We start from the raw sequence: 56,880 nt of genomic DNA on the forward strand, positions 1-56,880 counted from the left end.
CGGATCTTCCGCACCAGGACGGTCCTTCCGCGCTGGCGCTGACCCGCCAGGACCTGCCGATCCAGGAGGGCACCAGCTACGAGGGTGTCCGTAAGGGCGGTTACATCCTTGCCGAGGCCTCCACCGCGACCCCGCAGGTGATCATCATCGCCACCGGTTCGGAGCTTTACCTCGCCGTCGAGGCCCGCACTACGCTGGAGGCGCAGGGCATCGGAACCCGCGTGGTCTCCATGCCGTGTGTGGAGTGGTTCGACGCACAGGACAAGGCTTACCGGGACGAGGTGCTCCCGCCCGCGGTCAAGGCTCGGGTTGCCGTCGAGGCCGGTATCGCGATGCCGTGGCACCGGTTCACCGGTGACGCGGGTGAGATCGTATCGATCGAGCACTTCGGCGCCTCGGCCGACCACAAGACTCTGTTCCGCGAGTTCGGCTTCACCACCGACAACGTCGTTGCCGCCGCGCAGCGCACACTCGAGAACGTGAAGGGATAGGCGCTCATGGCACAGAATGAAAACACCGCAGCTCTTTCTGCGGCCGGAGTCTCGGTATGGCTCGACGATCTGTCGAGGGACCGGATCCAGTCCGGCAACCTGGCGGAGCTGATCGCCACCCGCAGCGTCGTCGGTGTCACCACCAACCCGACGATCTTCCAGGGTGCGCTCAGCCAAGGCCACTCCTACGACGGCCAGCTGAAAGAACTCGCCGCCCAGGGCGCGGACGCGGACGCCGCGATCCGCACCATCACCACCGATGACGTGCGGGCCGCGTGTGACGTGTTCGCCGATGTCTTCGTGGCATCCGGTGGCGTCGACGGTCGCGTCTCCATCGAGGTCGACCCGCGACTGGCTTTCGACGCGGAAAAGACCACGGCGCAGGCCGTCGAGCTGTGGAAGATCGTCGACCGGCCCAATCTGTTCATCAAGATCCCGGCCACCGAAGCGGGCCTGCCCGCGATCGCTTCGGTGATCGCGGAAGGTATCAGCGTCAACGTGACACTGATCTTCTCCGTCCAGCGCTACCGCGCGGTGATGGGCGCTTACCTCGATGGCGTCGGCAAGGCCAAGGTCGCAGGCCATGACCCGGCCAAGATCCATTCGGTCGCTTCGTTCTTCGTCTCACGCGTGGACACCGAGATCGACAAACGGCTCGAAGCGATCGGCACGCCCGAGGCCCTGGAATTGCGCGGAAAGGCCGGTATCGCCAACGCCCGCCTCGCCTACGCCGAATACCAGGACGTGTTCGACGGCGGCAAGCACACCTCCACCTACGCTCACCTGGCCGCCTCGGCAGGCGCGAATCGGCAGCGGCCGCTGTGGGCCTCGACCGGTGTGAAGAACCCGGAGTACTCCGACACGATGTACGTCACCGAACTGGTGGGAAGGAACACGGTGAACACGCTGCCGGAGAAGACCCTCGAAGCGGTTGCCGACCACGGCGAGGTCCGTGGCGACACCCTCAGTGAGACGGCCTCGGCCGCCAAGGCGGTCTTCGACAAGCTCGCCGCCGTCGGCATCGACCTCGGTGACGTGTTCGAGGTGCTGGAGCGCGAAGGCGTCGACAAGTTCGAGAAGTCCTGGGCGGAGCTGCTTTCCGCCACCGCCGAGGAGTTGACCGCGGCAACTTCCGAAAGCAACTGATCGGGATGGCCGGCACAGCAGCGGCAGGAAAAGCGGCGGCAGCGGCATGGAAGAACCCGCTCCGCGACGAACGGGACAAGCGGATTCCCCGCATCGCGGGACCATGCAGCATGGTCATCTTCGGCGTAACCGGTGACCTGTCGCGCAAGAAACTGATGCCGGCCATCTATGACCTCGCGAACCGGGGACTGTTACCTCCCGGCTTCGCGCTTGTCGGCTTCGCCCGCCGCGACTACGCGGACGAGGACTTCGCCGCAGTCGTTCTCGAGTCGGTGAAAGCGCACGCGCGCACCCCCTTTCGTCAGGAGGTCTGGGACCACCTGGCCGAGGGCATCCGGTTCGTGCAGGGCACCTTCGACGACGACACCGCCTTCGCCACGCTCGCCGACACTCTCGCGAAACTGGATGCCGAGCGGGGCACCGGCGGCAATCACGCCTTCTACCTCGCGATCCCGCCGAATATGTTCCCCCTCGTGCTGGATCACCTCTCCGAGCACGCGCTGGCCAAACCGGCCACCACCGACGCCAACGGCCGCAAGCCGTGGCGGCGGGTGGTGATCGAGAAGCCCTTCGGGCACGATCTGGAAAGCGCTCAGGAGCTCAACACGCTGGTGAACGCGGTGTTCCCGGAAGAGACGGTATTCCGGATCGACCATTACCTCGGCAAGGAGACGGTGCAGAACATCCTGGCACTGCGCTTCGCCAACCAGCTCTACGACCCGATCTGGAACGCCAACTATGTCGACCACGTCCAGATCACCATGGCCGAAGACATCGGATTGGGCGGGCGCGCAGGCTATTACGACGGCATCGGCGCCGCCCGCGACGTGATCCAGAACCATCTGCTTCAGCTGCTCGCGCTCACCGCGATGGAGGAGCCGATCAGCTTCCAGCCCGACCAGTTGCAGGCCGAGAAGATCAAGGTGCTCTCGGCGACGAAGCTGGTCGAGCCGCTGGAGGAGACCACCGCACGCGGCCAGTACGCCGAGGGCTGGCAGGGCGGCGAGCATGTGGTCGGGCTGCTCGACGAAGAGGGTTTCGACCCACAGTCGCGCACCGAGACCTACGCCGCGATCACCCTCGAGGTCGACACCCGGCGCTGGGCCGGCGTGCCGTTCTATCTGCGCACCGGAAAGCGATTGGGCCGCAGGGTCACCGAGATCGCGGTGATGTTCAAACGCGCGCCGCATCTGCCGTTCGACCAGACGATGACCGAGGAACTCGGACAGAACGCGCTGGTCATCCGGGTGCAGCCGGACGAGGGCATCACCACCCGATTCGGCTCCAAGGTGCCGGGGTCGAGCATGGAAGTGCGCGACGTCAATATGGATTTCAGCTATGGCGAGGCATTCACCGAGTCCTCCCCCGAGGCCTACGAACGCCTGATCCTCGATGTACTGCTCGGGGTGCCGTCGCTGTTCCCCGTCAACGCGGAGGTCGAATTGTCCTGGCGCATCCTGGATCCGGTGCTCGATCAGTGGGCCGAGGACGGCAAACCGGAACCGTACGAGGCGGGGACCTGGGGTCCCGAGTCCGCCGACGAGATGCTCGCACGCACCGGGCGCGAATGGCGGCGGCCATGATCGTCGACATGCCGGAAACCACCACCTCCGAGGTCACCAAACGCCTGGTGCAGCTGCGTGAAAGCAACGGCGTGATCACCATGGGCCGGGTGCTGACCCTGGTCGTGTGCACGTTGGACAGCTCCGAGGCCGAAGGCGCCATCGACGCCGCCAACGACGCGAGCCGCGAACACCCCTGCCGGGTGGTCGTTTTGGCCCGAGGCGATCGTGCGGCCGAGACCCGCCTCGACGCCCAGATCCGCGTCGGCGGCGACGCGGGCGCCGCCGAGGTGATCGTGCTGCGGTTACAGGGCGAGCTGATCAATCACGAGAGCAGCGTCGTCATCCCGTTCCTGCTTCCGGATACACCGGTGGTCGCCTGGTGGCCGCGCGGCGCACCGGACTTCCCTTCCAAGGATTCGGTGGGGCGCTTGGCAACTCGCCGTATCACCGATGCCACCTTCGCACCCGACCCGCAGGACACGATCAAGAGGCGGCGCGATTCCTACGCCTCCGGCGATACCGATCTGGCGTGGAGCCGGATCACCTACTGGCGGGCCCTGCTCGCGGCGACCATGGACGAACCGCCCTATGAGCCGGTCGAATCGGTGACGGTGTCCGGGCTGCGCGAGGAACCCGCGCTGGACATGCTCGCGGGCTGGCTTGCCGAACGACTCGGCTGCCCCGTGCTTCGGCGCACCGGCGAGCTGCGGGTGGAGGTGCATCGCCCGTCGGTGTCGATAGCCATCGCGCGGCCACAGACCGGTCGCACCGCGACTCTTACCAGAACCGGTGACCCGGTCCAGCGAATCGCCTTGGCTCGCAGGGAAACCCGTGACTGCCTCGCCGAGGAACTGCGTCGGCTCGATGCCGACGAGATCTACGCGGAGGCGCTCGCCGGAATCGAGAAGGTGACCTATGAGTGAGACGGTCGAAGTCCACCTCGACACCGACGCGCTCGTCACCGCGGCGGCGACCAGGTTCGTCGACGTCGTGGTATCGGCTCAGGCCGCGCGTGGTTCCGCATCGGTGGTGCTGACCGGCGGCGGCACCGGCATCGCGCTGCTGGAACTGGTACACAAGTCGCCGGGCGCCATCGACTGGTCGAAGCTCGACGTGTTCTGGGGCGACGAACGATTCGTCCCCGCGGGCGACCCCGAACGCAACGACCTACAGGCCCGCCAGGCCCTGCTCGATCACGTCCCGGTCGATCCGGCCCGCGTCCACCCTGTCGCGGCTTCCGACGGCGAATACCCCGACCCCATCGAGGCCGCCGCCGAATACTCCGCCGCGGTGCACGCCCATCTGGCCGAACACGGCGCGTTCGACCTCCACCTGCTCGGCATGGGCGGTGAGGGCCACATAAATTCCCTGTTCCCGCACACCGACGCGGTCCGCGAACAGCACGAACTCGTTGTCGCCGTGACCAATTCGCCGAAGCCGCCGCCGGTTCGAGTGACCCTCACGCTGTCGGCGGTTCGCCGCACTCGGCACGTGGTGTTGGTGGTCGGCGGTGCGGCAAAGGCCGAAGCGGCCGCGGCCGCACTGGCAGGCGCCGACCCCGAGAACATTCCCTCGGCCGGCGCAAAGGGCTCGGAATCCACCACGTGGCTGCTGGACACCGACGCTGCGGCGGGGTTGAAGTAGTCCGCACATGACCGAGCATGGAGTCGACCTCGATGACCGGTTTCGTACCGAGATCGCGGCGCTGACATCCAGTCCCAGCCGTCCGGCCGAGGAGCCGATCGACCCGGGTGGGCTGGTCACCGGCGCTGGGTGCCTGGAACTGTTCGAATCGCAGGCGACGAGTAGGCAACTCGATCTCGCGGCACGTCGGCTCGGTAGCGCTCGACGGGGCTATTACAGCATCGGATCGTCGGGGCACGAGGGCAATGCGGCCGTCGCCGCCGCGCTGCGCGCGACCGATCCCGCCTTGCTGCACTACCGTTCCGGAGCGTTCTTCGTGCATCGCGCACGCCAGGTGCCCGGTCTCGACCCGATCCGTGATGTGCTGCTCGGCGTTGTCGCGGCGGTCGCCGACCCGATATCGGGTGGCAGGCACAAGGTCTTCGGCAGCAAGCCGGCCGGTGTGATTCCGCAAACCTCGACGATCGCGTCGCAACTGCCGCGTGCGGTCGGGCTCGGCTTCGCGATCGGTCGCGCCGCGCGACTCGGGGTCACCAGCGAATGGCCGACGGATGCTGTCGTGCTGTGCAGTTTCGGCGACGCGTCGGCCAACCATTCCACTGCGACGGGCGCGATCAATACCGCGATTCACACTGCCCACCAAGGGATTCCGATGCCCGTCCTGTTCGTCTGCGAGGACAACGGGATCGGCATCAGCGTGCCGACCCCGCCGGACTGGATCGAGCACGCATACGGGCTTCGCCCCGGCCTCGAGTACTTCTGCGCGGACGGCTGGGACGCCCTCGACGCGTTGACCACCGCGAAGGCCGCCGCCGAGTGGGTACGCGAAAATCGCAAGCCCGCGTTCCTGCGCCTGCGCACGGTGCGACTGATGGGCCACGCCGGATCCGACGTCGAATCCGCCTACCGTCGCCCCGCCGATATCGCTGCCGATCTCCAGCGTGACCCGGTCACCGAGACCGCCCGGTTGCTCGTGACGATCGGCGTGGCGACACCCGACGAGGTCATCGAGCGCTACGAAGACATCCGCACCCGCGTTACCGCAACGGCCGAATCGGTGTGGCGCGAAGCCAAGTTGACCTCCGCGGCCGCGGTCATGGCACCGCTGGCGCCGTCACATCCGGAGCAGGTGCGGGCGGACGTACTACGAGGAACGCCCGACGCTTCCGCGCGACACGACGCGACGAATCAGGCTGCGGCGGTTGTCGATTCGATGACACTCGCGCAGGCTGTCAACCACACCCTCGGCACGCTGCTGGCTCGCGACCGCGACGTGCTGGTGTTCGGTGAGGACGTCGGTCGCAAGGGTGGCGTGTACGGCGTCACCAAAGGGTTGCAGAAGACATTCGGCGCGCGACGGGTCTTCGACACGCTGCTCGACGAGCAGAGCGTACTCGGGACGGCGCTCGGTACCGCGCTTGCCGGTCTTGTCCCGATTCCGGAGATCCAGTATTTGGCCTACCTGCACAACGCGGCCGATCAGCTGCGCGGTGAGGCCGCCACGCTGCAATTCTTCTCCCATGGGCAATACCGGAATCCGATGGTGATCCGCATTGCCGGGTACGCCTACCAAAAGGGTTTCGGCGGGCACTTCCACAACGACAACTCCATCGCCGCACTGCGTGATATCCCCGGCATCATCCTGGCGTCACCGTCTCGTGCCGACGATGCCGCCGCGATGCTGCGCACCTGCGTTTCCGCCGCACGCGTCGACGGCCGCGTGTGCGTCTTCCTGGAACCTATCGCGCTGTACCACACTCACGACCTGCACCGGCCCGGCGACGACGCTTGGCTCGCCGCGCCGACGGCCGATCACGTCGAGATCGGGCGCGCTCGCGTCTACGGCTATGGCTACGGCACCGATCTCACGATCGTCAGCTTCGCCAACGGTGTACCGATGAGTCTCCGTGTCGCCCAACGACTTTCCGAACGTGGGATCTCCACCCGGGTACTCGACCTACGCTGGCTCGCGCCGCTTCCTCTCGAAGACCTGCTGCACCACGCTCGCGCCACCGGCCGCGTCCTGGTCGTCGACGAAACCCGCCGCTCGGGAGGCGTCTCGGAATCCGTCTGCGCCGCCCTGATCGACGACGGTTTCGACGGCCGCCTCGCCCGCGTCACCAGCGAAGACAGCTTCATCCCCCTCGGCCCGGCCGCCGAAACGGTCCTGCTCGACGAAGACCGGATCGAGGCCGCTGCGGGAAAACTCCTTGCCGAGCCGTGACTATTGCGATCGGGCGATTCGGATTCGGTGGGCCGGGAGTGGAAATAAAGTGAACAGAAGGGTAACCGGCAGTAGGAGGGCACGCGATGACCACGATGTCCATGCTCGGCGAGGTACGGCCCGAGCACGATCGCGAAACCGATGGCGAACTGGTGTTGCTGCATTACTTGCGGTCATTTCGGAGACCGGTGTTGGAAGTGTGGTCGGCGTGCACGGAGCGGCGGCAGCTCGAGCGCTGGTTCGGGGCGGTGTCAGGGACAGGTCGTGAGCTGACGATCGAGCCGATCGACGGTCCAGGAATTGGGCCGATTTCAGTGCGAGTGCAGCAGTGCACGGCGCCTCATGAACTGGTCGCGCGAATCGACGGGTGCGTGCTCGAGCTGCGCATGACCCAGGTCGGCGTCGTCACGAACGTCGAGCTGATCCGCCGACATGTGTGTCCTACCGAGGCGAGCACGATCGGGCCGCGCTGGCAATACCTCCTCGACCGCCTCACCGCGTACCTGGACCGGCAGCCGCTGCCCCAGTGGGCCGAATATTCGGAACTCGCCTGCGAATACAAGTAACGAACAAGCCCCTTGACCTCGAGCTGGGTTGAGATTCTAACCTGCGGTCATGCGTGCGGTAATGGTGAAGCGTTTCGGCGACCCGAATGTTCTGGAGCTCATCGATCTACCCACACCCGTACCCGGGCACGGCGAAGTCGCTATCGATGTGTCCGCCATCGGCGTGGGTTGGCTCGACACCAAGATTCGGTCAGGCGACGGGCCCGCGGTGTTCGGAGTCGAGCCGCCGTACGTGCCGGGCGGGGCCGTCGCGGGAACGGTGGTCGCGGTCGGTGCGGGCTGCCGGGATTCCGGCCGGACAACAGTCGCCGAGTGATGCGAGTGTTGAATGAAGCCGCCGCAGGCGGCTTGACCCCGATCATCGGGCACGCCTACCCCCTTGCGGAAGCCGCCACCGCGCATGCCGACATCGAAGCGCGTCGATTCACCGGCAAGATTCTGTTGTTGCCATGACCTCGGCATCGCCGAAAATGCCCTACCGACCTTCGTGATCTGGGGTTGGAGCTTGGACACGTGCGGCAGCCGACTAGTGCGTGAGCAGCAAACCCACGTCGTTCAGGACCGGATAGTCGATTCGGCAACCGGTACCGGGACGAGCTCGCGTAGATGAGCGGTGATCAGGTCGTTGACCTCGGTGGAGCGTTCCAACTGCACCAGGTGGCCTGCGCCGTCGATCTTGGTGACCCGGCGGAGGTTCGGGACGTTGGCACGCAGAGTAGCCAAGGGGTCGCGGCCGCTGAAGCCCTCCATGTCGGGGTCGCGATCGCCGTAAAGGAAGTAGGTGGGCGGGGTGACCGTGGCGTCGGCGAAGTCGGCGGTGAGTTCCCAGTTGCGGTCGAGGGCGCGGTACCAGTTGAGGCCGCCGGTGAAGCCAGTTTGTTCGAAATCTCCTGCCAGAACGTCCAATTCGTCGTCCGAGAGCCAATTCCACGGCAGCGGCGGAGCCTCGGGCAGTACGTCGAGGTAGCCGGTGCCTTCCGGTGGGAAGCGCCAGGTGTCGAGGTAGTGGTAGTCGGCGCTGAGGGAGAAGTAGACACGGGCGAGGAATGCCCTCGGGTCGGCTCCGAGTTCGGCGTCGGCGGGGCCGGGCTTCTGGAAGTAGTCCAGGTGCAGGAAGTGGCGCTGCGCGGCCTTGGCCCACAGCTGCGACGGCGCGCGCGGCGGGCGAGGAGCGAAGGGGTTGTTGAGCACGATGATGCCGCGCACGCGCTCCGGTGCGCGCAATGCCAGTTCCCAGACCAGTGCGGCGCCGAAATCCAAACCGACGAACACGGCTTGTTCGGCGCCGATGTCGTCGAGCAAGCCCAGGAGGTCGCCGATCACCGCTTGGTTCGTGTAGGCCTCCTGCTCGGCGGGGGCCTCGGTGCGTCCGTAGCCACGCAGGTCGGGCGCGATGGCTCGGTAACCTGCCCCGGCGACCGCTGCCAGCTGGCGATGCCAGATGAACCATGTGTGCGGGAAGCCGTGGCAGAAGATCACCGGAGACCCGTCGCCCTGTTCGGCGACGTGCATTCGAATGCCGTTTGTCGCCACGAACCGATGGGTCAACTCCACTACAGCCTCCAAAGCATAGAACGTGTTCTTGTTTCAAGGTAATGTCCCGAGATCGTGAACGGAATACCTCACTTACTCGGCGGCCACGTAGCCGTCGTCACCGGAGCCAGTCGTGGCATCGGCAAAGGCATCGCTCTCGAACTGGGCGCGGCAGGCGCGACGGTGTATGTCACCGGACGCTCTACCGCGGCAGGACGGCTGCCGGGGACGGTGCACGACACGGCCGCGGAAATCGATGGCCTCGGCGGCCACGGGATACCGTTCGTATGCGACCACCGCGACGACGACGCGGTCCAGCGGCTGTTCACGCGCGTGCGCGACGAGCGTGGCAGGCTGGACGTGCTGGTGAACAATGTCTACAACTCCCCCGCGGCGGCCCGCTGGCTCGGCAAGCCGTTCTGGGAGGTGCCGCCGACCGCATGGGATGAGACGTTCGACGTCGGTGTCCGATCGCATTACGCGGCAAGCGCATTCGCCGCACCGCTGCTGATCGAGTCGGCGGGATTGATCGCGAACATCTCCTCGCCGGGTTCGCAGCGCTACATGCACAATGCCGTGTACGGCGTCGCGAAGACCGCGCTGGACCGGCTCACGTCCGATATGGCCCACGACCTCGCCGATACCGGTGTCACCGTAATCTCGCTGTGGCCGGGGATCGTGAATACCGAACTGCTGCAAATGGTTCCGGCGAACGAAGAGGGCAGGCGCATGGTCACGCTGCCCGGTGAGGGCACCTTCGACCTCGATGCCGCCGAATCGCCCCGATTCCCCGGCCGCGCTGTGGTCGCCGTCGCCGCCGACCCCGACCGCCGCGCCAGGACCGGACAGGCATGGCGGGTAGCCGATCTCGCCGAGCAATACGGCTTCACCGACGTCGACGGCCGCATTCCGCGCGCCGACTGACCGCCGAGTTCACCGCGCGCATCGGATGATCTGACGGGTGTCGGACGCGGCGCAGTTATCGTCCGATGCGACGGTCACGACGAACCGCGTGCCCCTCATGCGATTGCGACAAAGCGCTGCACCGATCGCGCCGGAGTCGGCTTCGCGCGCCAGGTGACGTAGACGTGTGAAGAAGGAGCGTCGGGGACGTCGAGGTAGATCACGCCTGGGTGAGGTGCGCGGGTCCGAGCCAGAGTGGGGACGCCACCGATGCCGCGGTCCGCGGCGACGAGTTCGATCCATTCGTCGAAATTCGTGCAGGTGATGATGGTGCGGCTCGGGTCGGGCCGGTCCCACGACCCGGCATGGATCGTGCCGGATACAACATTGACGACCAGCGGGTAGCGGGCGAGATCTGCCCAGCGCAGGTCCTCGGCATGGGCGAGCGGGGAGTTGATCGAGACCGCGACCATCCGCTCCTCGGTCCCGACAACCCGGGACGCGAGGTGGCGCGGGAGCCGAATCTCGTTGCGGTGGATGGCGATATCGATCGACCGGCCTTCCAACGCCGCGATCGGGTCCTCGACTCGGTGCAGCGAGATGCGGCCACCGAGAGCCTCGTAGCGATCTCGTGTCTGCGCGAACCAGCAATCGGGAAGCAGCCAGGAAAAACCGACATCGAGGGTGGCACGTGAGCGGAGTTCGGCACCGACGGCGTCGATATCGGCGATGATCCGCCTGCTGTGCCCCAGTAGTTCCGCGCCTTCTTCGGTGAGCTCGAAGCGCCGCGACGAGCGCTCGATCAGGCGGCATTCGACCACGCGCTCCAACTGCTGGATGGTTCGGGTGAGCGCGGGCTGGCTCAGGTGCAGACGCGTCGCGGCGCGCGTGTAGTTCGCCTCTTCACACAGGGCGAGATACGCCCTGAGGTGCCGCAGCTCGATATCCATGCATCGAGCGTATACATCGTGCGTAGAAAGCATTTCACGAGCTATCCGGCGGTCCGTACGGTCGGATGACGTGACCGATACCGTAACTCCCACCTCACCAAGCACCATCACATCGGCGCTCGCGGCGGGCGCGGGGTTGGCCGCCGCGGTGGGGGTCGGCCGCTTCGCCTACACCCCGCTGATGCCCGCGATGGTCGATGCGCACCGTATCGACGCACATGAGGGAGCGCTCATCGCCGCCGCGAATTACGCGGGCTACCTTGCGGGGGCCATGCTGGCTCGGCGGCCGGATCTCAACAGCCGCACAATTTTTCGCCTCGCCGCCGCGACCCTCGTGGTGAGCCAGGCGCTGCTGGCGGTGCCCGCACCCGCAATGCTCTGCGGCGTGCTGCGACTGATAGCCGGGATAGCCAGCGCGGTGCTTTTCGTCGGCTGCGCCGGTGCGATCGCCCGGCTCGACGGCCACCGGCACGCGGCGGGCATCGCGTTCGGCGGCGTCGGCATCGGCATCGCGTCGACCGGTCTGCTGGCCCTCGCGGCGCGGCCGGTGCTGCCATGGCAGGCACTCTGGCTCGGAGCGGCCGGATTGACGGCGGTGCTGCTGCTTGCCTCGCTCGGACTCGACATCCATCCAGGTCACCAGGCCGCCGAGACCAGCGGTAGACCCCGCTCGACGCGGGCCTGGCGCGCGTTGCTCGTCGCCTACTGCCTCGAAGGCGTCGGCTACATCGTGATCGGTACGTTCCTGGTCGCCGCGGTCGGTGCGCACAACGGCCCGACCGTCGGCTCGGCGATGTGGGTGATCGTCGGTGCGGCCGCGGCGACTGCCATGTTGTGGGGCATGGCCGCTCGGCGCTGGACACCGGCGGCGGCCTTGGTCGTAGCACTGTTGGCGCAGTGCCTGTCGGCGGCGCTGCCCGCGGTATCGACCGCGATCTTGCCCGCTGCCCTCTGCGCGGCACTGTTCGGCGGCACATTCATGGGCATCACCATGCTCGCGATCCGAGTGGGCACCGAACTGTCGGACCACCGGGCCGCGGCAACGCTCACCGCAGGCTACGGATCCGGACAGATGCTCGGTCCGCTCGTTGTGGCTCCGCTGGTCGGCGACGGGTACACAGTGGCGTTCGTCATCGCGACGGTCGTGCTGATCGCGGCGACGGCGGCGGCCGCCATCGTCGTGACGGAACTTCGGCGCGGCACAAATCGCCGCAGCTCACTTGAAGCGTGAGCTGCGGCATTGGACCGGAGTTCCGGTCAGGCGAACTTGATCTCCAGGCCGATGCCGAGGATGGCGATGAGCCAGACCAGGCCGGTGAAGATGGTGACACGGTCGAGGTTCTTCTCGACGACTGTGGAACCCGACAGGCTGGACTGAACACCGCCGCCGAAGAGGCTGGACAGGCCTCCACCCTTGGCGCGGTGCAGCAGCACCAGCAGCACCAGCAGCACGCTGGTGACGATCAGAAGGATATCCAGGAACATCCGCATGTCGCACAGTCTATGGGGTCGCTCTCGCCGCGTTTAATGCGGCTCCACCGCGACGAGATGGGTGATTGTGTCGGCGCCGTTGGTGAACGCTGTGACGGCGACTTCGCGCAGTTGATCTTGGGCGGTGAGCCGCACCTGATGCTGATGCATGTGTTCGGCCCATGACCGCACGACGAACGCCTCCACATAGCGGTCGATCACACCGACGTCGCGATACAACCGCCACTCCATCGCGCCGGTGCGCTGGCGCGAGCGCCCGACGAAGGCCATCGCGGCCATGAACTCCTCGACGTTCTCGGCGGGCACGTCATAGGTCCGCAGCACCATGACAGGGCCGTCGGCCGGCTCCGGCTCGACAACGAGCTGCGGTTCGGGCCAGAACGCCGACGGCGTCAGGTCCAGTTCCTCGGCGTTGTGCCGGATCGGCAGCCAGAGCGTGCTGACCGCACAGCAGGCGAGCAGCCCTGCGGACATGAGCATGGCCTGCACAGGACCGACCGCGCCTGCGACCAGGCCCCAGACCAGCGACCCGATCGCCTGGCAGCCCATGAATACGAGCATGTACACCGACAGTCCGCGCGCCCGCACCCACGCGGGCAGCAGCAACTGCATGGTCGAGTTCATCGTGGCCATCGCCAGCAGCCAGGCCAACCCGGCACCGACCAGCAGGGCAAGCACCACCGGCACCGAGTGCAGCAACACCGTGCCCGCCGTCGCGACGCCGAACAGCACCGCGGCCACGGCCAACCGCTGCGTCGGAGTCAGCAGCGAGCGCAATCGTGACAATGCCAGCGCCCCGAGCACCGCGCCGATGCCGAGCGCACCGAGCATCAGTCCGTAACCGGACGAGGACAGACCGAACTCGTCGCGCGCGATGACAGGCAGCAGCGCCCACAACGCGCTCGCCGGCGCGATGAACAGGATCGCGCGCACCAGCACTCGGCGAATCGCGGGCGCGGCACGAATGAAGCGGGTGCCCGCTTGCAATGCCGCGAGCGGACGCTCGCTCGGCAGGGTTTGGTCGGTCCTCGGTCGACGCCACAGCGCGAGCACTGCGACGATCCCACCGAAGGACACCGCGTTGAGCGCGAACACCAGGGTCGGTCCCGACACCGACACCAGCACACCGGCCACCGCAGGGCCGACAGCACGCCCGAGGTTGATGTTCATACTGCCCAGCGCGGCGGCGGAGGTAATCTGTTCGCGCGGAACCAATTCCGGCTGGATCGCCTGCCATGCCGGTGCGGTGAGCGCCTGTCCGCACCCCAAGAGGAACAGCAACGTCAGCAGCACCGCAGGTGTGGTGTGCCCGGTCGCGGTCGATACCGCGAGCACCGCGGCGAGCACGGCCATCGTCGACTGCGCACCGAGCAGCAGCCTGCGCCGATCGAGCAGATCGGCGAGCACCCCCGACGGGATGGACAGCAACATCACCGGCAGCGTGATCGCGGTCTGCACGAACGAAACCAGCGTGGCGGCATTCGGCTCGTCGACCAAAATCCACTGCGCACCCACGGTCTGCATCCAGGTGCCCAAATTCGACACCAACTGCGCGATCCACAACGCCCGATAGACCGGCGATCGCAACGGCGCCCAAGTAGACAGCGGAATCGTCGCATCGGCAGTGGTCACGGCCCGAGCTTAGCGACGCCTGCCGCCGAGCCGGCCCCAGCATGTCCAGCTGCCCGGAAACGCCTGACTATCAGCTACGGACGAAGCAGCGGGTCGGCGGCGATCCGGGCCACGGTCTCGGAGTCGGGCAGGTAGCGGCGAGCGCTCAGGACCCATTCGCGGCGTAGTTCGGGGATGGCGACCTGAGGTCGGTCCCATTCGTGGTCCAGCTCGGAACTCCACTGCTCAGGCGCGGTGGCGGGAGCGAAGGCCGGGCTGTCGATCGGACCGTTGTCGCATAGGAAGTCCGTGGTGGTGGCGAGGTAGTCGTTCCACCGGGAGTACGAGGTGGTCAGGGTCAGCGAGTCGGGAACGTCGAGTTTCAGCAAACAGGTGCCGTGCGCCCATTGGTCGTCGCCGAGTAGCGAGTTCGCTGTCTGCCGGATTCGGTTGCGCTGCGGCGAACTATCGGGCCAGCACCACACGGGTGGCGCACTCGCCGAGACGATGCCGCGACGGTGCATCTCGGCAACCATCGCGCGGAATGCGGGCCGCCAGTTGACGATCACTCGATCCCATTCGGCCAGGTAACGTCCGTTGGACCGCAGTGCGGCAACCACTTCCGGCGCTTGCAGCGTCCACAGTCGCATCAAATGTCTCCAACTCATCCTCACCGATCGACCATCATTGCGCACTGGGCAGGGACTCGGCGTACGCCGGTCTGACAGCAGCTCGCATCCGTCCGCGGCAATGTCCGCGTCCGCGGGCGTCCGGACCGGAAAACCGTGTCGCGAATGCCGGTTTCGGCACCGCGCACCGTCGGTAGGATCGCTACATGTCGGCCAACTTCATCCGCCTCGGTCCGATCCTCTTGCTCACATTGTGGGCAGCTGCCTGCACGAGCGACTCCGAGAAGTCCCCCGAGCCGGCGTCGACCCCGATGGGGCACACCTACATTTCCACCACCGTCGAAGGCACTCCCATCCCGGGCGGCGGCCCGCTGACGCTGACGTTCGCGAACGGTCGGATCTCCGCCGGCGCGGGCTGCAACTCCTTCAGCGGCACAGTCGCACTCGACGACCACAAGCTGAAGGTATCCGCCCTGGCAGGCACTCTCATGGCCTGCGCTGGTGACCGCGCGGGCACCGACGAATGGCTCACGACCCTGCTGAGCTCGACTCCGGGCTGGGAGCTCGATGACACCGCGCTCACCCTCCGCGGCGCCGACTCGACCGTGCATCTACTCGACAAGAAGGTCGCGCAGCCCGACAAACCGCTGACCGGCACCACCTGGATCGTCACCGAGACCATCACTCCCGACGCCAGGACCCGCTCGCGGGTCATCGACGAGGCGAAACCGACCCTCACCATCGCCGCCGACGGCGCGATCTCCGGAAGCGGCGGCTGCAACCGTCTGACCGGCAACGCCACCATCGCAGGGGCGGAGGTCACCTTCCGGGTCGCCAGCACCAGGATGATGTGCGCACCGGAGGTGATGGAGGTCGAGAACGCCGTCCTCGAAACTCTCGACGGCAAGACAACCGCCACTATCGATGCGGACACCCTCACCCTGCGCAACGACAATGGCAACGGCCTGACTTTGCACGCCGAATAAGCGGCATCGAAGTTTGCGAAAAGCGAAGAGCCGGACATCGTGTCGATGTCCGGCTCGTCGTGGAAAGCGCTTACGGCAGTGGGCCGCCCGCGGCGATCGCGGCAAGGGTGGCGAACTCGTCACCCTTGAGCGATGCACCGCCGACCAGTGCGCCGTCGATGTCCGTCTGCGCGACCAGCTCACCGACGTTCTTTGCGTTCACCGAACCGCCGTAGAGCACGCGCAGCGCGGCGGCGACCTCCGGGTTGGCCAACTCGGCCAACTCGGCGCGGATCGCCCCGCATACTTCCTGCGCGTCGGCCGGCGTCGCCACCTTGCCGGTGCCGATCGCCCAGACCGGCTCGTAGGCGATGACGACCTTCGAAATCTCTTCGGCCGTAAGACCTTTCAACGATCCGCGCAGCCGCTCGAGGTTGTATTCGACGTGCGTTCCCGCCTCACGAATGTTCAGGCCCTCACCGATGCAGACGATCGGGGTGATCGCGTGCTTCAGCGCCTGCTTCGCCTTGGCGAGCACGGTGGCGTCGTCCTCGAGGTGATATTGCCGCCGCTCCGAGTGCCCGACAACCACATAGGTGCAGCCGAGTTTGGCGAGCATGGATCCACCGATCTCGCCGGTGTACGCGCCGGATTCGTGCGTGGACACGTCCTGCGCGCCATAGGTGAGCAGCAGCTTGTCGCCCTCCACCAGCGTCTGCACGCTGCGCAGATCGGTGAACGGCGGTACGACGGTGACATCGACCTTGGCGAAGTACTTCTCGGGCAATGCGAATGCGATCTTCTGCACCAGAGCGATGGCCTCGAGGTGATTGAGGTTCATCTTCCAGTTGCCCGCGATGAGCGGCTTGCGTGCCATGATGTCAGTCCTCCGCTGGGCTGTCTTCGAGGACAGCGATGCCGGGAAGTTCCTTGCCCTCCAGGTATTCCAGCGACGCACCGCCGCCGGTGGAGATATGCGAGAAACCGTCATCCGGGAGCCCGAGCGCACGCACGGCCGCGGCCGAGTCGCCACCACCGACGACGGTGAACGCCCCCTTGCCGGTCGCGGTCACGATCGCCTCGGCGACACCGAGGGTGCCCGCGGCGAACTTCTCGAATTCGAACACACCCATCGGGCCGTTCCAGAACACCGTCCGCGCTTCGGTCAGCAGTGCCGCGAAGCGGCTTGCCGACTCGGGGCCGATGTCGAGGCCGAGCCAACCGTCCGGGATCTCGTTGGCCGAGACGACCTTCGTGTCCGCGTCGGCCGCGAACTTGTCCGCGATGACGATGTCACGCGGCAGGTGGATCACGTCGGCGTAGCGCTCGAGCAGCCCCTTGCAGGTGTCGATCATCTCTTCCTGCAGCAACGAGGCCCCCACCGGGAGTCCTTGTGCGGCAAGGAAGGTGAAGCACATACCGCCACCGATGACCAGCGTGTCGACCTTCGGCGCGAGCGCCTCGATAACGGCGAGCTTGTCGGAGACCTTCGAGCCGCCGAGCACGACCGCGTACGGGCGTTGCGGGTCTTCGGTCAGCTTCGCGAGCACCTCGACCTCGGCGGCGACCAGCGTGCCCGCGTAATGCGGAAGCAGCTTCGCGACGTCGTAGACCGAGGCCTGCTTGCGATGCACGACACCGAAGCCGTCGGAGACGAACGCACCGTCGTCGCCGACCAGTTCCACGAGCGCCGCGGCAAGCTTGGTCCGCTGCGAGTCGTCTTTGCTGGTCTCACGCGGATCGAAGCGGATGTTCTCCAACAGCAGCACGTCGCCGTCGGTGAGGCCCTCCGAACGCGCGAGCGCGTCCTGGCCGACCACGTCACCGGCGAGCTGGACATTGCGGCCCAGTTCCTCGGCGAGCTGGGCGGCCACCGGGGCCAGTGACAGGGCCGGGTCCGGCTCGCCCTTCGGGCGGCCGAGGTGCGCGGTGACCACCACCTTGGCACCGGCCTCGACCAGCGCTTTGATGGTGGGGACCGAGGCGATGATCCGGCCGGGATCGGTGATCTTTCCGTCGTTGAGGGGGACGTTCAGGTCGGAGCGCACGAGTACGCCCCGACCTTCGACACCCTCGCTCAGGAGATCCTGAAGTGTCTTGACAGTCATGCGGTTCAGAGCGACTTGCCGACGAGACCGATGAGATCGGCGAGGCGGTTGGAGTAGCCCCACTCGTTGTCGTACCAGCCGACAACCTTCACCTGGTCGTCGATGATCTTGGTCAGCGGCGCGTCGTAGATGCAGGAGTGCGGGTCGGTGACGATATCGCTCGACACGATCGGGTCGACGTTGTACTTCAGCAGGCCCTTCAGCGCACCGTCGGCAGCAGCCTTGTACGCGGCGTTGATCTCATCGATCGAGGCCGACTTCGACAGCTGGACCGTCAGGTCGGTGACCGAGCCCGTGGGGACCGGCACCCGCAGCGCGTAGCCGTCCAGCTTGCCGACCAGTTCCGGAAGCACGAGGCCGATGGCCTTGGCGGCGCCGGTGCCGGTCGGCACGATGTTCAGCGCGGCCGCGCGGGCACGACGCAGGTCGGCGTGCGGGGCGTCCTGCAGGTTCTGGTCCTGCGTGTACGCGTGGATGGTGGTCATCAGGCCCTTGACGATGCCGAACTCGTCGTTGAGCACCTTGGCCAGCGGGCCGAGGCAGTTCGTGGTGCACGAGGCGTTGGAGATGATGTTCTGGCTGCCGTCGTACTTGTCGTCGTTGACGCCCATCACGATGGTGATGTCCTCGCCCTTGGCGGGCGCGGAGATGATGACCTTCTTGGCGCCTGCCGCGATGTGGCCCTTGGCCTTGGTCGCGTCGGTGAAGATGCCGGTGGACTCGACGACAACGTCGACGCCCAGGTCTCCCCACGGCAGGGCCGAAGGGCCCTCCTTGATGGCCAGTGCCTTGATCCGCTGCTCGCCGACCACGATGGTGTCGTCGCCGTCCAGCGAGACCTCCTGCGGCAAACGGCCGAGGATCGAGTCGTACTTGAGCAGTGTCGCGAGAGTCGCGTTGTCGGTGAGGTCGTTGACCGCGACGATCTCGATGTCGGTGGTGCCGAGCGCCTTCTGCGCCTCCACCGCCCGGAAGAAGTTACGTCCGATACGACCGAAGCCGTTGATGCCTACCCGGACAGTCACGTTATCGCTCCTCAGCTTTCAAGCGGATTCATTCCGATGCCATAACCACACTAATGCCCGCCCGTAACCTCTCCGACACGCACCTTGGATTTGTGAGCTCGGGATACTCGGCGCAGCACGACACACCCGCCGTTCCAGTGCGGGCCGGAACCCGGCGGCAACCCGCGAAAGCGGGTGTCCATCGGTACCCCGTACGCCGGAACGGCGGGTGCGGTAACGCGTCGAATCAGGCGTCGTCGAGCAGCTCGGCGGTGACGGCCGATTCGGTATCCGGTATGCCCAAATCCTTGGCACGCCGGTCGGCCATCGACAGCAGGCGTCGAATACGGCCCGCCACAGCGTCTTTCGTCATCGGCGGATCGGCGAGCTGGCCGAGCTCTTCGAGTGACGCCTGACGATGCTGGACGCGCAGCTTGCCAGCGGCCGCGAGATGGTCGGGCACGTCGTCGCCGAGGATGTCCAGCGCGCGTTCCACTCTGGCCGCCGCGGCAACCGCGGCGCGAGCGGAGCGGCGCAGGTTCGCGTCGTCGAAGTTGGCCAGCCGGTTCGCGGTGGCACGCACCTCGCGGCGCATCCGGCGCTCCTCCCAGGTGAGCCTGGTGTCCTGAGCGCCCATCCTGGTCAACAGCGCGCCGATCGCCTCGCCATCGCGCACGACGACCCGATCGGTGCCACGCACCTCACGCGCCTTCGCCGTGATGCCGAGCCGCCGTGCGGCACCGACCAGCGCCAGCGCCGCCTCCGGACCGGGGCAACTGACCTCGAGCGCCGACGAACGGCCCGGCTCGGTGAGCGAACCGTGCGCGAGAAATGCTCCGCGCCAAGCCGCTTCGGCGTCGCCGATGGTACCGCCGACCACCTGGGCCGGTAGCCCACGGACCGGACGCCCGCGCACGTCGAGCAGCCCGGTCTGCCGGGCAAGCGCCTCGCCCTCCTTGGACACGCGCACCACGTAGCGCGAGGTCTTGCGCAGACCACCCGCACCGAGCACGTGCACATCGGAGCCGTAGCCGTATAGCTCGAAGATCTCCCTGCGCAACCTGCGCGCAATGGAACTCATGTCCACCTCGGCCTCGACGATCACCCGCCCGCCGACGATGTGCAGACCGCCCGCAAACCGCAGCAGCGCCGACAGTTCCGCCTTGCGAGAACTCACTTGAGAGACCGTGAGCCTGCTCAGCTCGTCCTTTACTTCGGCTGTCATCGCCACGAGACGCGCTCCTTTCCACCCAACCCGGAACGCACATCCTGACCCATGTGACGTCCCTCGACTCGAAGCCCTGCCATGTGTGGCCGAGGTTGCCGGATCAGCTGATCCAGTGCGGCGGCAAGCTTTCCGGGGTGATGCCGGTCCGTTCCCGCTTCGGCGACATCGGAGAAGGTTACTCGCGCCCGCAATTGTTCGGCAGCCCTGGCCACATGTTCTCTTTCGCGACCTTCCGGCACGGACCCGGAATCGACCAGTACCTCGTCGACCACGAATTCCGGTGCGTGCTGGGACAATACATGCAGGTGCCGCTCGGCGGAGAACCCCGCCGTCTCGCCTGGCTCGGCAGCGAGGTTGAGCACCAACACTTTTCTGGCTCTGGTGTACACCAGCGCGTCGCGCAGCTCGGGCACCAGCACGTGCGGAATCACGCTGGTGAACCACGATCCAGGGCCGAGGACAACGACATCCGCGTGCTCGATGGCCGAGGTCGCCTCCTGGCTGGCGGGCGGATCCGACGGAATCAGCCGGACACGCCGCACCTTACCCGGTGTCGTCGCGATGGCAACTTGTCCGCGAATACAGCGGCTCACCCGTGGATCTGCTTCCAGCCCAGAGACATCCGCTTCGATATCGAGCGCGATGGGCGACATCGGGAGCACTCTACCGGTCACCCGCAACATCCGCGCCACCTCGTCGAGCGCGGCGACCGGATCGCCGAGAACCTCGGTGAGACCGGCAAGGATGAGGTTTCCGACCGAATGCCCGGCCAGTGCGCCGGTACCGCCGAACCGATGTTGAATCGTCCGCGTCAGCACGTCGTCGCTGTCGGCGGCGAGCGCGGCGAGCGCCATCCGCAAGTCACCCGGTGGTGGTACGCCCAGCTCGGCGCGCAGCCTGCCCGAGGAGCCGCCGTCGTCGGCGACGGTCACCACCGCGCAGATCTTCGTGGTCAGCCGCCGCACGGCCGTCAACGTCGCGTACAAACCGTGGCCGCCGCCCAACGCAACGATGGCGGGGTTCGATTCCCACCCGGTCATTCGCGCCCCAGATCCCGATGCACGATCCGCACGACATCGGTGGGACCGGATTCACCGCTCTCTCCGCTCATCAATTCGCCCAGCGCTTCCGCAATCGCGACGCTGCGGTGCTTACCTCCGGTGCAGCCCACTGCCACCGTCATGTATCGCTTCCCCTCTTGGCGGTAACCATTCGTCGTCAGGTCGACCAGGTGGTGGCAAGTGCGCAGGTAGTCGTCCGCGCCGGGACGCGACAGCACGTACTCGCTGACCACGGTCTCCTGTCCCGAATGTTCCCGAAGTTCCGGTATCCAATGTGGATTGGGTAGAAAACGCACATCCAACACCATGTCCGCGTCCAGTGGAACCCCGTACTTGAACCCGAAGGACTGCACGGTCACCTGCAGCGCGGCGGGCGCGCCGCCGCCGTAGGCCTCTTCCAGCTTGCGATGCAGTTGATGGACGGACAGCTCGGTGGTGTCGATAACGAGGTCGGCCGCCGTTTTCACGGTGGAAAGGCGGATACGTTCGGCGGCGATACCCGCCGAAAGAGTGCCGTCGGTGCTTTCACCCTGCAACGGATGACGCCTGCGGGCGAAACCGAAGCGTCGGATCAGCACATCGTCGGATGCCTCGAGGAACAGTACCCGGGTCCGCACGCCGCGCGCTTGCAACTGTTCGGTGACAACCGAGAGATCGCCGGTGAAGAACCGGCTACGCACGTCCATGACCAGGGCAAGCCTGCGGATCGGCGGCGAAGCCGAAGTACCGAGCTCAACCATCCGTCCGATCAGCTCGGGCGGCAGATTGTCCGCGACATACCAGCCGAGATCTTCCAGCACCCGTGCCGCGGTGCCGCGGCCCGCGCCGGACAGACCAGTCACGATGACGGCTTCCACCTGTCGCAAACCCCCCTCGACCGGCGTCACGTCAGCATCCAACGGGCCGACCCGCCCAGCGGTCGACCGCGGACTGTCCGCACTGTTGTTCGATTCGACGCGTGTCATGTCCTACCGGATCTGTTTCAGGTGCCTGTCGATCATCCCGCACCGGTTCGAGTATCGGGCGCAGACACACAACGTAGGCGGCACGGAACTTCCGGAGGTTCCGAGGGCGCTGTTACTTACTACCCCTCCCGAAGTGCCGCGAGCACCGCTTTGGCAGTCGCCACGCCGATACCCGGCACTTCGGTGATCTCCTCGACCGTCGCCTCCTTCAATTTGGCCACCGACCCGAAGTGGGTGACAAGCGCGGTCCGCCGTGCCGCGCCGAGGCCACGCACCGAGTCGAGCGCGGAGGCCGTCATCCGCCGCGAACGCTTGCTGCGGTGGAAGGTGATCGCGAAACGGTGTGCCTCGTCGCGGACCCGCTGCAATAAATATAGCGACTCGCTATTGCGCGGCATGATCACCGGGTCGCTCTCCCCCGGCACCCAGACCTCTTCCAGCCGCTTGGCGAGGCCGATCACCGCGACATCGGTGATGCCGAGCTCATCGAGCACCTCGGCGGCGGCGGCGACCTGGGGCGCGCCGCCGTCGACGACATAGAGGTTGGGCGGGTAGGCGAACTTCTTGGGGCGACCGGTGCGTGGATCGATGCCGGGTCGCGCGGAGAGCTCGGTTTCGGTGTCCTCGGATTCGAGGTCGATCACCGACGCCTCGATGTCGAGCACCGTGGCTGCGGTCGCGATCTCCAGTTCGGCGTGTTCCGCGACGATCACGGTGCCAGGCGCGGCGTCCAGCTCGTTTCGCTCGGTAGCGTCTCGGTCCCTGCGCAACCGGAGGAACCTGCGACGGGTCACCTCGGCGATGCTGCCGACATCGTCGGAGCGGCCGTCGCCCGCGGCCTCCTTGATCGCGTAGTGGCGGTACTCGGACTTGCGCGGCAGACCGTCCTCGAACACCACGAGGGAGGCCACCACATCGGTACCCTGCACGTGGCTGATATCCACACATTCGATTCGTAGCGGCGCGCTGTCGAGATCGAGTGCGTCTTGAATATCTTGCAGTGCTTGGGATCTCGATGTCAGATCGCCCGCGCGCTTGAGCTTGTGCTGGGCGAGCGCCTCCATCGCGTTGCGCTGCACGGTCTCGGCGAGCGCCTTCTTGTCCCCACGCTGGGGCACCCGCAGCTGCACCGCCGATCCGCGCAGGCTGCTCAGCCATTCCTGGATCTGCTCGGCGTCGGCGGGTAGCTCGGGGACGAGCACCTCGCGCGGCACCACATTCGCAGGCTGCTCGGCCTCGCCCTCGACCTGCGCGACCTGCTCGCCGTAGAACTGGGTGAGGAATTGCTCGACAAGGGCCGCCATTTCGCCGCCGGCCTCCGGTGCGTCGATGGCATCGCCGGACTTGTCGACCACCCAGCCGCGCTGGCCGCGGACCCGGCCGTCGCGGACGTGGAAGATCTGTACCGCCGCCTCCAATTCGTCGGTGGCGAAGGCGATCACGTCGGCGTCGGTGCCTGTGCCGAGCACCACGGCCTGCTTCTCCAATGCCCTGCGCAGCGCCTGGACGTCGTCGCGCAATCTGGCCGCGTTCTCGAAGTCGAGATCATCGGCGGCGTCGAGCATCCGGCGTTCCAGTTGACGCACCATGCGGTCGGTGCGTCCGGCGAGGAAGTCGCAGAAGTCCTCGACGATGTCGCGGTGCTCCTCGGCGCTGACCCTGCCGATGCACGGCGCGGCGCACTTGTCGATGTAACCGAGCAGGCACGGGCGTCCGATCTGACTGTGCCGCTTGAAGACCCCGTTGGAGCAGGTGCGCGCCGGGAACACCCGCAGCAGCAGATCGAGCGTCTCCCGGATCGCCCACGCGTGTGCGTACGGGCCGAAGTACCGGACGCCCTTGCGGCGCGCGCCGCGGTAGACGAACAGCCGCGGATACTCCTCGTTCAGCGTCACCGCCAGCACCGGGTACGACTTGTCGTCGCGATAGCGGACGTTGAAGCGCGGATCGAATTCCTTGATCCAGTTGTATTCCAGTTGCAGCGCCTCGACCTCGGTCGAAACGACGGTCCACTCCACACTCGCGGCGGTGGTGACCATCTGCCTCGTCCGCGGGTGCAGCGAAGCGACATCAGCGAAGTACGAGTTCAGCCTGCTGCGCAGGCTCTTGGCCTTGCCGACGTAGATGACCCGCCCGTAGGAGTCCCGGAACTTGTACACACCGGGTTCGACGGGAATCGTGCCGGGCGCGGGCCGGTACGTCGCTGGATCTGCCACCCGTCAAGCCTATCGAGCGGGTCCGACAGCCCGATCGGGGCCAGGATCAGGCCGCTTTGCGGAAGAACCATCCGGTCGAGGCCGAACGAAACAGCAGCGCGAGGATCGCGGCGGCGCCGAGGATGACCGCAAGCACCGAGAGCGCGCCCACCTGAGACGGCAGCCCGGTCAGCAGCGTGAAGATTCCGATGAAGATCTGCACGCTCGCCAGCATCACGGCGGTGACCCAGACCCACAGTTCCCTGAGCCCGAAGATCAAGACGTTGGCGGCAAGCACCCAGCTGGCAAAGAACTCAGCGGAACTGGCGCTCGCCGATTCGACATTGTCGAGCAGACCGAGCAGGAAGTGTCCGAGAGTGAAAGCAACCAGGAACCATGCCGCGAGCCGCACTCTGCGCACCGCATCGGGCATGTTCGATGTGACGACGGCGAATCGGAAGAATTGGCGGACCGTGGTGCTGGCATCGACCATTCGGCGGACCTTCGACAAATCCCCGACTGCCGGAACGACTTTTACCTCGTCCACGACAGCAACATTCGAAACCACGACCACTCCTCGTTGAGCTTTCCGCCACGCCCCCACAGACGTGCAAATCGGACGCTATCGGAACGATCGGTCTGCTAACAATCGAGTAAGTACGCTTATGACGAGGCCCACAACCGCGCATATCCCGTCACGTAATGTGACCCATGCGACATTCGGCCAGCCCGGAACGGCTTCGCCGATCCCGCGACGAAGCTCGAATTCGAAGATCACATCGGTGGTGAGATACCCACAGCGAACCACGCTTTCGCCGCAGGACGTCGAAGCAAACAAGCGATGGCGGCACAGACGCCGATGGAGTAGACAACAGCGACAATCCAGAGCACGACCGGAATCGCGTCGTCGCGGGCTCGCACGCAGACCACGGCCTGCAGGAATGCCAATGCGATAGCGAGTGTGGACGCCCGGTCCCTACGGCCCGCGAATCCGAAGGCGACAAGTCCCAGTATCCAGCTGCAGCAAAACTGAGTCGACGCGGCCTTTGCCGCATCGGCGTCGATGAACAATCCCATTACGGCCGGATAGGCAATACCGAATCCGGCTATGCCCCAAGCGGCTTCACGGGCCTCACGAACCTGCGCCGGCATACTGCCCAGCATTCGGATCGCTACCGCAATGGCATGATTCTCCGCAGAAGAGTCCGCGTACACGGCGCTCCTCCATTCACCGATGAAGCCTGCGAGACCCCCTACGGGCACGCCCTTCGCACGGTAATTCGGCACGGTGACCCAGACGATGCGATCAGTATCACTGTGATGCAGGACACAGTGATTCACGCCCGCTATCGCCCGCCGCACAGGCGTCGATGACCACGCTCGATCGGGTGATCAGCCGAGTTCGTACTGCTGCAGAACTCGCAGCAACGCGTCAGGACGTTCGGCTGTCGGGAGAGCGTCGACGAGGGCGAAGCGGCATCCGAGGGCGGTCGCGCCGCCGTCGGCCTCCGCGCTGTCACCAACCATCAGCGCCGCATCGGCGCGGACACCGAGCTGCTCGAGCGCGACTCGGAAGATTCGTGGATCCGGCTTTATCGCGCCGATCTCGAAGGACAGCGCGAAGCTCTCGACCAACCGGTCCCAGCCGCGTGCGGAGAAGGCGGGGCGCACGTCGAAAGCGATATTGCTGATCACGCCGACCGGAATGCGCTGCGCCGAGAGTGATGTCAGAACATCCTCGGTATCGGGATACGGGGTCCATGCCATCGGGTCGATAAGTCTGCGATACAAGCGCTCCGATTGCCGCACCGTCGGCACCCCGGATTGCCGCAGTACCTCGGCATAGGCCTTCCGATGCAGTTGTGGATCCAGATCCCTTCGCTCCCAGGCAATCTGGCCTTCGGCATCGAATTGCACATACTGCTCCACCGGCGCCGTCATCCGCCGCATGATCTCGGCCGTTTCGCGCACGTCGAACGGCTGCCCGTCCTCGCCGATCAGATCATCGGCCCAGGATTGGTCATCCTCCAGCCGAAACAGCGTCCCGGAAAAGTCGAAGAGCACCGCCGATACCGTCACCGAGCCAGCCTACCGACCGTCGTTGCCTTCCCAGTGCCGGGGGAAAACCCGGTTACGGGCCGGCGACAGGGCGATACAGTCCGTGGATGCGCGTGCGACACATCTGGACCGGGGCCGGTGCGGCCCTTGTCCTCACGGTGGGATTGATGACAGGTTGTTCGTCCGACACCGACAAGGCGGACGCTTGTGCGAGTGCGCCGAACGGCACGCCGGTCTCGGCGGCACCCGGCACGGCTGGGGCACCCACCTCGCAGAACATCAGCACCAACCCTGAGATCGCGTCCGGATATCGCAGCAATATGACGGCTGTGCGGACCAGTTCGTACGCCGTCGCGACGGCCAATCCACTCGCCACCGATGCCGCGTGCAAGATACTGAACAACGGCGGCACCGCGGCCGACGCGCTGATCACCGCGCAAACAGTGCTCGGCCTGGTGGAACCCCAGGCATCCGGACTCGGTGGCGGCTCGTTCATGCTCTACTACGACGCGGCGACTAAATCGGTCGACGCGTATGACGGGCGCGAGATCGCACCCGCCGGCGCGACCGAGAACTACCTGCGCTGGGTCAGCGACACCGACCGGAGCGAACCCAAGCCGAACACCCGCGCCAGCGGCCGCTCCATCGGCGTCCCCGGTGTGCTGCGCATGCTGGAACTCGCGCACCAGGAACACGGCAAGACCGGCTGGCGTGAGCTGTTCGATCCCGCGACATCACTGGCCGATCAAGGCTTCTCGATCAGCCCACGCCTGGCAGGGCAGATCGCCGATTCGGCCAAGGATCTCGCGCGCGACGAGGCCGCGAAGGCCTACTTCCTCAACCCCGACGGCACCGGCAAACCCGCCGGTACCAACCTGGCCAACCCGGCGATGGCGAAAACGTTGAGCGCCATCGCTTCCGAGGGCGCGCAGGCCTTTTACACCGGCGCCATCGCCCGCGACATCGTCGACGCGGCCGGATCGGCGTCGGGTGGGCGCACCCCGAGCCTGATCACCGCGAGCGACCTGGCGGGCTATCAGCCCAAGAAGCGGTCGGCACTGTGCACCGGCTACCGCTCCCACGAGATCTGCGGCATGCCCGCCCCGTCCTCCGGTGGTATCGCCGTCGCCGCCACGCTCGGCATTCTGGAGAACTTCGACCTTGCGGCGCTGCGGCCGGACAATATCGACCACAACGGCGGCAAGCCGAAGGCCGAGGCGGTGCACATCATCTCCGAGGCGGAGCGCCTGGCCTACGCCGACCGCAACAAGTATGTAGCCGACACGGATTTCATTCCACTGCCGGGTAATTCGCCGCAGACACTGCTGAACAAGGACTATCTGAAGCAGCGCTCGTCGCTGATCAATCCCGGTCACAGCATGGGTACCGCACAGCCGGGCGATTTCGGCCCTGTCCCGGTCGGGGTCGGCCCGCAGCCGCCCGAGCACGGCACCAGCCACATCTCGGTGGTCGACAAGTACGGCAACGCCGCCTCGATGACGACAACGGTGGAATCCGCGTTCGGCTCTTTCCATCTGGTCGACGGACTCGTACTCAATAATCAGCTCACCGACTTCTCCGCCGATCCGCTCGGCACCGACGGCGCGCCGGTGGCCAACCGTGTGCAGCCGAACAAGCGTCCGCGTAGTTCGATGAGCCCCACACTGGTCTTCGACCGTGCCGCCGACGGCGCCCGCGGCGACCTCACCCAGGTGGTCGGCTCCCCAGGTGGTTCGGTGATCATCCAGTACGTGCTGAAGTCCCTCATCGGCGTGCTGGATTGGGGCCTCGACCCACAGCAGGCGGTATCCGGTGTCGACTTCGGCGCGGCCAACACCCCGGAGACCGGAATCGGCGGCGAACACCCTGCCATCAACGCCTCCGACAACGGCGACCACGACCCGTTGGTGCTGCGCCTGCGCGAACTCGGCCACAAGGTGTCGGTGGCACCCCAGACCAGCGGCCTCAGCGCCTTGCAGCGCGATGGAACAAGCGGCTGGATCGGCGGCGCCGACCCGCGCCGCGAGGGAGCCGTCCTCGGCGACACACACTGATCACTGGTGTCCGAGTTGCGGTACACCCCAACTCGGACACCAGATTTCGGTGGCATCGCCTTCCAACGCCCTCAGCGTAGGGAACATGACCCCAGCAACACCATCGGTGACGCACTGTTATTCGGCGGGCGGCGCGGTGTATTTCGAACCGAGTTCGCGGAGGCGGTCCAGGGCGTGGGCCGCGTGCTCTTTGTCATTGGAGCGGATGGCGAGCAGCGGGACGTAGTCGTCGTCGACCAGCTCGAGGCGGGCCCAGGACTTTTTGTCCTGGAACGTGACGCCACGGATGTGTTCCCATGGGAACTCGGTGTCGCCGAGAATGTTTCGGACCGAGACGCCGCGGGCACCGGCGCGAAGGCGGGGCCTTGTCAGCAGCAGTACCGCGGCGGCGCCGAGCAGGCCGATGCCCATCATCGCCAACTGGTCCGCGGTTCGGAAGTTCACACCGGTCGAGCCGGTGCGCAGCCAGATGCCGCCCGCGATGAAGAAAGCGGCAAGCAGCACCGCGACGATCCAGGCCGTGCGGACCGCACGGCGAGGGCGAACTTCGAGCTCCCACTCAGGTGTGCCGCCTTGTGCCGCAGCCGAATCGGCATGCACGCCTGTCCCGCTGGGGTTCCTTCGCCAGATCCGGACGACTGGCATCGGCCTACCGGCGCAGGGCGCGCAGGGTCAGCGCGGCGTCGAGCGCTGCCGCGGCGGCCTGTTCACCCTTGTTCTCGGCGGACCCTGGCAGCCCGGCCCTGTCCAGGGCCTGCTGCTCGTCATTCGTGGTCAGCACACCGTTCGCGACGGGCTTGCCCGCGTCGAGCGATACCCGGGTCAACCCGGCGGTCACCGCGTCGCAGACATACTCGAAATGTGGTGTGCCACCGCGAATCACCACGCCGAGTGCGACAACCGCGTCATGCGTACGCGCCAGCTCCTGGGCAACGACCGGCAGCTCCATCGCGCCCGCGCAACGCACCACGGTCACCTGCGCGACACCGGCTTCCTTGGCGACCCGTTCCGCGTTCGCGACCAGCGTGTCGCAGATCTGGGTATGCCAGCGCGACGCGACTATGCCGAGCGTGAGCTCCTTGGCATCTTCGAGCGCGAAGCTCGGTACGCCGGTACCGCTCATGCCTCCACCTCGCTGACGCTCGGCTCCGGCATATGCGATGCACGCTGCGAAGTTGTTCGTTCGCTACGCTCACTCACCGAAGCCCACCTTTCCGGATCTCCTCGACTGCGTGCCTCACTGCGCTGTCTCGCCGAGATCGAGCTCGTCGAGGCCGATCAGGTCGTGGCCCATCCGGTCCCGCTTGGTCCGCAGATACCGCAGGTTCTCGGCGTTGACGCGCAACGGCATCGGGACCCGGTCGGTGATCTTCAGCCCGTAGCCGTCGAGGCCGACGCGCTTCGCGGGATTGTTGGTGAGCAGTCGCATCGACCGGATACCGAGGTCGACCAGAATTTGCGCGCCGGTGCCGTAATCGCGCGCGTCCGCGGGCAAACCGAGTTCCAGGTTCGCATCGACGGTGTCATGTCCGGAGTCTTGCAGCTGATAGGCCTGCAACTTGTGCATCAGCCCGATGCCGCGGCCCTCGTGCCCGCGCATGTACAGCACCACACCGCGGCCCTCGGCGGCCACCATCTCCAGCGCGGCGTCGAGCTGCGGGCCGCAATCGCAGCGCAGCGAGCCGAACACATCACCGGTGAGGCATTCCGAATGCACCCGCACCAGCACGTCTTCACCGTCGGTGATGTCGCCGCGCACCAGCGCGACATGCTCGACCTCGTCGTAGATGCTCTGGTAGCCGACGGCTTGGAACTCGCCGTGCGCCGTGGGGATCCGTGCCTCGGCGATCCGCACCACGTGCTTCTCGTGCTTGCGCCGCCAGGCGATCATGTCGGCGATCGAGATCAACGCCAGGTCGTGCTCGTCGGCGAAGACACGCAGTTCCTCGGTGCGGGCCATGTGGCCCTCGTCCTTCTGGCTGACGATCTCGCAGATCACACCGGCTGGGCGAAGGCCGGCCATACGGGACAGATCGACAGCGGCCTCGGTGTGGCCGGGACGACGCAGCACCCCGCCCTCCTTGGCGCGCAGCGGCACCACGTGGCCGGGCCTGGTGAAGTCGTCGGCCTTGGCCTCGGTCGCGGCGAGCAACCGCATGGTGGTCGCGCGGTCCGCGCCGGAGATGCCGGTGGTGATGCCTTCGCGGGCGTCCACCGACACGGTGTACGCGGTGCCGTGCTTGTCCTGGTTCAGCGCGTACATCGGGGGCAGGCCGAGCCGATCGCAGTCTTCACCGGTCAGCGGCACGCAGATGTAGCCAGAGGTGTAGCGAATCATGAAGGCCACCAACTCGGGGGTCGCCTTTTCCGCCGCGAAGATGAGGTCGCCCTCGTTCTCACGGTCCTCGTCGTCCACGACAACGACCGCTTTACCGGCGGCGATATCGGCGACTGCGCGCTCGATGGTGTCGAACCTGGTCACGTTTGCTGTGCTCCATCTCGAAAAGGGTGCGTCCCTAACACTACGGCGTGCGCCGTATGTCGCCGGCGGCGACATACGGCGCGGCCGGTCAGCCGCGTTGTTGGAGGCGCTCGACGTACTTGGCGATCACGTCCACCTCCAGATTGACCGTGGTGCCGACCGTCGCGGCGCCGAGGTTGGTCATCGAGAGGGTGGTCGGGATGAGGGAAACCTCGAACCAGTCACGATTGCCGTCGGCCGCCGGTTCATCCGAAAGCCCGAGACCCGAGACCGTCAGCGAGATGCCGTCGACGGTGATCGAGCCCTTCTCCACCACGTAGCGGGCGATCGCGTCGGGCAGCGAGATCCGTACGACCTCCCAATTTTCCGAGGGTGTGCGCGCGAGCACAGTGCCGGTGCCGTCGACATGGCCCTGCACGAGGTGCCCACCGAGCCTGCTGTCGAGCGCGGCCGCCCGCTCCAGGTTGACCCGCGAGCCCACGCCGAGCCCGCCGATGCTGGAGCGGTTCAGCGTCTCCTGCATGACATCGACGGTGAACGAGTCGCCATCGAGTACGTCGACCACGGTCAGACACACCCCGTTCACGGCGATCGAATCACCATGTCCGGCATCGGAGGTCACCAGCTTGCCCCTGATCGTCAGCCGAGCGGCGTCGGTCAACTGCTCGGTGGTGACAATCTCGCCGAGCTCCTCGACGATGCCTGTGAACATGCCTTGACTCCCTGTCGCGTTGTCTCTACCGGTTGCGGAACAGCTCGGACCTGGCCGCTATTCCCATAGGTCGGTGCCATGTCAGCGTAACGACGCGCGATCGCGGGCGGCCACCACGGTTCCACCCAGCGGCAACGCGAAACCACGGCCCGCTCGTTCGCGCCGGAAGCAGACCGCAGGGCGGGTCCGATCGCCGGGAACACAACGCGCAATGTTGTTCGCGACCGGATTGTTCAATGGACGTGCGGAATTTTCGCCGTTTACCAATCGGCGATGAATGTCAGATCGTATTTCCGATACCGCGCGAAAGAATTTCGGTCCCCGCTGATAATCTCGGATTCCGCTGGGTACCCGACCGAAACTTACTTACACCGCATGCTTGCGTCCGAGCAAAATTGGATGCAATATTGTTATGTAGCTGATTCCTTACGTTCAACTTCGACCCGATCAGTTCGATGCGGAGCGGTTCGACCCGAGGCCCGTTGCGGCCCAAGGGATTTCGATCAAGGGAAATCCACCACTCGAGGAAGACAGAACAGTGCCGTTGGGCACATGGACAGCACGCTGAGCCAAATCGAGTTCGATACAGTTAGGAGTGTTGCGTGACTACGCTTCTCGATTCGACGCTGGAATTTCGCTGTGTGCAGTATCGACGTGAATTTCATATGCCCGCATCAATCGATCCGACGTCGCGCCGCATTTTACTGCACATCGGCACGCACTACGGTGCGATAACAATGCCCGCCGAGCTCGGCGAACGGGTACAGCACACGCTCACCCAAGGCCGGATCGCCGCGCCGGTCGTGCACCATCCGCGCGCAAGGCGCTGGACATTCATCACCGGCCCCGCACGGCCCGACACCCTCAGCACCGCCGTGTCCGCCGAGCTCTTCCGGCTGTACGCCACCGTCGCCTGCACGGGAAGCCAAGTCGTGCTTCCCTCACCGGACGACGAGCGCACCGGCTACCGGACCTGGATCCAGCCTCCGGAGAACTCGACAACACTGCCACCGCTGAGCGCGGTTATCGAAGCGACCCGCACCCTCGGTGCGATGAAACTCCGTGCCTCGTAAAGAGATTCGGGCGCCGTCCGACGCCGACCCCCGAGCTGCCGGACGCGCAGTCCGGACTGGACGCGCAGGTCCCTACTAGACGCGCAGTGCGGCGGCTCGCCGCCGAAGCGCGGCCACCGTGGCACCGGGATCGGCCGTGTTGTAGACAGCCGATCCGGCGACGAAGCAGTCGATTCCCGCCTCCGCCGCCGCTTCGATGGTGTCGTTGTTGATGCCGCCGTCGATCTCCACGATCAGCCGCAGCTCACCCGCGTCGACGAGCCTGCGCACGATCCGCGCCTTCTCCAGCACGCCCGCGATGAAGGACTGCCCGCCGAAACCGGGCTCCACGCTCATCACAAGCAACGTGTCGAAATCGCGCAGGATCTCCAGGTACGGCTCGATCGGAGTGTTGGGCTTCACCGAAAGACCTGCCTTCGCACCCGCGGCCCGAATATCGCGGGCCACCGCGATCGGATCGTCGGTCGCCTCGGCGTGGAAGGTAACGTTGTACGCACCCGCCTCGGCGTACGGCGGCGCCCAGCGGCCAGGATCATCGATCATCAGATGGCAGTCGAGCGGAATATCGGTCGCCTTCAGCAGGCTCTCTACTATCGGGAGCCCGAGGGTCAGGTTCGGCACGAAGTGCGCGTCCATCACATCGACGTGCAACCAGTCGGCGCCCTCGACAGCTTTCGCCTCGTCCGCGAGGTGCGCGAAGTCGGCGGAGAGGATGGACGGGGCGATCATCGGCGCGGCAGGGCGCGTAAACGTCGAGAGGGACACAATGCGGGAGTCTAACGGGTGGTGGGGTTGTCTCCGCCTGGAGTGGGTAGCCTCCATAGGGTGATCAACATTTCGGCGGAACAGGGGATTTACAGCACCCCGGTGGAGATTCGGGTGGCCGCGTCGGTGACACAGCTGCCTATTGTGCGTGGGCTCGCCGAAACCCTCGTCCTGCTCAGCGATTTCACCTTGGACGAGGTAGCCGACATCAGGCTCGCGGTGGACGAGGTGTGCTCCACGCTCATCGCGGTCGCGGCACCGAGCACCAGCCTGCACTGCCGGTTCACCGTCGGCGAGACGGAGCTACTGGTGCTGGTGAGCGGAGTCGCGGGCAACGAGGGGCTACCGGATCAGCGCAGCTTCGGGTGGCATGTGCTGCGGACGCTCACCGATGCGGTGGAGGCTAAACAGGATTCGTACGATTCGGCCATCTCCGGATATCCGACGACGGTGGAGTTCCGTCGGGTCCGGGGGAAGGCGTAGTGGCGGACGAGAACGCCGTGTCCGATGAGAACGCCGTGTCAGATGTGGGCGCCACGCCAGATGAAAGCGTCATGCCGGTCGAGAGCGCTACGCCGGATGCGGACGCGCCGTCGGACGAGAACGCGGTAGCCGACGCCGTCGAAAAGGTCGAGGACGAGACCGAACTCGCCCCGGTGGATCCCACCGAGGTGGCGGAAACCCTTCAGGAGGCCGGGTCGAGCGGAGGTTACGACGACGTCGCCGCGCTCTTCGAGCAACTCTCCGCGAGCACGCCCGGCACCGCGAAACACACCGCGCTGCGTGCCGCGCTGATCGCCCGCTGCATCCCGCTCGCCGACCACATCGCCCGCAAATTCAGCGGGCGCGGTGAGCCGTTCGACGATCTGACCCAGGTCGCCAGGGTCGGGTTGGTGCACGCGGTCGACCGATTCGACATCTCGCGCGGCTCGAACTTCCTGTCCTTCGCGGTGCCGACCATCATGGGCGAGGTTCGACGGTATTTCCGCGACAACACCTGGGCGATGCGGGTACCGCGCCGCGTGAAGGAAACGCATCTGCGCATCGGTGCCGCCATCGATTCGCTGTCGCAGTCGCTCGGCCGCTCGCCCACCGCCAAGGAGATCGCGGCCGAACTCGACGTTGATCCGGACGAGGTGACCCAGGCCGTTATCGCGGGCAACGCTTACCAGCCGAGCTCCATCGACGCCGCCTCGCTCGGCCGCGACACCGACGCCTCGCTGCTCGACACCCTCGGCGAGGAGGAATCCCAGTTCGAAAGGGTGGAGGAATACGTCGCCATCCGCCCGCTGCTCGCCGGCCTGCCCGAACGCGAACGCCGCATCCTCACCATGCGATTCTTCGAGTCGATGACGCAGACCCAGATCGCCCAGCGAATGGGCATTTCCCAGATGCACGTATCGCGAATCCTCGCGAAAACCCTCCTCCGGCTACGTGAGCAGTCCGCACGGGACTGACTCCCGTGCGGACCTGGTCGAGATTTCGTCCAGTTGCTACTCGACCGGCTTGCGCAGTGCCGCGAGGAACATCGCGTCGGTGCCGTGGCGGTGCGGCCACAGTTGCGCGGCGGGGCCGTCGCCGACGTTTGTGACACCGGGGAGCAGGTCGCGGGTGTCCAGTTGGGTTGCTCCCGTGCGGCGGACGGCGTCGGCGACGATCGCGACGGTTTCCGGTAGGTGCGGCGAGCAAGTAGAGTAAATCACCACACCGCCGGGACGCAGCAGATCCCATGCGGCGGTGAGTAATTCGCGTTGCAGCACGACCAAGTCGGCGACGTCGGACGGGGTGCGGCGCCAGCGGGCTTCCGGCCTTCGCCGCAGCGCACCCAGACCGGTGCACGGCGCGTCGACGAGGATGCGGTCGTATCCGGGGGTGAGGCCGCTGCTGCGGCCGTCGGCCACGTGTACGTCGACCGGGAGGTTGCGCACGGCTTTGCGGACGAGTTCGGCACGATGTTCGGCGGGCTCGATCGCATCGACACGGTGACCGTCGATGGCGGCGAACGCGCCGAGCAGGGCCGCCTTGCCGCCTGGGCCCGCACACAGGTCGAGCCAGCGCCCGTTGTCGGGTCCCTCCAGCGGGGCGCGGGTGAGGGCGAGCGCGACCAGTTGGCTGCCCTCGTCCTGCACCGCGGCCATACCCTCGCGCACCGGCTCCAGTTTCCCGGGATCGCCGCCATCGAGATACACCGCATACGGTGACCAGCGGCCCTCTTCGCCGCCGGTCACCAGCGCCAATTCCTCCGCGGTGATCTCGCCGGGACGCGCGACCAGGTGCACGATCGGGCGAGCGTCATCGGCGGCCAAGACATCTCGCAGTTCGCCCGCCTCGGCGCCGAGCGCGTCGGCGAACGCCTGGGCAATCCACGTCGGATGCGCGAACTCGAAGGCCAACCGGCCGATCGGATCCTGCGGAGCCAGCGCGGCCACCCATTCGTCGACGGACTTCTCCCCTGCCCTGCGCAGCACCGCGTTGACGAATCCCGCCTTGCCCGCACCGAATTCGGCGCGCGCGAGCGCTACCGAGGTGTCCACCGCCGCATGCGCCCCGATCCTGGTGCGCAACAGCTGGTACACGCCCAACCGCAGCACATCCAGCAGCGGGCCGTCGACCTCGTCGACCGGCCGCCCCGCACCGCTGGCGATCACCGCATCCAATAGACCCCGCGACCGGCAGGTGCCATACGCGAGCTCGGTCGCAAGCGCGGCATCCCGGCCGGAGATCTTGCGTTCCCGAAGCAGTGCGGGCAGTACGAGATTCGCGTATGCGTCGCGTTCACGAACCGCGCGCAACACGTCGAGCGCAACCAGGCGCACCGGATCCACCGAGGCGGCCCAAGCACGCTCATCCCGACCGGCCTTCAAGTCCTTCTGTCGCGCAGCACCTTTCGATGCTGAACGGGCAGCCGCACGGTCCGCGCCGCCCTTGTTCGATTGCGCACGCCCGCCTGCGGCCCCTGCCGCCTGCGGCGCGCCTCGATCACCACTGCGCGCGCCGGTGCGCTTACCGGTCGCCTCGTTCGCGGGCCCACCTCGGGTTTCGCGCTGCTTCGATGCGTCCGCCTGCCTACGAGGGCCTTTGGGCCGCGCGGGATCCCTCGGTTGCTTGCGTGGCCCACCTTCCCCCTGCGGCGCTGCGTCTTGTTCCCACGCCGCCTTCCGCTGCGCAGGGCTGTTCATGGGCACCGCGTCATCGCGACCGGTCGCGCCCGCCTGACCGGCCCGCCTGCGTTCGGCCGCCCGCCTGCGATCTTGGGCGGTCATTCGACCACCGCGCCCGGCTGCATGCGCGCGCCGCGGGCCCAGTCGAGCGCCGCCATCATTCTTTTGCCTTGCGGCTGGACCTGATCCAGGCGGACCGCGGTGGTCGCGGTGCCCACGAAGACCCCCGATTTACGGACCTCGATCGCTTTCGGCGGCAGCTGCTCTTCGACCATTTCGACGGGTCCGATCTTCAATCGTGCGCCACCGATTTCGGTGAATGCGCCGGGGGCGGGGGTGACCGCGCGGATGAGCCTGCTGATGGCGAGCGCGGGCTGATCCCAACGGATGCGGCCTGCCTCGACCGCGAGCTTGGGGGCGTAGGAGACGCCCTCGGTCGGCTGCGCGACCGCCTGTAGCGTCCCGTCTTCCACGCCGTCCAGGGTGGTCTCCAACAGGTGCGCGCCGCTGAGGGCGAGCTTGTCGAGCAGTGTTCCCGCTGTGTCGGTCACCGCGATCTTCTCGGTGATCACGCCGAAGACCGGTCCGGTGTCCAAACCTGCCTCGATCTGGAAGGTGGCGGCGCCGGTGAACTCGTCACCGGCCGCGATCGCCGCCTGCACCGGCGCGGCGCCGCGCCAAGCGGGCAGCAGCGAGAAGTGCAGGTTGATCCAGCCGAACCGAGGAATATCGAGCGCCTGCTGCGGCAGCAGCGCACCGTAGGCGACCACCGGACAGCAATCCGGGGCCAGTGTGGTGAGCTGCTCGATGAATTCGGGCTCGGACGGGCGGCGGGGGGTCAGCACCGGTATGCCGTGCTCGTCGGCCAACCGGCCAACCGGCGACCTGGTCACCTTGCGCCCGCGCCCGGCGACAGCGTCGGGGCGGGTGAGCACCGCGACCACCTCATGGCGCGGCGACTCGATGAATCGCCGCAGCGACGGAACAGCGGGATCGGGTGTGCCCGCGAAGACGATGCGCATCAGCGGCCACGTCCGAACGGGCCGGCCTGGCTCGTCCCGAGTGCGCGCGAACTGCGCACCGTGATACCCGCTGTGAACCAATCGGATTCGCGGATGGTGCGCATCGCCTCCTTGCGCGACGCCGGATCCAGTCGGTCGAGGAACAGCACCCCGTCCAAGTGGTCGGTCTCATGCTGCACGCACCTGGCGAGCAGCCCCTCGGCCGCGAACTCGATCGGCGCGCCGTCCACATCGAATCCGGACGCGCGCACCCGCAGCGCCCGCCGGGTGTCGTAACGCACCCCGGGAATCGACAGGCAGCCCTCCGGACCGACCTGCTCTTCCGCACCGTCCACCACATACGTCGGATTCACCACATGGCCCGCGGCGTCGCCGGTGTCGTAGACGAACACCCGAAGACCCACACCGATCTGCGGCGCTGCCATCCCGACCCCTCCATCGTCGTGCATGGTGTCGATGAGGTCGGCGACGAGCTGGCGCAGCTCACGATCGAACTCGGTGACCTCCGCCGCACGTGCGCGCAGGATGGGGTCGCCGAAGAGGCGAACGGGCTGAATGGTCACGGCTGGCTCCCGGAAACGAATGAACGCGGTCGTCTCATTCTAGAGAGACGCCCCGATTGTCCCGACGTCCCCGACACACCCGTCGAAAGCTGGTAGAAATCCAGTGCGGTCCGGGCGGGGTGCCAATCCCTCCGCCCGGCCGCCCGAAAAGGCCTGTCGGCAACCTCGAGGTGCCCTATCTCTGCAGATCAACTGCCGTTTCACGACACGTCATCGCATTTTCACGACACAACGTAGCGCTGTACTGGTGACGGCATCGACGATGCAGGTCGCGAGCAACTCTTCGCCAGAGGTGGTGACGGCGTCACCACCTGGGCCGGCGCCCACCGAGACGAGTCCCGACAATCCACACCGGGCTTGGTTGCTCAGGAACGGCCTACAGCTCGGTGAGCCTCTCGGATCCGCCAGGTCGTCATCGCCTGCTCCAGGCCACGGCGAGACCCGCCTGTCCGGCGAGCAATCCGGTAGTCGATTCGTTGGTTGCCGTCCACCCCGAGTTTCAGCGCGACAGTCAAGCCTGCATCAGGAGACAGCGGTAGGGATCGCAGCAACTGGATCTGAACCCGTACCGCCGCAGCGCTTTCGGTCAACAACCCATGACGGTTCACGCCGATTACTCCCCCTGACTGGGGACATCAAGGGTGGCGGTGGCAGTAGCTTGGGCCTCCAAGAGCCCCATTCATATAAGAAGCGGATCCCAGCAAACAATGCGATACGAATTCCGACCAGGATTCTGAACACCCGCGTAGATGAGACAACCGATTTCCGGCGGCCTCCGGGCCGCCACCCGAACCCTCGAAACCGCCCTCCAGAGATCGGCGTCGAAGGTCTCGGCAGGATACCGCTCTGCCGGTGGCGGGCTACGGACTGCCGCCGGTCATCTGCGCGCCACCGATACCCGAACGGCTCTGAAAATCAGTGGCGTAGCGCTGACCGGAGGTGTCCTGCTCAGCCTGCACGGGGACGAAAAGAAGGAATATGAAAAGCCGCCTCGTACTGGAACCGCGGAGGACGCGGTAAGAGTCAACAAGTGGTGGAATTCGCTCACTTCTGCTGAACAACAAGAAATTCTGGCCGAGGACCCCGAACGGATCGGTAACCTCAACGGTATACCGGTAGCCGTCCGCGACGATGCGAACAAGCGCGTCATGAACGCCGACATCCACCGGGTCGAGGACATGGCGAAAGCCGAGGGCGTGTCGGTCGATACGATCGAGAAAGACCCGGAGAAATACGGCCTGACCGCCGACACCATTACGCGCTACCACAATGCGATCAACGTCCGCGCCGGCCTGAACCTCAACAGCGGTCCAAACGAGGCCGACCCCGGGCCGTATCCGTCGGTCCCGTATCCAACCTATCTGTACGTGTACCAGCCGCTCGCGTTCGGGGGAAAGGGCAGGGCCGCAATCAGTATCGGCGATCCGGACACCGCACCCAACACTGCGGTCGTCGTGCCGGGAGCGAGTCAGAGCGTGCGAGCCAGCGACGCATCCGACAAGGGCTGGTTCGATGTCCAACGCGAACAAGCACAGAACCTGTATGTCGAATCGAACAGAGCCGACCCGGATCATCCGACCGCGGTCGTCGCCTGGATGGGATACGACTCGCCGACCGACGGGATCACCGCTGTGCTGAGCGGCGACCCCACCGATATGCGCAAGGGCGGAAACCTGCTGGCCGAGGACGTCGACGGGCTGTGGGCGACGCATCAGGGTCAGTCGTCGCATGTGACCGTGGTGGGATACTCCGCCGGGGCCATAGTCGCCGCCGACGCGGCGGCCGCGAGTCAACTGCACGCCAACGACGTGGTGCTACTCGGACCCGTCAGCACCGACGAGGCGCGCAGCGCGTCCGACTTCCACCTGGACGGCGGACACGTGTACGTCGGTGAAGCGTCCAACGACCTGAACGCTCACGCGGGCCAATCCTGGTTGGGCGGTACCGATCCCGACCAATCGGAGTTCGGTGCCACCCGCATCAAGGCGGAAACACCGGAGCAGGAGAAATACTCGTCGCCGATCTACTACAACGGACAGGCCCACCTGCACTACTTCACCGCCGGCAGCGAATCGCTGTACGCCACGGCCCTTGTCACGTCCGGGAACGCCGACCGATTGGGCCCGGACAACATGGTGGCCGAGCACAAGGATGAGATCCCACTATTGCCGGACGACGACCCCGAAGAGGACCGGACAGACATCCAGGACAACCACTACCACCGGCCCCCGTAGCCGTCCGTGAACCTCGCTCACTGACCGCCTACAACACCGACCGCGATAATCGGCCCGCAGTGGACCCGCACACCCCCGGGGAATCAATCGCCTCATCTCGCGTTCGCCGAGCGACGGCTCGATTCCCGGACCCGATGCAGGAGTGGGTATCTCGTCACCGGCATTGGCAGTTGTTGACGGCTCAGGCGGTGACAACGTCACCACCTGAGGCTCATCCGCCGGCAGCACGTCGTTGACGGCCGTAACCGGCCATTGCTCGGCTACCCGACGCCTGTGGTGAGAAGGTCCTCGGTGTAGGCCACCAGACGTGCGGCGTCTGCACGGTCGAGGGTTCGCAGCGATGGATCAACCGGTCTTCCGCGATCGATCGCACTGAGCGGGGCCGACGGCGGTTGGTCGATCCACCCGACGATCGGGCGGATGGAGTCCGCGACCCGGCGAGCGAAGAATCGCGCCAGTACTTTGATTATATTGCGCACCAATGGGTTCGGGTGCTGATCGCCACCACTGCGGGTGAACCCCGGGTGGTAGAGCACGTAGCGAGCCTTGCTCGAGGCACGTTCCGCGAACGCGACACCCGCCAGGTCGTTGGCCCGGCCGGCCTGAAGTTGGGCTCGGATCAGGCGGTAGCGGCGCGACAACTGGGGGTCGCCCCATTCGATGCCGCCCGCCGTGTTGCCGACTCCGGCGACGTTGATGATCACCGGGTCGGAGCTGCGATCGAGCAACGGGCGCAAGTAATCGGCCAGCAGGTAGCGGCTCAGGTAGTACAGGGCGAAGGTGTACTCGAGCCCGTCGGCGGTAACGCGACGCGTCGGGCTCAGCCGATTGGCAAACAATGCCAGCGCATCGACGGTGTCGTGCTGTTCGGCTACCAGCGTCGCGACCCGCCGCAATTCGGCGATCGACGACAAGTCCGCCTTGACGAATCGCAGGTTCGTGTTCGCGGCCTGCGCGATCAGCGCGTTGCCCTTGGACTCGTCGCTGCCGATCACGATGACGATATCGCCACGCGCCAATCGTTCCAGCGCGGTCGCGCGACCCATCCCACTGGTACCGCCACTGATGATCACGATCTTCGGGCTTCGGTTCGGCACGGGTTTCCTCCATAAGCTGTCAGCGGTAAGCGAATTCAGCCTGGATCACCTGGCCCGGAGACGAAAGAAGGCATTGTGATGTCCTATAGGCACACAGATGTTCCTATGGTGCTGGAACATGAATTGCCGCGACCGGTGCCGAGCGACGAACTTGCCGGGTGCCCGGTCGGAAAACTGATGCGCCGCGTCGGGGATAAATGGACGTTGGTGCTCATAGTTCTGCTCGGCGGACGTGCGCACCGCTACAACGAACTGCACCGGTCGATCGAGGGCATCAGCCGACGCATGCTGACTCGTACGCTCCGTGGCTTGGAGGCTGACGGATTGGTGCGCCGCGAGGTACATCCGACGCTGCCGCCGACCGTGGAATACAGCCTCACGCCACTCGGTCGGACGCTCTTGGTGCCGGTATCGGCGATGGCCGAATGGGCAGTGCTACACGACGCGGAAATGACCAGAGCCAGGGCCGCCCAGCTGTGAGCGGGCGGACCTAACGGATCCAGACCGGCTCACAGGTGGCTCATAGCCGCAACCCATTGCTGGCAAAACTTCGGCAACAACCATTGCGATATCGGTCGGGAACCGACGGGCCGAGCAATCTCGAATCCGACAACAGGAGGCACGTGCATGAGGATCAAGTCGACATTGGCCAAGACCGCGGTGGCGGGCACCCTGGCGGTCGCTGCACTTGGTGCCGGAGCGGGCATCGCCAGCGCGCAGCCCGGGGCCGACCAACAGCAGCGCCCGGCACCGGAGCAGCAACAGCAGCATGGCCCGCAGCAGCAGGGCGCACAGCACAACGACCCCGGACCGCAGCAGCCCCAGCACGGCTTCTGGCTCTTCGGCCAATGGATCCCGCTGCCCTGATTCGTACCGGCATCGAAGGTCCCGTTCCCATTGGGTACGGGACCTTCGGCCATACCGAACCCCGTTCACCATTCCGCGAGGTAGGCGCGCAGGAGGTCGCCGCCTCGTTCTCGCCCGTCGTGCCGGGTCAGCGCGGACGCAATACGAGTGGCAGACCACCCTTTGGCTGGCAAGTGACCACGTAGCGGGGGATTACCTCGAATCCGGGCAGTACCGTGAACTCGAAGCTGCGCACGAATGCGCTGAGCACCATCTGGGTGATGGTCACTGCCAGCCGCTCACCGATGCACATGCGACTGCCCTTACCGAACGGGTAGTACGCGTGGCGGGCCTGTGCATCGAACTTTTCCGGGGCGAACCGGTCGGGGTCGAACGTCTCCGGAGCATCCCAGAATCGCGGATCACGGTGCGTGATATGGGGATTGAGGATGATCTTCGCGTTCTCCGGCACGCGATACGGGCCAAGGAGATCCGGCTCGACGGTGCTGCGGAACCAGATCGGGAACGGCGGATGCAAGCGGAACACCTCGTCGATGACGCGCCGTCCGTACTCCAACTGTGGAAGCTCCGCGAAGGTGGGGCGCTCACCGGTCGCGACCCGATCCAGCTCGGCGACCATCGTCTCGACCACATCGGGGTGGTCAGCCAGTTCGTAGGCGGCCCAGGTCAATCCGGTGGCGGTCGTCTCGTAACCCGCCATGAACAACGTGAAGATCTCATCGCGCAGCTGCTGATCGCTCATCCGCTCACCGGAGTCTGCGTCCTGCGCGGCCAGTAGCAGCCCCAGCATGTCTTCGTGTTCGACGTCACCGGTCCGGCGTTCCTCGATGAGTCCATAGACCTCCGCGTCCAGAGCCGCTACCGCACGGCGGTAGCGGACCGCACCCGGCAGTGGAAACCAGTTGGGCAGGAAGAACGTCCACACCTTCGAGGCCAGCCCCACGAATACCTCGGAGGTGAGCTTGCGCAGCCGCTCCACTCGCTCGGCATCCATCGAGGTGCTGAACAGCACACCGAGCACGATCTCGACATTGAGTTCGATGCACTCGTCGAGGAAGTTCACCGGACGATCCAGGCCCGCGCTCTGCGCCCACCGTTTTACGGCACGGTCGAGGCATGCCGAGATGTGTTCCTCCATCGACTGCAGTTGACGAGCGTGGAAGGCCGGTTGCATGAGCCGCCGCTGCCGTTTCCACAGGTCACCTTCGCTGGTGACCAGCCCGTTCCCCAGTGCGGCTCGGAACGGCTCCATCATCGAACCTTTGACATAATTCGCCGCGTTGGTCTGCAGGATTCGGCGCACATAGTCCGGGTGGCTGACGATGTAGGTTTCGAGGGGCCCGGCGCCGAGTCGGACCAAGCCGTCATGACGGGCTGCGGAGTCCATGACGAAATGGAACGGATCACGGAACAGACCCAGCCGGATGCCAGCGGATGGTGGTGCTTCGGACGTCGTCGGTCGGGGACTTGTCGAGGATCGCGTCATCGTCTCGTATTTCTCTCGCTACACCTGAGATCGGCAAGCTCGCATACGAATCCCGCCGCGCTGTTCGAGCGACCGTGCTTCTGGCAGGCCGCACCCGCGAAAGTTTAGGCCGCCGGCTCGATCCGCAACCCGCAGAACCTTCCCGTCGGCGGGATGACTGAGCATCTCGCGGCCGACCGTGTCTATCGTGCCGAGCACGGGATATGAACACCCCAATCCCGGGCGTGCGGGCCGCAACGGTCGGCTGCGGACGACATCGTCGTGTGCTGATAGTTTGCCATCTATTTAAACGGGCATATGGCAACAGTTGATCGCTGCAATCTTTCCCACAGTGCGTTTCTGACGTCGACCTCGGCTGCACAACGGATGATATGCCTGTTTACGGGAAGTCTCCATGGCTGAAAGTTATCGTGAGATCCGCAATGTCCGTCATATCAGAAGGAGGAACCATGGAATGGCTTCTGGGTCTATTTGGTGGGCTGGTCGGTGGCGGAGTCGGTGGCGCGAAGAGCCCGCTGGGTCCCGTAGTGAGCGGTGCCGCAGGAGCCGTCGGCGGCGGTATCACCGGCGGCATTATCCAGGCTGCGACCGGTAGCGGACTAGATTTCGGCCAGATACTCGGCCAGGTCGCCGGTGGCGGCGTTGTCGGCGCCGTCGTGGCCACGCTGGTCGGTCTCGCCACGAAATCGAAGGCAAGTGATATCCGCTGATTCGCGATGGCGGAATTCAATTTTGAAATGCATGCAAGCGAAAAGCCACGTTGACTCTGGTCCCACCTTGTGAGGAGCGTTTCGATGACATGTTGGAAGAAATCACTATCCGCAACGGCCGCTCTAGGTTTTGCCGGAGTGCTCGTCGCCGGAATGTTGCTGAGCCCATCAGTTTCGGCTCAGCCCGCCGATGCCGACGCTGCCATTACCGCGCACTACAACGATAAAGGGGGCGCGAACTCGCCGCTCGGCGAAAAGGTCGGCGCGGTCTACGAATTCGGACCGAACGGAGCAGCCCAGGACTACCGGGGCGGCAAGATCGTCTATTCGGCGGATACCGGCGCGACAGTCATGTACGGCGCCATCCTCGACAAGTACCTCGGACTCGGCGCGGCGGGTTCCGATATCGGTTACCCGATCAACGACGAGTCGGATGCACCGGTCGCGGGCACAGCGCGCTTCAGCGAGTTCTCGGCGGCCGACGGGGCCACCATCTATTGGAGCCCGCAGAACGGCACCTGGTTGGTCCGCGGTCCGATCCGCTCGGCCTGGTCGCATCTGAAGGCCACCGACGGTGCGCTCGGCAGCCCGATGTCGGACACCACGGTCGCCGACGACGTCTACACCCAGACCTTCCGCGGCCAGAACGGCACACCGGTAGAGGTGCGCTGGAGCAAGGCGGATGGTTTCGTCACCGTCCCGCCGGAGATCGCAGGGCAGTTGAGCGGCCTCGACGTCTCGGTGCCCGGAGTCGCACCCGCCTCGGTACTGGACGAGGGTTCATCCCCTGTCCCGTTGGCCGAAGCCACTACCGAAGCCACTGACAACGACTCGGGTTCGGACTCGAATTCGAAATGGTGGGCGCTGCCCATCGGTCTCGTAATCGCCGGTGTCGCAGGCGCACTCGCGGCGATGGTGGGGCGCGGTAGGTCCAACGGCGGTCGAGGAACTCCGGTGCGGACCTCGCCGACAGCAGGAACATCGCCGACGGCGGGCACTTCGGCCGCGGCCGCAACCGGCCGAGTCAACCGCCCGCCGACCGCTGCGGGCGGTGTCGTTACGGGCGCACATGAGGCCACCCCCAGGGAGATGGGCCGCCGCGCCGGCCACATCGATGACCCGAGGACCTGAGGATTGAATCCGCCGGTCACCGGACCCGGCGCGCGAACCCCGAACGGGGTGCGGGCGCCGGGTTCCGGCGTCTGAAGTAACGTGCCGTCGGGCGCTATCCGCCAAGCTTGGCGAGCAGGAAGTCGCGGGCGATCCCGGACGCTCGGTCGAACTGCTCCTCGTACACGGCGAAGTGCGGTCCGGGGATCAGAGCCAGTTCCTTGGGTTCGAGTGCATCGGCGTAACTCTGCAAAGCGATATCGCTGGGTGTCAGGGTGTCCTGATCGGCGATCACCATCAGCAGCGGGGTCGGTGACACACGGCGCAGGAATGCTTCCGGAGCGTAGGACTGGAATTTATCGATACTGGAGAGGGTGACCTCATTGCGCCAGGTCGGTATCTGCGGGCCGTTCGCCATCAACCAGTTGTAGACCTCGATACCAGGCATGGCGACGAGTTCGGTCGGATCATCGGAGGCGGCCTTGATCGTCTCGTGCGGTTTGCCGGAGGCGCGGGCCTGCCGGTCCGCGGCGATGCCCGCATGAACGAGCGGCAGCATGATGGAAGGGACCAAGCTGCGAAAGGTGGCCCAGCCGTTGGTAAGTGGCACCTGCGATACCACGGCGCGCACGCGCCGGTCGGTCGCCGCGACGACCAGAACGTGGGCGCCGGCGAAACTGGTTCCCCAGATACCGATGCGTTCGGGGTCGATACCGTCCAGGGTCTGGGCGTAGGTAATCGCATCACGGTAGCCCTCGATTTGGGCGACGGGGTCGACCTCGAAGCGGGGTTCACCATCCGAGGTCCCGAATCCGGGGTGGTCGTAGACCAGACAGGCCAGGCCCGCATTGCTGAACACTTCGGCGAACGGGGCAACCCATTCCTTCACACCCGCGAAGCCGTGCGTCATCACCACCAACGGGACGATGCCCGACGACTGTTCCGGCCGATAGAGCCAGCCCCGCAAGGTTACTGCGCCACTGGTGAATTCGACATCGACACGCATCTCGATCCCTTCCACTGCATCCGTCTTGCCATCAAAATACGGCGTGGGTGCGGTGCTGTCGAAGGTTTCCCGGCCCGCGCTCAGGAATTTCCGGCGATGATCACTTCGGGAATGCCGGTGCCGAGTGCCACCGGCACGCAGACCGGCGCCGGAGCATGTCCCGGATCAAGCACATCGAGCAGCAATTGCTGCACGAACGGGTCATAGACCATGTGGAAATGACCGGTCAGATCCGCCGCGCACATGTCCTGCAATACGATGTTGCGCGCACCAGGGCCGCGCAATGCGATGTTCTCGAAGGGCTGGATCATCTCGTCGACCCTGCTGCCGATGGTGACGTACTGGACCCCTGGCACGGTGTCACCGCCCGCATTGAGTTCGGTCATTATCGGCGAACCCTGCGCCTGCTGCACCGCCGCGAGGGAGGTGAGGAGCTCGAACACCTGCATAAGACCGGGAATCGCCTGCGCTAGCGGGACCAGGCCGTACATCACTCCGCCGTAGCTCGGGGAGGCGATGCCGACCCACTTGCCGACCTTGGGTGCGCCACCGAGCTTGTTGACGTAGAGGCGGGTCACATTGGCGCCCTGTGAGAATCCGACCAGGTCGACCTGCGTCGCGCCGGTCGCGGCCAGCACATCGTCCACGAATGCGTCGATCTGGTGGGCGCTCAGCCACAGATCCTCGGTGCCGTAGCTCTCCACGCCCGGCTTGCCGCCGTAGTTGAGCGCGAAGACGCAGAATCCCGCCGCGCTGAGCTGCGGCGCGATGGCCGACCAGTCGGAGTACGCACTGGAGTCGGTGCCGTGCGCGAGCACCACCGGCCGTGGGTGCACGGCGCTCGGTACGCAGCCGAAATTGTTGGTGCCCGCGGGGACCGCGTTCGGATGGGACTTCAGATACATCGCGGCGGCCAGATGATCCGATTGCGGCGGCGCGGCGTCGGTCGGCACATCCGCAGGCCGAAATCCGGCCGGTTCGGCCCGCGCGGTCGGTGCCGCGCCGGAGCCGACAATGACGGCTCCGGCCAGCGCGCAAGCGAGCACGACTCGACACAATTGTGAAAAACCCCAACTCCACAATCCGTGAGACTGTTCCATCTCACAATGATCCACCCGAAGGGCTGTGAAATGCGCGCTGAGACGGGGTGTTTCACACTTCTGTTACGCAGGAACTGCTATGACTTCTCAGGGCTTTCATCCTCGGCGAGGATGCGGTAAAGGGCCTTGCGCGCCTCGGTGAGCACCTCGGCCGCCTTGGTCGCCTGCTCGGGGGTTCCCGCCGCGGCGACCTGACCGACCGCACCCATCAGCTGCCCGATCAGCCCACGCAGATCAATGGCCTGCGCGCCGACGTCTTCCTTGACGTCCGCCCATGGATCGCCGAGCTCGTCACGATTGGCCGTGATGTACTCGGTGCCGGTTTCGGTGAGCTTCGCGGTCTTGCGACCCGCCACCTTCTCGATGAGCACCAGACCCTCGTCCTCCAGCTGAGCAAGCGCCGGGTAGATGGACCCCGGGCTCGGCCGCCAGACGTCGTCGCTGCGGTCCCTGATCTGCTGAATGAGTTCGTATCCGTGCATCGGCCGCTCGGTGAGCAGCAGCAGCACGGCCGCACGCACGTCACCGCGCCGACCTCGGCCACCACGGCCTCGCCCACGCCCGAAATGCGGTCCGAATCCGGGACCGAAGCCCGGACCGAACTCGGGACCGAAGCCGTGCCGTCCACCGTGGCGATGCTGATGCCGCTCGGGTCCGCCCTGCTCCAGCCCTGGCCGGTTCCACCGACCACGCCGTCCGAATTCTCGATTTTCCATGCTTTCCATGATTGCCTCCTCAGGCTTTCGTGTTCGTTTCATGTTATCGACGATATATCGGCAATACATCGTTGACAAGAGTGAGGACGGACACAAACCAACCGGACCGAACGCGAAAGGCCGCCCATCGACTCGATGGGCGGCCTTCGGGGCGAACCGGAGATCTACTACGTCATGCCAGAACTCGCGGCGAACTCATCAATCCATCGCTCGAGGCGGCTCCCCTCGGCGCGCATGAGTTCCGGGTCGCGGAAAGCGTTGGTGAGCACCGATATTCCCTGATAGGACGCAAACAGCGCCACCGCGAGCTCCCCCGCGTCCTCGCGCCCCATCGCCGCGAATTGCCGCTCGATCCACTCGAGCAGCGCGCGCATATTCGCCGCCGACTCACGGTCGAGGCCATCGGCACGCTTGCCGAGCTCGGTGGCCAATGTGCCGGTGGGGCAACCGAACTGCGCGGCCACCTCACGTTGTTCGACCCAGCCACGCACCAGCGCCTTCAGCCGATCCCGCGCCTGCTCATGCCGCTCCAGCACGACGATCAGCTCCTGTAGCGACAGCGCGTGCGCGCCCAGTGCCGCCTGAACCAGCTGATCCTTCGTTTTGAAGTAGTAGTACACATTGCCGACCGGCACCCCGGCGGCCGCGGCGATGTCGGCGATCGTCGTCTTTTCGACACCCTGCTGATGGAACACCTCGGCTGCCGCGGCAGCGAGTCGCTCCCGCTTGCCTGCCGTCCGCGTCATTGGCTCTCCTTCGGCCGAGTTAGTCATCCAACTAACTATAGACAGATCGCCGAATCGTCGGCTATGTTCTTGTTAGTCAGTCAACTAACTCAGGAGTGAACGTGATCGTAGTGACCGGAGCAACCGGCAATGTCGGACGCACCCTTGTGCAGACCTTGGCCGCGGCGGGCGAGCAGGTGACCGCCGTGTCCCGCGGCACCACCGAGCCCGCGCTCCCCGACGGCGTCCGCCACCAGCGCGCCGACCTGACCGCGCCCGAGACCCTCTCCCCCGCCTTCGCAGGCGGGAAAGCGCTGTTCCTGCACGACACCGGCACAAGTGCGCACCTGATGGACCCCCGTGCCATCCTCGAACTCGCGAAATCCGCCGGCATCCAACGGGTTGTGCAACTGTCGTCGCAGGGCGTCGCCACCCGGCCGGAGTCGGCCTCGCACGGCCAGTTGGGACACTCCTTCGAGGAGGCCGTCCGCGAGTCAGGGCTCGAGTGGACGATCCTGCGGCCCAGCGCCTTCGCGTCCAACGCGTACGCCTGGGTGGAATCGGCCCGTGCCGAACGCACCGTCGCGGCGCCGTTCGGCGAGGTCGGCCTGCCGGTGGTCGATCCGTCCGATATCGCGGAGGTGGCCGCCGCCGCCCTGCGCGAGGACGGCCACGCTGGACACATCTACACCTTGACCGGCCCCGCACTCAGCACACCTCGGCAGCGGGCCGAAGACCTCGGCGCGGCGCTGGGCGAACCGATCCGGTTCGTCGAACAGACCCGGGAGCAGGCACACGCACAGATGATGCACTTCATGCCCGAACCCGTCGTCGAGACCACGCTGGCCATCATCGGCGCGCCCACACCCGAGGAGCAGCGAATCTCACCCGACGTCGAAAAGGTGCTCGGCCGCGCACCACACACCTTCGCGGACTGGGCTCGTCGAAACGCCGTCGCGTTCAAGTAGTTCGGTGCGGTGACAGGTTCGGCGCGGCGCGACAGGCTTTCCTTGCGCGCTGCGTCGAACAGGGCAAGCCCGGCCGGCAGACCGATGATCGAGGCGATGGGCGCAGCTCGAAGATCGAACGGAAGAACGCCGCCTTATCCGCGAAGTAGTTGCGGATCGCGCTGATGAGGGTCAGAAGATTCCGGCAGTACCGGCGTGCAATGCACAACTGTTGGCGAAAGTCCGCTGCCATTGGACGGGGGTCCCGCGCCACGTGCCGTTGGCGGTGACTGTCACCGGGTCGTAGATCTGGACGCAGACAACGGTGGGATCGGCGGTGAGGTCGCCGAAGGAGCCGTTCACCCCGTCCAGGGCGGCGCACGCTGCCTCGGACTTCTCGTGCGTGCCGCCTGCCGGATCGCAAGTGAGGGTGATCTGCTGAGCGTCGGGCTTCGGCTGCTCACCCGAACTGACAGTGAGGTCGAGCGTGGAAATCGGCCCTGCTGCGTCCGCCGCCGCGGATGCCATAGACATGGCGGAGGCCGCGATCGCGGCGCACGCGATCGTGATGATGCGGTAGCGCGGATGAGTCGTCATCTCCCCACTCAACCACGAGGCTCCCGAACCGTCGACGTACTCGCTCACCGCCATCGCTATGACTGGACGCCGAAAGAGCCGATCGGATGCGACAACTACTGCTCTCGGCGGACTTACGGAAGCATCTCGAACTTGCTCGTCGCGGCGACAATCTGGGCCCGATCTTCGCGGACCGGTCGCGCCCATGTGACACCACGATCAGCCGATATCGACCGGGTCTATCTGGACGCGCAGGGGCGCGTCGGAGCGGTGCGTACTGCGGACCGCCTGGGCGGCGGTGAGAGCGCGGGCCAAGGCTGCGCCGTAGCTGCGATCGACGCGCAACAGCATGCGTTCGACCTCAGCGGGACTGTCGCCGGAAAAGGGTTTGCGTGCACCGGGTGGCAGCGGGACCGGACCGAGCACGTCGACGCCATCGGGAAGTGTTGCGGCGGCGAGTAGTTCGGTGACGGCGTCGGCGGATCCATCGATGGCCGCCATTCGGACCGCGGGCGGGAAGCCGACCTCGGTGCGACCGGCCATCTCGGCGTGCGCATGGCCGACCGGATCCCAGCGCAGCAACGCCTGCACGGTGGGAATCGACGGATCGGCCATGACGATGACCTGACCGTGCGCGCGAACCAAGGTGGCGGCGGACATCCATCTGCGCAGTGTGTCCTCGGCGGCGCGCAGATCGGCGCGGCTCAGCAGCGCCCAGCCGTCGAGCAGCAGCGCGACACCGTAGCCGCCGGGCAGCACCGGTTCAGCACCCACCGTCGCGACGACGACCTGCGGTCCCGGTTCGACGGTATCGAGCATCGCGCCGCCACTGGAGCCACGAATCGGCACACCGGGAAAGGCCCGACCGAGCTCCTCCGCGGTACGAACGGCCCCGATCACCACCGCACGCAGGGCTCGCGACCCACAATTCGCGCAGCGGAAGGCCGCATCGACGATGCCGCACCAGCGGCAGCTCGGACTGTGCGCGACATTGTCGCCCTGCGAACGGACCTCCGGCAGCGCGAGTGGCCCGTTGCAGTGCCGACATCGCGCGGGTGTCCGGCATTTCGCGCAGGCCAGCGACGGGACATAACCACGCCGCGGCACCTGAACCAGTACCGCCGCCCCCTCTTTCAGCGCAGCGCGCGCGGCCGCGAAAGCCACCCCGGGGATCCGCACGGCCCGCGCGACCGGATCACGCTCCAGCGCCATATCGGTATCGCCCGGCGCACTGATCCGCGGCGAGAACTTGCGTACCAGCCCGCGGTCGGCCACCAGATCGTGCGCCCACCCCGAATCGACTACGGCCTGCGCCTCCGCGGTCCGCGCGAAACCGGCCGCGATGAATGCCGCACCCGTCTCATGGGACCGCAGCATCGCCACCTCTCGCGCATGTGGATACGGCGACCTCGGCTCTGCGTAGGTGTCGTCACCGTCATCCCAGATCGCGATCAGACCCAGATTTCTTGTGGGCGCGAACACCGCACTGCGCGTCCCGACCACCACCTCGGCGGTACCGCGCAAGGCCGCGAGCCACCGCCGGTACCGCGCGGCGGGCCCCAACCCCGCCGCCAACCCCACAGCCGAATCCCCCACCAGCCGAACACATTCCGCGAGCACCCGATCCAGATCCCGTTGATCCGGCACCATCAGGATCGCACTGCGTCCACTCCCGACAACCACAGCGGCCAATTCCGCAAGCCGCCGCGCCCAATCCTCGCCGGGCAGCGCCTGCCACACCGCCCGCGGCCCGCGCCCCAACCCCAGCGCGGTCAGGAACGCGGTCCCATGGATGTACCGCTCCCACGGGGTCGGATCGACAGGCAGCGCGGCAGTGGATGCCGCCGCATTCGAAGTCGCCGCCGGCTCGACACCGACATCGACCTCCGAATCCACCTCGACCGCAGCCGAATCGATGGAAACGACGCTGGGTGCACGATCGTGCCGACTTTCGTGGCCGGATGCCGTCTCGGTCGCTCCGTCCGCGCTCGTCGCGGCAAGACCGTCCGATCGGCGCGAATCCGAAACAGAGGCAACGGAATTCACCTGCGCTGTGACCGAACTCGCAAGCTTTGACCCAACAGCATCACGACGGGCAGCATCGGTGGATCCGTCGATCCGAGCAGCGTCATCGGCGGATCCGTCCGGTCTCTCCGATGACGCACCTTCGACTGCATCGGAATCTTCTTGCGCCGCAATCGGTTCGGTCGACTTCTTCGACCCGCCGGTTTCGGTGCGGGCATGGCGGGGTGGGATGGCGAGGCGAAGGACGTCGGCGCGGGTGCCTGCGTAGCGGGCGGCGACGGCGGTGGCCAGTCGCAGGATTTCGGGGGTCAGGACGCGCTCGGGAGAGACGACCCGTTCGAGTTCGACCAGCTTGCCGGAGTGGTCGCTGCGGGCAAGCCTGGCAAGCAGGTAGCCGTCTACGAGGCGGCCTGCGAAGCGGACGCGGACTCGCACACCGGGCTGGGCGATGGCGTCCAACCCGGGTGGAACGAGGTAGTCGAAGTCGCGGTCGAGGTGCGCGGGCGACAGCAGCGGGAGCACCCGTGCGATGGGTGCTCCCGCTGCTGTGGAATCGTGCGCCGCCTTTGCTCCCGCGGACGCAGCGTCCGCGGGTGTGGCGGGGAGGTCCGCCGTGGGTCGGTTCACGCGGGCCAGGTCGACTTACAGGCCGATTGCCGCGCGCAGCTTGTCGGCGCGATCGGTGTGCTCCCACGGCAGATCGACGTCGGTGCGGCCGAAGTGGCCGTACGCGGCGGTCGGCGCGTAGATCGGGCGCAGCAGGTCGAGGTCGCGGATGATCGCGCCGGGGCGCAGGTCGAAGACCTCGGTGATGGCCGAGGAGATGCGCAGCGGGTCGACCTTCTCGGTGCCGAAGGTCTCCACGAACAGGCCGACCGGGGCTGCCTTGCCGATGGCGTAGGCGACCTGGACCTCGACGCGCTCGGCCAGTTCGGCCGCGACGACATTCTTGGCGACCCAGCGCATGGCGTAAGCGGCCGAGCGGTCGACCTTCGACGGGTCCTTTCCGGAGAACGCGCCGCCGCCGTGGCGGGCCATGCCGCCGTAGGTGTCGACGATGATCTTGCGACCGGTCAGGCCCGCGTCACCCATCGGGCCGCCGAGCACGAACTTGCCGGTGGGGTTGACCAGCAGTCGGACGTTCGCGATGTCGAGACTGGGCAGGCCGAGGTTGGCGAGCACCGCGTCGAGGACCTTCTCGCGAATATCGGGAGCGAGCAGATTGTCCAGGTCGATATCGGCGGCGTGCTGGGTGGAGATGACGACCGTATCGAGGCGTACCGGGCGGTCGCCATCGTATTCGATGGTGACCTGGGTCTTGCCGTCCGGGCGCAGGTAGGGCAGCACGCCGGACTTGCGGACCTCGGTGAGCCTGCGCGAGAGGCGGTGTGCCAGTGCGATCGGCAGCGGCATGAGCTCGGGGGTGTCGGTGGTCGCATAGCCGAACATAAGGCCTTGATCACCGGCGCCCTGCCGCTCGATCTCGTCGTCGGAGCCCGCGGTGCGCGCCTCGTGCGAGGTATCGACACCCTGCGCGATATCCGGCGACTGGGCGCCGATGGCGATGTTGACGCCACAGGAGTTTCCATCGAAACCCTTTGCGGACGAGTCGTATCCGATCTCGAGGATTTTCTCGCGCACGATGTGCGGGATGTCCGCGTAAGCGGAGGTGGTGACCTCGCCCGCGACATGGACCTGACCGGTCGTCACGAGGGTTTCCACCGCGACCCGGCTGCGCGGGTCTTCCGCGAGCAATGCGTCGAGGATGGAATCGCTGATGGCATCACAGATCTTGTCCGGATGACCTTCGGTCACGGACTCACTGGTGAATAGCCGGCTGCCGGACGTGCGCACAGTTCTTCCCTCTCCCTCAACGGGTTACTCGTATCGGTTTGCGACAGTAGCGTGATGCCGCCACCGCGCAACCCTTCACCTCAGACTATTCCAAACCACCGACGCGATGGGCTCGCGCCCAGACGCTGTCTCAGACTATTTGGTGATCGAGGCGCTGCACCGGAACTTCATCCCGACATGGCGTCGCTTGCCTGAATATCTCCCACCGCGACCGACCGGTCCGCGTCGGTGATTACCGCGACACCGCAATCCGTGCAGTGCCGCAACAGGACTCGAACGCACCGAGGCATCGGCGCACAAGAGCTCAGCGCAACAGCGGATGCAGTGCGTCGAGCACGCGACTTGCCAGCAGCGCCTTCGACCCGTGATCGAGTGCCTGCTCGGTGCCATCCGCACCGAGCAGCCAGCCGTCGTTGGTGTCGACCTCGAACGCCTTACCCTCGCCGACCGCGTTCACGACCAGCAGATCGCAACCCTTGCGAGCCAGCTTCGCGCGCGCGTAGGTGAGCACATCGCCCTGGTCGTCACCGGTCTCCGCGGCGAAGCCGACAATCGTGGTGCCCGCCAGCTCGCCATCGCGTCGCGACTGCACCAGACCGGCGAGGATGTCGTCGGTCTTGGTCAGCTCGATCACATTCGGCTCGCCCGCGCCCTTTTTGATCTTGGCCGCGGCCACATTGGTCGGCCGGAAATCCGCGACCGCCGCTGCCATGATCACCGCGTCGGCGCCGACCGCGTGCTTGTCGACGGCCGTCTTGAGCTGTTCGGCGGTGGTGATGTGCACCAGGTCGACCGCGGCGGGCGCGGCCATCTCGATGGTGTTGCCCGCGATCAGGGTGACCTGCGCGCCGCGCTGAGCGGCGACACGTGCCAACGCATAGCCCTGCTTGCCGGAGCTGCGGTTGCCGAGGAAACGCACCGGGTCCAACGGTTCCCTGGTGCCGCCCGCCGTGATCACCACACGGCGGCCCTCCAGATCACGAGGGATCGCGTCGGCGCGCTCGAGCAGCAACATGGCAAGCCCGAAGATTTCCTCGGGCTCGGGCAACCGGCCAGGCCCGGTGTCGGTGCCGGTGAGCCGGCCCGACGCGGGTTCCATGACGATCGCACCGTGCGCACGCAGCGTCGCGACATTGGCGATGGTGGCCGGGTGCTGCCACATCTCGGTGTGCATCGCGGGCGCGAACACGACCGGACATCGGGCAGTCAGCAGCGTGGCGGTCAACAGGTCGTCGGCGCGGCCGCTCGCGGCGCGCGCCATCAGATCGGCGGTCGCGGGGGCGATGACCACAAGGTCCGCCTCCTGGCCGAGCCGCACATGGGGTACCTCGGGCACGTCCGCGAAGACACCGGTATTCACCGGGTTCCCGGACAATGCCTCGAAGGTGGCCTTGCCGACGAACTGCAACGCCGACTCGGTGGGGATCACCCGAACCTGATGCCCGGTCTCGGTGAACCGGCGCACTATCGAGCAGGCTTTGTAGGCGGCGATCCCTCCGCCGACGCCGACGACGATCCGTGTCACTTACGCCTCCGGCCTATGTGTGGTCACTGCGTCCGGCTCGAGCTACTCGCCTTCGGTGTGCTCGAGCAGATCGGAGTGGATCTCGCGCATCGCGACCGAAAGCGGCTTCTCCTGCAGACCCGGCTCGACCAGCGGACCGACGTATTCCAGGATGCCGTCGCCCAGCTGGTTGTAGTAGTCGTTGATCTGGCGTGCCCGCTTGGCTGCGTAGATGACCAGGGCGTACTTGGACGAGGTGCGCTCCAGCAGCTCGTCGATCGGCGGGTTGGTCAGGCCGATCGGAGTGTCATATGCCGGGGCGGGCTTGATGTCCGTACTGCTCACTAGGGGCGCTCCTGCGGGGTAAGGGTCACGAACTCGAATTTGTGCTAACAAACAACGATACCAACTGCTCACACGCGCTGGTCACCTCGTCGTTCACTATGACGATGTCGAACTCGTCACAGGCCGCCAATTCGGTCCTGGCGGTTTCCAGCCTGCGCTCGATGACTTCGGGCGATTCGGTGCCACGCGACCGGAGCCGGGCGACCAATTCATCCCAGCTGGGCGGGGCGAGGAACACCAGCAGCGCCTCGGGCATGGCCTTGCGTACCGACCGCGCGCCCTCGAGGTCTACCTCGACGAGCACCGGCAGTCCTGCGGCCATTGCCTTGCGCACCGGACCCGCTGGGGTACCGGAACGTTGTAATCCTCCGTGGATGTCCGCCCACTCGAGTAGTTCGCCCGCCTCGAT

At 66.2% G+C, this 56,880-nt stretch carries 57 protein-coding genes (2 of these 57 running past the window's edge); 22 read left to right on the top strand and 35 right to left on the bottom strand.

Translation table 11 applies throughout. The features are described from left to right. The 9 genes from tkt to ACLMAJ_RS21220 all read left to right on the top strand — a co-directional run. Positions 1-491 carry the 3' end of a transketolase gene (gene tkt, locus ACLMAJ_RS21180; RefSeq protein WP_412015509.1) on the top strand. Its footprint begins 1,651 nt before the window's first position, so the window shows 491 of its 2,142 coding nt (coding positions 1,652-2,142); its start codon lies off the left edge, out of view; the stop codon is at positions 489-491. Between the two features lie 6 nt (positions 492-497). Then, complete coding sequence (gene tal / locus ACLMAJ_RS21185; RefSeq protein ID WP_412015510.1) at positions 498-1,637, top strand: transaldolase; 1,140 nt, start codon at positions 498-500, stop codon at positions 1,635-1,637. Between the two features lie 5 nt (positions 1,638-1,642). Further along, complete coding sequence (gene zwf / locus ACLMAJ_RS21190; RefSeq protein ID WP_412015511.1) at positions 1,643-3,220, top strand: glucose-6-phosphate dehydrogenase; 1,578 nt, start codon at positions 1,643-1,645, stop codon at positions 3,218-3,220. After that, positions 3,217-4,125 carry a glucose-6-phosphate dehydrogenase assembly protein OpcA gene (gene opcA / locus ACLMAJ_RS21195; protein ID WP_412015512.1) on the top strand — a complete coding sequence of 303 codons (909 nt, stop codon included), beginning with the start codon at positions 3,217-3,219 and terminating at the stop codon, positions 4,123-4,125. The genes zwf and opcA overlap by 4 nt, the downstream gene beginning before the upstream one ends. Continuing rightward, the gene (pgl, locus tag ACLMAJ_RS21200; RefSeq protein ID WP_412015513.1) at positions 4,118-4,846 is read left to right on the top strand and encodes a 6-phosphogluconolactonase; all 729 of its coding nucleotides are present in this window, start codon (positions 4,118-4,120) and stop codon (positions 4,844-4,846) included. The genes opcA and pgl overlap by 8 nt, the downstream gene beginning before the upstream one ends. Before the next feature lie 7 nt (positions 4,847-4,853). Next, complete coding sequence (locus tag ACLMAJ_RS21205; protein WP_412015514.1) at positions 4,854-7,070, top strand: thiamine pyrophosphate-dependent enzyme; 2,217 nt, start codon at positions 4,854-4,856, stop codon at positions 7,068-7,070. An 86-nt stretch (positions 7,071-7,156) separates the two neighbouring features. Beyond that, positions 7,157-7,636: an SRPBCC family protein gene (locus ACLMAJ_RS21210; RefSeq protein WP_412015516.1), complete on the top strand. Its 480-nt coding sequence runs from the start codon at positions 7,157-7,159 to the stop codon at positions 7,634-7,636. A 49-nt stretch (positions 7,637-7,685) separates the two neighbouring features. Next, the gene (locus tag ACLMAJ_RS21215) at positions 7,686-7,952 is read left to right on the top strand and encodes an alcohol dehydrogenase catalytic domain-containing protein (RefSeq protein ID WP_412015517.1); all 267 of its coding nucleotides are present in this window, start codon (positions 7,686-7,688) and stop codon (positions 7,950-7,952) included. Next, entirely contained in the window at positions 7,952-8,089 is a 138-nt protein-coding gene (locus ACLMAJ_RS21220; RefSeq protein WP_412015684.1) for a zinc-binding dehydrogenase, read from the top strand. The genes ACLMAJ_RS21215 and ACLMAJ_RS21220 overlap by 1 nt, the downstream gene beginning before the upstream one ends. A gap of 102 nt (positions 8,090-8,191) precedes the next feature. Here ACLMAJ_RS21220 and ACLMAJ_RS21225 read toward each other — a convergent pair whose 3' ends face one another. Next, positions 8,192-9,190 (bottom strand): alpha/beta fold hydrolase, encoded by a 999-nt coding sequence (locus ACLMAJ_RS21225; protein WP_412015518.1) that lies wholly within the window; start codon positions 9,188-9,190, stop codon positions 8,192-8,194. Between the two features lie 54 nt (positions 9,191-9,244). On the opposite strand from ACLMAJ_RS21225, the gene ACLMAJ_RS21230 reads away from it, so the two are divergent. Then, the gene (locus tag ACLMAJ_RS21230; protein ID WP_412015519.1) at positions 9,245-10,093 is read left to right on the top strand and encodes an SDR family NAD(P)-dependent oxidoreductase; all 849 of its coding nucleotides are present in this window, start codon (positions 9,245-9,247) and stop codon (positions 10,091-10,093) included. Between the two features lie 95 nt (positions 10,094-10,188). Here ACLMAJ_RS21230 and ACLMAJ_RS21235 read toward each other — a convergent pair whose 3' ends face one another. After that, entirely contained in the window at positions 10,189-11,022 is an 834-nt protein-coding gene (locus tag ACLMAJ_RS21235) for a LysR family transcriptional regulator (protein ID WP_412015520.1), read from the bottom strand. Between the two features lie 70 nt (positions 11,023-11,092). On the opposite strand from ACLMAJ_RS21235, the gene ACLMAJ_RS21240 reads away from it, so the two are divergent. Beyond that, entirely contained in the window at positions 11,093-12,253 is a 1,161-nt protein-coding gene (locus tag ACLMAJ_RS21240; RefSeq protein WP_412015521.1) for a YbfB/YjiJ family MFS transporter, read from the top strand. A gap of 26 nt (positions 12,254-12,279) precedes the next feature. Here ACLMAJ_RS21240 and secG read toward each other — a convergent pair whose 3' ends face one another. The 3 genes from secG to ACLMAJ_RS21255 form a co-directional block, all read right to left on the bottom strand. Further along, the gene (gene secG, locus ACLMAJ_RS21245; RefSeq protein ID WP_328402986.1) at positions 12,280-12,513 is read right to left on the bottom strand and encodes a preprotein translocase subunit SecG; all 234 of its coding nucleotides are present in this window, start codon (positions 12,511-12,513) and stop codon (positions 12,280-12,282) included. A 33-nt stretch (positions 12,514-12,546) separates the two neighbouring features. Next, complete coding sequence (locus ACLMAJ_RS21250; protein WP_412015522.1) at positions 12,547-14,145, bottom strand: MFS transporter; 1,599 nt, start codon at positions 14,143-14,145, stop codon at positions 12,547-12,549. A 74-nt stretch (positions 14,146-14,219) separates the two neighbouring features. Continuing rightward, entirely contained in the window at positions 14,220-14,774 is a 555-nt protein-coding gene (locus tag ACLMAJ_RS21255) for a hypothetical protein (protein ID WP_412015523.1), read from the bottom strand. Between the two features lie 185 nt (positions 14,775-14,959). Here ACLMAJ_RS21255 and ACLMAJ_RS21260 point away from each other — a divergent pair, with 185 nt between their 5' ends. Further along, entirely contained in the window at positions 14,960-15,739 is a 780-nt protein-coding gene (locus tag ACLMAJ_RS21260; RefSeq protein ID WP_412015524.1) for an META domain-containing protein, read from the top strand. A gap of 70 nt (positions 15,740-15,809) precedes the next feature. Here ACLMAJ_RS21260 and tpiA read toward each other — a convergent pair whose 3' ends face one another. The 10 genes from tpiA to ACLMAJ_RS21310 form a co-directional block, all read right to left on the bottom strand. Further along, positions 15,810-16,595 carry a triose-phosphate isomerase gene (gene tpiA / locus ACLMAJ_RS21265; RefSeq protein ID WP_412015525.1) on the bottom strand — a complete coding sequence of 262 codons (786 nt, stop codon included), beginning with the start codon at positions 16,593-16,595 and terminating at the stop codon, positions 15,810-15,812. A 4-nt stretch (positions 16,596-16,599) separates the two neighbouring features. After that, complete coding sequence (locus ACLMAJ_RS21270; RefSeq protein WP_412015526.1) at positions 16,600-17,826, bottom strand: phosphoglycerate kinase; 1,227 nt, start codon at positions 17,824-17,826, stop codon at positions 16,600-16,602. Positions 17,827-17,831: 5 nt separating this feature from the next. Beyond that, positions 17,832-18,851 (bottom strand): type I glyceraldehyde-3-phosphate dehydrogenase, encoded by a 1,020-nt coding sequence (gene gap / locus ACLMAJ_RS21275; RefSeq protein ID WP_412015527.1) that lies wholly within the window; start codon positions 18,849-18,851, stop codon positions 17,832-17,834. A 226-nt stretch (positions 18,852-19,077) separates the two neighbouring features. After that, positions 19,078-20,061, bottom strand: coding sequence for a DNA-binding protein WhiA (whiA, locus tag ACLMAJ_RS21280; protein ID WP_412015528.1), 984 nt, complete (start codon positions 20,059-20,061; stop codon positions 19,078-19,080). Further along, on the bottom strand, positions 20,052-21,098 hold the full coding sequence (locus ACLMAJ_RS21285; protein WP_412015529.1) for a gluconeogenesis factor YvcK family protein: 1,047 nt from the start codon (positions 21,096-21,098) through the stop codon (positions 20,052-20,054). The genes whiA and ACLMAJ_RS21285 overlap by 10 nt, the downstream gene beginning before the upstream one ends. Then, positions 21,095-22,084: an RNase adapter RapZ gene (gene rapZ, locus ACLMAJ_RS21290; protein ID WP_412015530.1), complete on the bottom strand. Its 990-nt coding sequence runs from the start codon at positions 22,082-22,084 to the stop codon at positions 21,095-21,097. Before rapZ ends, ACLMAJ_RS21285 begins: the two co-directional genes overlap by 4 nt. 119 nt (positions 22,085-22,203) lie before the next feature. Beyond that, complete coding sequence (gene uvrC / locus ACLMAJ_RS21295; RefSeq protein ID WP_412015531.1) at positions 22,204-24,300, bottom strand: excinuclease ABC subunit UvrC; 2,097 nt, start codon at positions 24,298-24,300, stop codon at positions 22,204-22,206. 46 nt (positions 24,301-24,346) lie between these two features. Beyond that, positions 24,347-24,847 carry a hypothetical protein gene (locus tag ACLMAJ_RS21300; RefSeq protein ID WP_412015532.1) on the bottom strand — a complete coding sequence of 167 codons (501 nt, stop codon included), beginning with the start codon at positions 24,845-24,847 and terminating at the stop codon, positions 24,347-24,349. 206 nt (positions 24,848-25,053) lie between these two features. Then, a complete protein-coding gene (locus ACLMAJ_RS21305) occupies positions 25,054-25,431 on the bottom strand; it encodes a hypothetical protein (protein WP_412015533.1) in 378 nt (125 codons plus the stop codon). A gap of 240 nt (positions 25,432-25,671) precedes the next feature. After that, entirely contained in the window at positions 25,672-26,358 is a 687-nt protein-coding gene (locus tag ACLMAJ_RS21310; protein WP_412015534.1) for an HAD family hydrolase, read from the bottom strand. Positions 26,359-26,444: 86 nt separating this feature from the next. On the opposite strand from ACLMAJ_RS21310, the gene ACLMAJ_RS21315 reads away from it, so the two are divergent. Next, a complete protein-coding gene (locus ACLMAJ_RS21315) occupies positions 26,445-28,391 on the top strand; it encodes a gamma-glutamyltransferase family protein (protein WP_412015535.1) in 1,947 nt (648 codons plus the stop codon). 117 nt (positions 28,392-28,508) lie between these two features. Here ACLMAJ_RS21315 and ACLMAJ_RS21320 read toward each other — a convergent pair whose 3' ends face one another. The 4 genes from ACLMAJ_RS21320 to ACLMAJ_RS21335 form a co-directional block, all read right to left on the bottom strand. Further along, positions 28,509-29,036, bottom strand: coding sequence for a PH domain-containing protein (locus tag ACLMAJ_RS21320; RefSeq protein ID WP_412015536.1), 528 nt, complete (start codon positions 29,034-29,036; stop codon positions 28,509-28,511). Positions 29,037-29,040: 4 nt separating this feature from the next. Continuing rightward, entirely contained in the window at positions 29,041-29,514 is a 474-nt protein-coding gene (gene ribH / locus ACLMAJ_RS21325) for a 6,7-dimethyl-8-ribityllumazine synthase (protein WP_412015537.1), read from the bottom strand. Positions 29,515-29,628: 114 nt separating this feature from the next. Continuing rightward, a complete protein-coding gene (locus ACLMAJ_RS21330; RefSeq protein ID WP_412015538.1) occupies positions 29,629-30,873 on the bottom strand; it encodes a bifunctional 3,4-dihydroxy-2-butanone-4-phosphate synthase/GTP cyclohydrolase II in 1,245 nt (414 codons plus the stop codon). A gap of 88 nt (positions 30,874-30,961) precedes the next feature. Further along, a complete protein-coding gene (locus ACLMAJ_RS21335; protein ID WP_412015539.1) occupies positions 30,962-31,585 on the bottom strand; it encodes a riboflavin synthase in 624 nt (207 codons plus the stop codon). Positions 31,586-32,187: 602 nt separating this feature from the next. Between ACLMAJ_RS21335 and ACLMAJ_RS21340 the strand changes: the two genes are divergently transcribed. Continuing rightward, entirely contained in the window at positions 32,188-32,658 is a 471-nt protein-coding gene (locus tag ACLMAJ_RS21340) for a hypothetical protein (protein ID WP_412015540.1), read from the top strand. 75 nt (positions 32,659-32,733) lie between these two features. On the opposite strand, the gene rpe is transcribed toward ACLMAJ_RS21340, so the two are convergent. Beyond that, the gene (rpe, locus tag ACLMAJ_RS21345; protein WP_412015685.1) at positions 32,734-33,387 is read right to left on the bottom strand and encodes a ribulose-phosphate 3-epimerase; all 654 of its coding nucleotides are present in this window, start codon (positions 33,385-33,387) and stop codon (positions 32,734-32,736) included. A 96-nt stretch (positions 33,388-33,483) separates the two neighbouring features. Here rpe and ACLMAJ_RS21350 point away from each other — a divergent pair, with 96 nt between their 5' ends. Next, a complete protein-coding gene (locus ACLMAJ_RS21350) occupies positions 33,484-33,906 on the top strand; it encodes an ATP-binding protein (protein ID WP_412015541.1) in 423 nt (140 codons plus the stop codon). A gap of 71 nt (positions 33,907-33,977) precedes the next feature. Continuing rightward, entirely contained in the window at positions 33,978-34,880 is a 903-nt protein-coding gene (locus tag ACLMAJ_RS21355; RefSeq protein WP_412015543.1) for an RNA polymerase sigma factor SigF, read from the top strand. A gap of 36 nt (positions 34,881-34,916) precedes the next feature. Here the strand turns inward: ACLMAJ_RS21355 and ACLMAJ_RS21360 are convergent, their stop codons facing one another. Genes ACLMAJ_RS21360 through def form a run of 3 tightly spaced genes read right to left on the bottom strand, consistent with a single transcriptional unit; the run spans position 34,917 to position 38,169 of the window. Continuing rightward, positions 34,917-36,686 (bottom strand): RsmB/NOP family class I SAM-dependent RNA methyltransferase, encoded by a 1,770-nt coding sequence (locus ACLMAJ_RS21360; RefSeq protein WP_412015545.1) that lies wholly within the window; start codon positions 36,684-36,686, stop codon positions 34,917-34,919. Continuing rightward, a complete protein-coding gene (fmt, locus tag ACLMAJ_RS21365) occupies positions 36,683-37,606 on the bottom strand; it encodes a methionyl-tRNA formyltransferase (RefSeq protein WP_412015546.1) in 924 nt (307 codons plus the stop codon). Before fmt ends, ACLMAJ_RS21360 begins: the two co-directional genes overlap by 4 nt. Next, positions 37,606-38,169: a peptide deformylase gene (gene def, locus ACLMAJ_RS21370; protein WP_412015547.1), complete on the bottom strand. Its 564-nt coding sequence runs from the start codon at positions 38,167-38,169 to the stop codon at positions 37,606-37,608. The genes fmt and def overlap by 1 nt, the downstream gene beginning before the upstream one ends. Positions 38,170-38,918: 749 nt before the next feature. On the opposite strand from def, the gene ACLMAJ_RS21375 reads away from it, so the two are divergent. After that, positions 38,919-40,403, top strand: coding sequence for an alpha/beta hydrolase (locus ACLMAJ_RS21375; RefSeq protein WP_412015548.1), 1,485 nt, complete (start codon positions 38,919-38,921; stop codon positions 40,401-40,403). A 260-nt stretch (positions 40,404-40,663) separates the two neighbouring features. On the opposite strand, the gene ACLMAJ_RS21380 is transcribed toward ACLMAJ_RS21375, so the two are convergent. Further along, positions 40,664-41,500, bottom strand: a complete 837-nt coding sequence (locus tag ACLMAJ_RS21380) for an SDR family NAD(P)-dependent oxidoreductase (RefSeq protein ID WP_412015549.1) — start codon at positions 41,498-41,500, stop codon at positions 40,664-40,666. A 105-nt stretch (positions 41,501-41,605) separates the two neighbouring features. On the opposite strand from ACLMAJ_RS21380, the gene ACLMAJ_RS21385 reads away from it, so the two are divergent. Together ACLMAJ_RS21385 and ACLMAJ_RS21390 are read left to right on the top strand one after the other, a co-directional pair. Then, entirely contained in the window at positions 41,606-41,980 is a 375-nt protein-coding gene (locus ACLMAJ_RS21385; RefSeq protein WP_412015550.1) for a winged helix-turn-helix transcriptional regulator, read from the top strand. Between the two features lie 147 nt (positions 41,981-42,127). Then, the gene (locus ACLMAJ_RS21390) at positions 42,128-42,367 is read left to right on the top strand and encodes a hypothetical protein (RefSeq protein ID WP_412015551.1); all 240 of its coding nucleotides are present in this window, start codon (positions 42,128-42,130) and stop codon (positions 42,365-42,367) included. Between the two features lie 127 nt (positions 42,368-42,494). Here ACLMAJ_RS21390 and ACLMAJ_RS21395 read toward each other — a convergent pair whose 3' ends face one another. Further along, positions 42,495-43,853 (bottom strand): cytochrome P450, encoded by a 1,359-nt coding sequence (locus tag ACLMAJ_RS21395; RefSeq protein ID WP_412015552.1) that lies wholly within the window; start codon positions 43,851-43,853, stop codon positions 42,495-42,497. Positions 43,854-44,302: 449 nt separating this feature from the next. Between ACLMAJ_RS21395 and ACLMAJ_RS21400 the strand changes: the two genes are divergently transcribed. Together ACLMAJ_RS21400 and ACLMAJ_RS21405 are read left to right on the top strand one after the other, a co-directional pair. Next, on the top strand, positions 44,303-44,563 hold the full coding sequence (locus tag ACLMAJ_RS21400) for a hypothetical protein (protein WP_412015553.1): 261 nt from the start codon (positions 44,303-44,305) through the stop codon (positions 44,561-44,563). An 84-nt stretch (positions 44,564-44,647) separates the two neighbouring features. After that, on the top strand, positions 44,648-45,694 hold the full coding sequence (locus tag ACLMAJ_RS21405) for an LGFP repeat-containing protein (RefSeq protein ID WP_412015554.1): 1,047 nt from the start codon (positions 44,648-44,650) through the stop codon (positions 45,692-45,694). Between the two features lie 94 nt (positions 45,695-45,788). Here the strand turns inward: ACLMAJ_RS21405 and ACLMAJ_RS21410 are convergent, their stop codons facing one another. The 4 genes from ACLMAJ_RS21410 to ACLMAJ_RS21425 form a co-directional block, all read right to left on the bottom strand. Next, complete coding sequence (locus ACLMAJ_RS21410; protein ID WP_412015555.1) at positions 45,789-46,679, bottom strand: alpha/beta hydrolase; 891 nt, start codon at positions 46,677-46,679, stop codon at positions 45,789-45,791. A gap of 80 nt (positions 46,680-46,759) precedes the next feature. Continuing rightward, entirely contained in the window at positions 46,760-47,779 is a 1,020-nt protein-coding gene (locus tag ACLMAJ_RS21415; RefSeq protein WP_412015556.1) for an esterase/lipase family protein, read from the bottom strand. A gap of 77 nt (positions 47,780-47,856) precedes the next feature. After that, positions 47,857-48,495, bottom strand: a complete 639-nt coding sequence (locus ACLMAJ_RS21420) for a PadR family transcriptional regulator (protein ID WP_412015686.1) — start codon at positions 48,493-48,495, stop codon at positions 47,857-47,859. Positions 48,496-48,662: 167 nt separating this feature from the next. Continuing rightward, positions 48,663-49,241, bottom strand: coding sequence for a TetR/AcrR family transcriptional regulator (locus ACLMAJ_RS21425; RefSeq protein ID WP_412015557.1), 579 nt, complete (start codon positions 49,239-49,241; stop codon positions 48,663-48,665). A gap of 101 nt (positions 49,242-49,342) precedes the next feature. Between ACLMAJ_RS21425 and ACLMAJ_RS21430 the strand changes: the two genes are divergently transcribed. After that, positions 49,343-50,188 carry an NAD(P)H-binding protein gene (locus tag ACLMAJ_RS21430; protein WP_412015558.1) on the top strand — a complete coding sequence of 282 codons (846 nt, stop codon included), beginning with the start codon at positions 49,343-49,345 and terminating at the stop codon, positions 50,186-50,188. A gap of 171 nt (positions 50,189-50,359) precedes the next feature. On the opposite strand, the gene ACLMAJ_RS21435 is transcribed toward ACLMAJ_RS21430, so the two are convergent. The 6 genes from ACLMAJ_RS21435 to gmk all read right to left on the bottom strand — a co-directional run. Then, positions 50,360-50,818 carry a subtilase-type protease inhibitor gene (locus ACLMAJ_RS21435; RefSeq protein ID WP_412015559.1) on the bottom strand — a complete coding sequence of 153 codons (459 nt, stop codon included), beginning with the start codon at positions 50,816-50,818 and terminating at the stop codon, positions 50,360-50,362. A gap of 144 nt (positions 50,819-50,962) precedes the next feature. Next, positions 50,963-53,299 (bottom strand): primosomal protein N', encoded by a 2,337-nt coding sequence (locus ACLMAJ_RS21440; RefSeq protein ID WP_479725040.1) that lies wholly within the window; start codon positions 53,297-53,299, stop codon positions 50,963-50,965. 111 nt (positions 53,300-53,410) lie between these two features. Next, positions 53,411-54,622 (bottom strand): methionine adenosyltransferase, encoded by a 1,212-nt coding sequence (gene metK / locus ACLMAJ_RS21445; protein ID WP_412015560.1) that lies wholly within the window; start codon positions 54,620-54,622, stop codon positions 53,411-53,413. A gap of 304 nt (positions 54,623-54,926) precedes the next feature. Continuing rightward, positions 54,927-56,147, bottom strand: a complete 1,221-nt coding sequence (coaBC, locus tag ACLMAJ_RS21450) for a bifunctional phosphopantothenoylcysteine decarboxylase/phosphopantothenate--cysteine ligase CoaBC (RefSeq protein ID WP_412015561.1) — start codon at positions 56,145-56,147, stop codon at positions 54,927-54,929. A gap of 42 nt (positions 56,148-56,189) precedes the next feature. Continuing rightward, positions 56,190-56,471 carry a DNA-directed RNA polymerase subunit omega gene (rpoZ, locus tag ACLMAJ_RS21455; protein ID WP_412015562.1) on the bottom strand — a complete coding sequence of 94 codons (282 nt, stop codon included), beginning with the start codon at positions 56,469-56,471 and terminating at the stop codon, positions 56,190-56,192. Positions 56,472-56,496: 25 nt separating this feature from the next. Beyond that, positions 56,497-56,880, bottom strand: the 3' portion of a protein-coding gene (gene gmk / locus ACLMAJ_RS21460) for a guanylate kinase (protein ID WP_412015563.1). 201 nt of this gene lie beyond the right edge of the window; only the last 384 of its 585 coding nucleotides appear in the window; its start codon lies beyond the right edge, outside the window; the stop codon is at positions 56,497-56,499.

It is taken from the genome of Nocardia arseniciresistens (assembly GCF_046764875.1).
Classification (GTDB): Bacteria; Actinomycetota; Actinomycetes; order Mycobacteriales; family Mycobacteriaceae; genus Nocardia; species Nocardia arseniciresistens.

Bases quoted from the DNA above. Each gene is read 5' to 3' on its own strand.
- tal (WP_412015510.1), top strand. From the start codon at position 498: ATGGCACAGAATGAAAACACCGCAGCTCTTTCTGCGGCCGGAGTCTCG.
- zwf (WP_412015511.1), top strand. From the start codon at position 1,643: ATGGCCGGCACAGCAGCGGCAGGAAAAGCGGCGGCAGCGGCATGGAAG.
- opcA (WP_412015512.1), top strand. From the start codon at position 3,217: ATGATCGTCGACATGCCGGAAACCACCACCTCCGAGGTCACCAAACGC.
- pgl (WP_412015513.1), top strand. From the start codon at position 4,118: ATGAGTGAGACGGTCGAAGTCCACCTCGACACCGACGCGCTCGTCACC.
- ACLMAJ_RS21205 (WP_412015514.1), top strand. From the start codon at position 4,854: ATGACCGAGCATGGAGTCGACCTCGATGACCGGTTTCGTACCGAGATC.
- ACLMAJ_RS21210 (WP_412015516.1), top strand. From the start codon at position 7,157: ATGACCACGATGTCCATGCTCGGCGAGGTACGGCCCGAGCACGATCGC.
- ACLMAJ_RS21215 (WP_412015517.1), top strand. From the start codon at position 7,686: ATGCGTGCGGTAATGGTGAAGCGTTTCGGCGACCCGAATGTTCTGGAG.
- ACLMAJ_RS21220 (WP_412015684.1), top strand. From the start codon at position 7,952: ATGCGAGTGTTGAATGAAGCCGCCGCAGGCGGCTTGACCCCGATCATC.
- ACLMAJ_RS21235 (WP_412015520.1), bottom strand. From the start codon at position 11,022: ATGGATATCGAGCTGCGGCACCTCAGGGCGTATCTCGCCCTGTGTGAA.
- secG (WP_328402986.1), bottom strand. From the start codon at position 12,513: ATGCGGATGTTCCTGGATATCCTTCTGATCGTCACCAGCGTGCTGCTG.
- ACLMAJ_RS21255 (WP_412015523.1), bottom strand. From the start codon at position 14,774: ATGCGACTGTGGACGCTGCAAGCGCCGGAAGTGGTTGCCGCACTGCGG.
- ACLMAJ_RS21260 (WP_412015524.1), top strand. From the start codon at position 14,960: ATGTCGGCCAACTTCATCCGCCTCGGTCCGATCCTCTTGCTCACATTG.
- tpiA (WP_412015525.1), bottom strand. From the start codon at position 16,595: ATGGCACGCAAGCCGCTCATCGCGGGCAACTGGAAGATGAACCTCAAT.
- ACLMAJ_RS21270 (WP_412015526.1), bottom strand. From the start codon at position 17,826: ATGACTGTCAAGACACTTCAGGATCTCCTGAGCGAGGGTGTCGAAGGT.
- ACLMAJ_RS21285 (WP_412015529.1), bottom strand. From the start codon at position 21,098: ATGACCGGGTGGGAATCGAACCCCGCCATCGTTGCGTTGGGCGGCGGC.
- rapZ (WP_412015530.1), bottom strand. From the start codon at position 22,084: ATGACACGCGTCGAATCGAACAACAGTGCGGACAGTCCGCGGTCGACC.
- ACLMAJ_RS21305 (WP_412015533.1), bottom strand. From the start codon at position 25,431: ATGCCGGCGCAGGTTCGTGAGGCCCGTGAAGCCGCTTGGGGCATAGCC.
- ACLMAJ_RS21315 (WP_412015535.1), top strand. From the start codon at position 26,445: ATGCGCGTGCGACACATCTGGACCGGGGCCGGTGCGGCCCTTGTCCTC.
- ACLMAJ_RS21320 (WP_412015536.1), bottom strand. From the start codon at position 29,036: ATGCCAGTCGTCCGGATCTGGCGAAGGAACCCCAGCGGGACAGGCGTG.
- ribH (WP_412015537.1), bottom strand. From the start codon at position 29,514: ATGAGCGGTACCGGCGTACCGAGCTTCGCGCTCGAAGATGCCAAGGAG.
- ACLMAJ_RS21335 (WP_412015539.1), bottom strand. From the start codon at position 31,585: ATGTTCACAGGCATCGTCGAGGAGCTCGGCGAGATTGTCACCACCGAG.
- rpe (WP_412015685.1), bottom strand. From the start codon at position 33,387: ATGATCGCCCCGTCCATCCTCTCCGCCGACTTCGCGCACCTCGCGGAC.
- ACLMAJ_RS21355 (WP_412015543.1), top strand. From the start codon at position 33,978: ATGCCGGTCGAGAGCGCTACGCCGGATGCGGACGCGCCGTCGGACGAG.
- ACLMAJ_RS21360 (WP_412015545.1), bottom strand. From the start codon at position 36,686: ATGACCGCCCAAGATCGCAGGCGGGCGGCCGAACGCAGGCGGGCCGGT.
- fmt (WP_412015546.1), bottom strand. From the start codon at position 37,606: ATGCGCATCGTCTTCGCGGGCACACCCGATCCCGCTGTTCCGTCGCTG.
- ACLMAJ_RS21375 (WP_412015548.1), top strand. From the start codon at position 38,919: ATGAGACAACCGATTTCCGGCGGCCTCCGGGCCGCCACCCGAACCCTC.
- ACLMAJ_RS21385 (WP_412015550.1), top strand. From the start codon at position 41,606: ATGGTGCTGGAACATGAATTGCCGCGACCGGTGCCGAGCGACGAACTT.
- ACLMAJ_RS21390 (WP_412015551.1), top strand. From the start codon at position 42,128: ATGAGGATCAAGTCGACATTGGCCAAGACCGCGGTGGCGGGCACCCTG.
- ACLMAJ_RS21395 (WP_412015552.1), bottom strand. From the start codon at position 43,853: ATGACGCGATCCTCGACAAGTCCCCGACCGACGACGTCCGAAGCACCA.
- ACLMAJ_RS21400 (WP_412015553.1), top strand. From the start codon at position 44,303: ATGGAATGGCTTCTGGGTCTATTTGGTGGGCTGGTCGGTGGCGGAGTC.
- ACLMAJ_RS21405 (WP_412015554.1), top strand. From the start codon at position 44,648: ATGACATGTTGGAAGAAATCACTATCCGCAACGGCCGCTCTAGGTTTT.
- ACLMAJ_RS21410 (WP_412015555.1), bottom strand. From the start codon at position 46,679: ATGCGTGTCGATGTCGAATTCACCAGTGGCGCAGTAACCTTGCGGGGC.
- ACLMAJ_RS21415 (WP_412015556.1), bottom strand. From the start codon at position 47,779: ATGGAACAGTCTCACGGATTGTGGAGTTGGGGTTTTTCACAATTGTGT.
- ACLMAJ_RS21420 (WP_412015686.1), bottom strand. From the start codon at position 48,495: ATGGAAAATCGAGAATTCGGACGGCGTGGTCGGTGGAACCGGCCAGGG.
- ACLMAJ_RS21425 (WP_412015557.1), bottom strand. From the start codon at position 49,241: ATGACGCGGACGGCAGGCAAGCGGGAGCGACTCGCTGCCGCGGCAGCC.
- ACLMAJ_RS21435 (WP_412015559.1), bottom strand. From the start codon at position 50,818: ATGGCGGTGAGCGAGTACGTCGACGGTTCGGGAGCCTCGTGGTTGAGT.